The organism is Isoptericola sp. NPDC055063, assembly GCF_053608125.1.
This window is the reverse complement of the sequence record NZ_JBSGUW010000002.1, coordinates 258,888-315,119: the sequence shown is the minus strand read 5'-3', so window position 1 is coordinate 315,119 and position 56,232 is coordinate 258,888. Positions and strand designations below refer to the sequence as shown.

Below are 56,232 nucleotides of genomic sequence, written 5' to 3'. Positions count from 1 at the left end.
GCTGAACGCGAGGACGACGATGACGGCCAGCGCGCGGGCGGACGACCGTGACGCCGGCGGGGCGTCGGGGGAGGGGGACGAGCTCACGGCACACCTCGGGATGTGTAAGTTACATTAGACGTTGTGTATGCTACCTACATATCTCCCCGCGTCAACCCTGGAGGGATCCCGATGCCGTCCGAGACACCGTCGTCCGGGTCGTCGACAGCCACCCGAGGCCGCGCCGCAGGCCACCCCGCGACCGCGTCCGCGCCGTTCGGCGCGGGCCCCGACCTGCCCACCGACCGCCGCGTCGCGTCGCTGCTCGTGCGCCTCGACGTCAACCGCCGCACGGCGGAGCACCGCAGCGAGCTCGGGACCGCCGACGGGCGCCTGCTGTGGCTGCTCTCCGACGGCCGCCCCCGCACGCTGCGGGAGATCGCCGACGCCCTGCGGCTCGAGCAGTCGACCGTGAACCGGCAGGTCAACGCGGCGCTCGCGGCCGGCTACCTGCGCCGCTTCACCGAGGCCGGCCGCCCCGCGCGGCTGATCGAGCCCACGGCCGAGGGGCTCGACGCGTTCGAGCGGGCCACGAGCCGCGCGCTCGGCGCGTACGCCGACGGGCTGGCCGTGCTGGGCGACGAGGCAGGGACGTTCCTCGACCTCCTGGAGCGGTTCACGGCGGCGTACGGCGAGGCGGTCCTGGAGGCGTAGCCTCCGCGCACCCGGTGTGACCTCTGTCACCGCGAGCGCGGGGGGTCGGCCGTACGTTGGTTCCATCGACCGATCAACCGCGGGGCCGCCGAGGGCCCTGCGCCGACGCCCGTCGACCCTCCTCGACCGGCGCCCCGCAGGGTGCGCCCGGGCCCGCCGGGGAAGGAGAGCGCGATGAACTGTTACAAGTGCGCCACGGGGTTCGACCGGGTGACGCCGGCGGTGGCGGCCTGTTCCACGTGCGGCGCCGGGGCCTGCCTGGAGCACGTGCGCGTCGGGGCGGCCGTCGTGCACGAGCACACGCCGGGCAACCCCACCCTGTACCGGCTGCCGGGGCGGCGCATGTACGACCCGGTGTGCGCCCCGCCGGGGTCCGTGACCTGGCAGGAGGCCGCGGCGGGCGAGGAGCCGACCGTCTGACGCCCGTGCCGCCGTTGTCCGATCCAGATCCTGCCCGATTTCGGGCAGGATCTGGCATGTCGAGGGCGAGGCGCGCATGATGTCGGGGTGACCGACGCCGATCTCGTCGCCCGCATCGCGACCTCCACGGGGCTCTCCCCGTCCGAGGCGGCACGGGTCGTCGAGGACGTCCTCGCCTGGTACCACGAGCCGGTCGAGGACTACGTGCGCCGGCGGCACGCGACGTTGCGCACCTACGGGCGCCGCAACGAGGAGATCTACGCGCAGATCGCCGCCGAGCTCCGCGACCGCCTCGTGGCGGCGCCGGAGCTCAGCGAGCGCCAGGTCCGGCGCACCATCTACGGCTAAGGAGCAACCGTCCCATGTGCGGAATCGTCGGCTACGTCGGCCCCCAGCAGGCAGCACCGGTCCTCGTCGAGGGCCTCACCCGCCTGGAGTACCGCGGCTACGACTCGGCGGGCATCGCCGTGCTCAACCCGCGCTCGAGCGCGCACCCGTCGCGCGTCGTGCGGGCCAAGGGCCGCGTGCGCGACCTCGAGGCGGCGCTGCCGGCGCGCCTCGCCGGCACGATCGGCATCGGGCACACGCGCTGGGCCACCCACGGCGAGCCGAGCGAGCGCAACGCGCACCCGCACACCTCCTACGACGGCCGCGTGCACGTGGTGCACAACGGCATCATCGACAACTTCCACGCGCTGCGCTCGCGCCTCACGGCCGAGGGCATCGAGCTCACCTCCGACACCGACACCGAGGTCGTCGCGCACCTGGTCGCGCGCGAGCTCGCGGCGGGCCTCGAGTTCGAGGACGCGGTGCGCGCCGCCGTCGCGCAGATCGACGGCACCTACGCGCTCGCGGTGCTCGACGTGCAGACGCCGGACCGGATCGTCGTGGCGCGCAACGGCTCGCCGCTGCTGCTCGGCGTCGGCGACGGCGAGATGTTCGTGGCCTCCGACGCCGCGGCGATCGTGCGCCACACCAGCCAGGTGGTGCTGCTCGACGACGGCGACTTCGCCTCCGTCACCGCGGACGGGTTCCGCACCTTCACGAACGACGAGGAGCACACGGCGCGCGACGCCGTGACGATCGACCTCACCGTCGAGGAGCTGGAGCTGGGCGGCCACGCCCACTTCATGCACAAGGAGATCCACGAGCAGCCGGAGACGGTGGAGCGGATGCTGTCCGGCCGCCTCGACGACCGGTTCGGCACCGCCAAGCTCGACGGCCTCAACCTGGATCCGCGCCAGCTGCGCCGGTTCGCGCGCGTGAAGATCCTGGGCTGCGGCTCCGCGTACTACGTGGGCCAGCTCGGGGCGTCGATGATCGAGGACCTGGCGCGCATCCCCGCGGACGCCGAGCCCGCGAGCGAGTTCCGCTACCGCAACCCGATCATCGAGCCGTCCACCCTGTACGTGGTGGTCAGCCAGTCGGGCGAGACGGCGGACACTCTCTTCGCCGTCCGCGAGGTGCAGCGCAAGGGCGGCACCGTCGTCGGGCTGGTCAACGCCGTCGGGTCGTCCATCGCCCGCGAGGTGGACGGCGGCATCTACCTGCACGCCGGGCCCGAGGTCGCCGTCGCGTCGACCAAGGCGCTCACGCACATGGGCGTCGGGTTCGCGCTGCTCGCGCTGGCCCTGGGCCGCGTGCGCGACCTGTCCTTCGCGGACGGCAAGCGGATCATCGCGGGCCTGCGCGCGATCCCCGGCCAGATCGCGCAGATCCTGGGCGACGAGGAGGACCTCGCGAGCGCCGCCAAGGAGCTGTCCGAGGCGCCGAGCCTGTTCTTCATCGGCCGCGTGCGGGGCTACCCGGTGGCGCGCGAGGGCGCGCAGAAGTTCAAGGAGATCACCTACCGCCACGCCGAGGCGTACCCCACCAGCGAGCTCAAGCACGGCCCGCTCGCCCTCATCAGCCCGGAGCTGCCGACGGTCGCGATCATGCCGGCCGACGACCTGCTGGAGCGCAACATCACCGCCGCGCAGGAGATCCGCGCCCGCGGGGGCGCCGTCGTCGCGATCACGCACCCGGGCGTCGAGCTCGGGGACGCGGCCACCGCGCGCATCGAGGTGCCGCGCAACGAGGTGGAGCTCGACCCGATCCTGCTGACGATCCCCACCCAGCTGCTCGGCTACCACGCGGCCGTCGCCCTCGGGGAGGACGTGGACCGGCCGCGCAACCTGGCCAAGTCCGTCACCGTCGAGTGACGACGACGGCGGGGGCGGTGCGGCGGTCCGCGGTGGGGGTCAGCCGCCGATCTCGTCGAGGAGCTGCCGCACCCCCTCGCCGTCCATCAGGCCGATGACGTTGCCCGCCGGGTCGGTGAACCAGGCGCCGTCGCCGCCCTCCATGAAGCCGCGCGCGACCCCCTTCTCGTCCTGGTCGAAGCCGTCGTAGCGCTCCAGGCTCACGCCCTTCGCGACGAGGTCGTCCACCACCGGGTCGACGTCGTCGACCGCCAGGTGGAAGACGGTGAACGCCGCGGGCGTGTGGTCCTCCTTCGGGTACACGAACACCGGGGCGCCGTCGCCGAGGTGGACCACCAGGCCCATGCCCTCGTCGAGGGTCGTGACGCGGAGCCCGAGGGTGTCCGCGTAGAAGCTGCGTGCCGCGTCGAGGTCGTCCACCGAGAAGCTGGAGAACCCGCGCCGAGTCGTGACCATCGCCGTTCCACTCCTTCGTGCCGCCGGTCCCCGCGCGTGGGGAGCCGCCACGAGGGTGCCGGACCCCTCCAGGATCCGTCCGGGAGCTCGCCCCCGTCGGGGGAGCGCCGGGTGAAAACTCGCCCGGCGGTGAGGGTGCGTCAGGCCGGGGCGTCCGACGGGTCGGGCTGCTCCTCGACCTTCACGGCCTTGAGCTCGGGCGTGAACGCGTACAGCGCGCCGTCCTGGGCACCCACCCACCAGCCGCCGCAGACGCGCGTGGAGTCCAGCTCCTGGCCGTACGGCCACCACGCCGCCTTGAGCGTGGCGTCCACGCGGTAGTCCTCGACCGTGAGGCCGTCGCGGGCCGGCTTCGCGACGAGCGGGTGGTCGGCGTCGACGGCTGCGCACTCGGCGGGCAGGTCCGCCAGGTCGGCGTCCATCGTGAGGATGACCTCGTCGCCCGTGGTGCGGAAGACGCCGCGGACGTCGGCCGCGTCGTCGGGCACCCACGACGGCAGGACGTCGGCGGCCTTGCCGCTCGCGCCGCTGTCGTACGAGAACGCGCGGGTGTGGCCGGAGCTCCGGTCCTGCAACGCCTCGGTGAGGGCGCCGCACGCGGTGGTCGTGACGGCGACGACCGAGGCGAGGGCCAGCACGCCGACCCCGCGGTAGCGGCGGACGGGCGAGGTGGTGACGGTCGAGAGGTCGGTCGGGGCGCTGTGGCGGGGGTCGTGGTGCGTCATGCCCACGACGCTACGAACGGGCGGGCGGCGCCCGCGTCGGCCCCGGAGCGGAACCTGCGCGGCCCCGCGTACGACCGGGGGAGGACGCCGGGCTCAGGGGCTGCTCAGGGGTCACCCCCGACGGTCACCTCGCGGCGGAGGTCAGGAACTCCCGCACCAGCGGCGTCGCCACCGCCTCGCCCTCGTGGAAGTAGGCGTGCCGCAGCCCCGGCAGCACCTCCACCCGGGCACCGGGGACCCGGTCGCCGAGCAGCGTCGCGTTGACCGCGGGGGCGAGCACGTCGTCCGCGCCGTGCAGCACCAGCGTGGGCGCCAGCACCCGTGGCAGGTGCTCCCAGGCGTCGTGCCCGTCGCTGGCGCGCAGGTGGTCGCGCCGGGCCTGCGGCGTCATCGACGGGTCGCCCTCCACCGTCGTCGGGCCGGGGTGGGCGTCGAGCCAGCTGGGCGTGTACATGAGGTCGAGCAGCGCACGCCGCGCCGCGCGCCGGTCGGGCTGCACCATCGCGCGCCGCACCTCCAGGGTGCGCTCGACGGCGTGCTCTCCGCCCGGCGTCGTGCAGCCCAGCACCAGGCGGTCGAGCCGGTGCGGGTGGTCGACGGCGAACCACTGCGCCACCCGGCCGCCCATCGAGGTGCCGTAGACGTCCGCGCGCTCGAGCCGCAGGTCGTCGAGGATCGCGGCCACGTCGCCCGCGAGCCGGCGGGTGGTGAGCTCCCGGTCCGTGGGGCCGGAGGCGCCGGTGCCGCGCCAGTCGAGCGTGATCGTGCGGCGCCCGGCGCCGAGGCCGTCGCGGACCGGGTCCCACCAGCGGTGCGAGTTCGCCTGTCCGGCGAGCAGCACGAGCGCAGGGCCCTCGCCGCGCACCTGGTAGGCGATCGTGGCGGAGTCCTCGGCGATCGCGAACGGCATGGGACCACCCTAGATAGCCGCAATGTCCGTTCACCCCGGGCGGCCCGCGCGATTCCTTCGTACCGTCACGGCAGCGATGTCGACCCGACACGCTGCTCGTGATCGGATCGGTGCCACAGGGGGCGTGCGTGACGACATCGGTGACCGGGCGCCTGCGCGCCCTCCTCGTGGCCGGCACGGTCGCGCTCGGCACGGCCGCGGCAGGGGTGCTCGTCGCCCCGCCGGCCGTCGCGTCCTCCGGGGTCGTGGCGCCGCTGCCTGCGAAGACGTACTCGCTCTCGTCGTACTACGGGCCGCGCTGCATGCCCGTCGCGGGGGCGTCGACGTGGCACCTCGGGCAGGACATGGGCGCCGCGCGCGGCGTGCGCGTGGGAGCCATCGCCGACGGCGTCGTGCTGAAGGCGGGCGCGGCCCCCGGCTTCGGGCAGGTCGTGGTGGTGCGGCACACCCTCGGCGGCCGCACCGTCTCGTCCGTGTACGGGCACGTGGTCGACGGCGACCGGTACGTGCGCGCGGGCCAGAAGGTCACCGCGGGGCAGCGCATCGCCGACGTCGGCTCCAGCGGCAACTCGACCGGTCCGCACCTCCACCTGGAGCTGTGGAACGGCGTCTACGGTTCGGGCGCGACCCACACCGACCCGCTCAGCTACCTCCGCGGCCGCGGCGTCGACCTGCGCGCCACCGCGACGCGGGTCGCCGTGCGCAGCACGCCCACGTCGTGCACCTACTACGCGAGCAGCCAGGTCAACCTGCGCTCCGGGCCGTCGACGGCGTCGCCGGTGCTCGCCGTCGTGCCCCGAGCCGCGACCCTCACCGCGAAGCCGGGCGCCGCCTCCGGCACCTGGCGGCAGGTGACGTACGGGTCGCGCACCGGGTGGGTCTCCGCGTCGTACGTGACCCCGCGCCGGCCCGCGACCGTCCCGCCCGCGACGCCGGCCGCGCCGACGGCGAAGACGGCGTACGTGAACGTGTCGTCGCTCAACCTGCGTTCGGGTGCCTCGACGTCCTCCGGCGTGGTGGCGCGCCTGGCGAGGGGCACGAAGGTGACGCAGGTGGCCGCGCCGTCGAAGGGCTGGGTGAGGGTGAAGGCGGGGACGCGCACCGGCTACGTGTGGGCCGCGTACCTCACCGCCACGGCCCCGACAAAGCCCACCGCCCCGACGAAGCCCACCGCGCCGACGGCGACCGTGGCGTACGTGAACGCGACGTCGCTGAACCTGCGCGCGAAGCCGTCGACGTCCTCCGCCGTCCTGGCCCGGCTGGCGAGGGGCACCAAGGTGACGCAGACGGCCGCGCCGTCCAAGGGCTGGGTGAAGGTCAAGGCGGGCACCCGCACCGGCTACGTCGCGACGTCGTACCTGACCACCAAGGCGCCGGTGGCCAAGCCGGGCACGACGACGCCCGCCGCCAAGGTCTCGTACGTGACCGTCGCGTCGCTCAACCTGCGCGCGAAGCCGACGACGTCGTCGGCCGTGCTCACCCGGCTGGCGAAGGGCACCAGGGTGACGCACGTCGGCGCGGCGTCGAAGGGGTGGCAGAAGGTCACCGTCGGCAAGCGCACCGGCTTCGTCTCGACCGCCTACCTGTCGGCCACCAGGCCGCGCTGACGCCGCACCGCTACGCTCACGGTCGACCGATCGTGAGGAGGCGAGGCGGGATGAGCGGACCCGACCTGGGCGCGGCGCTGATGATCGCGCTCCTGGCTCTCGCCGTGGCGGTGATCGCCGTGACGGGGGTCGCCGTCGGGCTCCGCGTGCGGCCCCACTGGTCCACGTGGGTGCTCAGCGTCATGGTGCTCGTGCTGGTCGTCGTCGCCCTGTGTGCGGCGGTGGCGCCGGCCTCCACGGTGGACGGACTCACGTGCACGGGATCCGCCGCCGACCGGCTGGTCGGGGCGTCGACGCCGGACGATCCCTTCCCGCAGGAGTGCCTCGAGGAGGCGCGCGTCCAGGTGCTCGGGTGGCTGGGCCTCGTCGTCGTGATCGCGCCGATCTGGGGTGTGGTCATGGCACGCGCGTTCCGCGGCGCCGGGAAGCGTGCCGGACAGCGGGTGCCGGTGGAGTCCTAGGCGACGGCCTCTGGTGGTCGCCGGTCGAGGCGGGCCGCGACGGCCGCCGCGGCGACGGCGACGGCGGTGGTGCCCGTCGACACGGCGACGACGCCGCCCCACCCGGCGCCCTCCCAGACGTGCGTCGTGACGGCACCCATGACCGCGCTGCCGACGTAGTAGGCGAACAGGTAGGCGCTGGACGCCTGCGCGGTGCCGCGGCCCTGCCGGTGCGCGCGGTCCACCGCCCAGCCGCTGACGAGCGAGTGGGCGCAGAAGAACCCGACGGTGAGGACGCCGAGGCCCAGGACGACGGTCGCCACGTGCGCGGGCGCCGTGAGGGCCACGCCCGCGGCGAGCAGCAGCAGCCCGGCGACCACGGCCGTGCCGCGCCCGCGCCGCCGGGCCAGCAGCTGCGCGACGGACGGCGTGACGATGCCCACCGGGTACGCCAGGTACACGAGCGTGATGGCGCTCCCCAGGGAGAACGGCGGGGCCTCGAGCCGGAACGCGACGGCGTTGTACACCCCGACGAACGTGCCCATGCTGGCGAAGCCGACGGCGCACAGCAGCGCGACGACGGGGTCGCGGTAGGCGGACGCGGTGGCGGTCAGGACGGTCCCCAGCCGCAGCGGGCGCGGCGTGAACCGGGCGGAGCGCGGCAGCAGCACCCACAGGGCGGCGGCGGCCAGGAGCGTCGTGCCGGCGAGCACCTCGGTGGCCAGCGGCCAGCCGCCGAGGGCGGCGAGCGGTCCCGGCACGAGCCGTGCGACGGCGCCGCCCACCGCCGTCCCCGCGATGTACGCGGCGTTGGCGCGCGCGTGGGCGCCGGGGTGCATCTCCTCGCGCAGGTAGGCGAGCGCGACGGCGGGCAGTCCCGCCAGCGCGACGCCGGCCAGCGCACGGAGCACCAGCAGGCTGCCCCACGTCGGGGCGAAGGCGCTCGCGAGCCCCAGCACGCCCGACGCCAGCAGCGACCAGCGCATCACCTCGACCCGCCCGAACCGGTCCGCGACCGGGCCGACGGCGAGCAGCGCGACCGCCATCGCCGCCGTCGTCACGGACAGGACCTGCGCGGAGGCGCCCGCGGAGACGTCGTAGTGTGCGGCGACCTGGGGCAGCAGCGGCTGCACGTAGTACAGCAGGGAGAAGTTCGCGAGCCCGCCGGCCATCAGGCCCAGCAGGGTGCGACGGTAGGCCCGGGAGCCGGGGCGGTGGCCCTCCAGGGGCGCGACGGCGGTGCGCGGGGCGGCGGCGAGCTCGGCGGTCACCGGTCCACGGTGCCCCCGGGGTGTCGATGCGCAAAATGATCCCGACGGGTCATCTGATGCCAGAATCGCATCTGAGCCGAGGAGGCCGGATGGACGAGCAGACGCTGCGGGTGTTCCTGTCGCTGTGTGAGACGGAGAGCACCCGCGACACCGCGGCGCTGCTGCGGGTGGACCAGTCGACCGTGTCGCGCACGCTGTCGCGGCTGGAGGCGGGCCTCGGCGTCGAGCTGTTCCGCCGCCACGGCCGCCGCATCGCGCTCAACCGCGCGGGCCTCGGGTTCCGGACGGACGCCGCGCGGGTGCTCGACGAGATCGAGGTGGCCCGCCGGCACGTGCGGCAGGAGGCGCTCGGCGCGCGGACGGTGCGGCTCGGCTTCCTGCAGTCCGTGGCGCGCTGGCTGGTGCCGCGCGTGGTCGCCGACCTGCGCCGCGACGACCCGGAGCGGCGCTTCGAGCTGCGCCAGGGCTTCGCGCAGGACCTCTTCGGCTGGCTCGACGACGACGTCCTCGACCTCGCGCTCGTCACCCCGCCGCCGTCCACCCGGCCCACGGGCTGGCGCCTGCTGCACGAGCAGGTGCTGTGCGTCGCCGTCCCGCCCGGGCACCGCCTCGCGGGCCGCGCCGGGGTGGGCGTGGGCGACCTGCAGGGCGAGCGGTTCGTCGCGTTCTCCCGCACCACCGAGCTGCGGGGCGTCGTCGAGGGGATGCTCGGCGCGCACGACGTCGAGGTGGAGATCGCCTTCGAGTCCAGCGAGGTCGACACGATCCGCGGGCTGGTGGCGGCCGGGCTGGGCGTCGCCGTCCTGCCCCGCCCCGAGCGGCCCGACGCCGCCGACCCCGTCTACGTGCCCCTGCGCCCGCGCGCCACGCGCCGCCTCGGCGTGGCCTGGCCCGACCGGGCGCGCCCGCCCGCGGCGGCCGGGCTGATCTCCTGACCCCTCGCAGCACGACGCCGGGGTGGGACCGCCCCCCGGACGGTCCCACCCCGGCGCCGCTGCCGTCAGCCCCTCGTCAGGCGCAGGTGCCCGCGAACGTGGCTCGGGTGACGACGTCGGTGTCGGCGGCGGACGTGTCGAGCCACACGGCCCGCTGCCCGTCGCCCAGCGCCGGGGCGAGCTGCGCCCCGGTCGAGCAGGTCACGGCACCCCACGAGGCGGTGCCGGCGACGACGTCCGCCGTCGGCGCGACGAGCACCTTCGGCGCCGTCGACCAGGCGCCGAGCGCACCCCACAGGTCGTACGACGAGTACGCGAAGTACGAGTCGGTGACGGAGAACTGCGCCAGGTAGGTCGTCGACGCGGTCTTGATGCGGGCCGCCTTCGACAGGTCCGCCAGCGGCGCCGACGACAGCGACGTCGACGGGATGAGGAAGTGCTGGTCGTCGCTGTAGAACACGCGGTCCGACGTGAGCTGGATGTCCGAGACCAGCCCGAAGAGGAAGCCGGAGATGCGCTTCTTCTGCGTCTCGCCGGACGCGAGGTCGTGCACGTAGACCCACGTGCCGTCGTCGCCGGCCCACGCCACCCGGCCCTGTCGCATGGTCAGCGTGCTCGCGACCGTGCCCGCCTCGGGGGTGAGATTGGTCGTGGTGCCGTCCGCGGTGCGGACCATGACGTCCGTCTCGCCGTCGGGCGTGGTCGCCAGCCAGGCCAGGGTGCCCTCGTCGGTCACGGGCTCGGTCTCGTCGACGCCCGGCTCGTCCACGAGGCGCTTGATCGCGCCCTGGCCCTTGTCGCCGACGCCGTAGACGCCCACGCCGTCCGCGGTGATGCGGGTGAAGACCACCCGGCGCGAGTCGACGGACGGGTCGAGCAGGTACGCGCCGTCCTCGGCGACCTCGTGCCCGCTGGCGGGGTTCTTGTCGAACCGGCCCACGGTGAGCGAGAACTTGTTCGCGCCCTGGTCCCAGGCGATCGCGTCGCCGTGGCTGACGACGTACGTGTCGCCGGAGATCTGCGCGGCCTCCTGGTCGACGCCCGAGTAGAGCTCGTAGGCGGGGATCACCTGCGCCGCCAGGACGGTGCCGTCCTGGGTGCCGGCCTGCTGCTCCCACCCCTCGCTGATCCCGTGCGCGTCGAAGGCGGCGTCGATCGCGTCGAGCACGTCGCCGGGGACGTCGAGCGACTCGGCCGCGAGGGTGACGGCGTCGCGCATCGCCGTGAACCCGGAGAGCGGGGTCAGGTAGTTCTGCGCGGTGCGGTACACGATCTGGTCCGCGAGCTGCTGGTCGATCGCCTTGCGCAGGTCCCACAGGGCCCCGCCGACGATGGTCGAGTTGTAGTGCACGCCGCCGTTGTCGACGTCGAGCGTGATCATCTCGTAGTCGTCGATGGTGGTGCGCCCGTCGTTGAGGTCGCGCAGCGCGCAGTCCTCCAGCGTCCCCTCCCCGTTGCACAGGTACTCGCCCACGAGGCCCGACGTCGGGTCGTCCATCGCGACGCCCTTGTCGGCGGTCTCGATGGCGTTGCCGAAGTAGTCCGAGATCGCCTCGTTGAGCGCGCCCGACTGGTTGAGGTAGACGAGGCCGGCGGAGTGCTCGGTGACGCCGTGCGTCATCTCGTGCCCGACGACGTCGAGCCCCACGGACAGCGGCACGCCGTCCATGTGGCCGTAGACCATCTTGCTGCCGTCCCAGAACGCGTTGGCGTAGTCGCTGGTGCCGTTGCTCGACACGTTGACGACGGAGTACATCGAGCCGCCCTGGCCGTCCACGCCGTCGCGGCCGAGCTCGTCGGCGAGGAACTCGTACACCTTGCCGGCGTTGACGTGCGCGTCGACCGCGCCCGAGGTGGTCGCGGCGTCCGCGAACACGCCGGTCGCGGAGGAGACCAGCGGCACCGACTGCGGCACCGGGCCGCCCGACAGGTCGGTGTACTTCGCGCGCTGCGCGTCATAGGTGCGCAGCTGGCCGCCGGTGGCCTCGAACATCGACCGGCTGGAGTCGACGAGCGTCACCGTGCCGTCCGCCTCGCGGTTGGCCTGCAGCGTCACCGTGGAGCCGTCCATCCGGGTGCCGGTCGCCTCGACGGGGTCGGCGTCGCCGGCGTCCGCGGCGTCCACGTTGTTGTACGACAGCACGACGCCGCCCACGTGCGCGTCGACGTACACCTCCTGCCGCACCGGGCTGCCGTCGGGCAGCGCCCCGCGCACCGTGAAGTGCCAGGTGAGGGAGCCGCCCGAGGCGTCGGGCAGCACCACCAGGCCGCCGCGGTCCACCTGCGGCTCGACGACGCGGCGCAGGGTCGGGTCCAGGGACATGACGCGGCCCTGGGCGGTCGCCTCGCTCACCGTCGGCGTCGTCGACACCGTGAGGTCGGTGTACAGGGTGCCCGTCGCCGAGGTGACGTCCTGGGCGGGAGCCGCCGAGCGCGCCGTCGCGTTGCGCTGCGTCTGCACCGCGTACTGCGCCCCGAACACGGGGACGCCGTCGTGCCGCTGCTGGAGGCGCACCGCGGTCTGCGCGCCGTCGGTCGTGGTGCGGACCACCTGGAGGTCCGCCGCGGGGACGTCGTACACGTCCTCGTGGTCCGCCATGTAGGCCAGTGCCGCCTGTCGCGGCGTGCCCGCGCGAGGCGCGTCGTCCAAGCCCTGCGTGGTCGCGGGCGCCACCGCCGCCCCGGCCGTCGTACCCGGCGTCGGTGCCGGGGCCTCGTCGCCCCACGCGGGCGTGGCCAGCAGCACGGCGCTCGTCGTCGCCGTGGCGAGTCCTGCAGCAAGGATGCGTCGTCGTGTCGTCACCAGTGCTCTCCCGTCCCGTGCGCGAGGCGTGCGCTCGCGCTCGATGTCGAGAAGGCTCGCCGGGCCGGGCGCTCCGGGCAAGGACCTGAGCCGGGCGCAAAGGCGCCACGGCGCAAAGCCGCCGTCAGGAGGGCGGGACGGTGTCCAGCCAACCGGCGTCGGCGGCCCTCCAGCCCAGCTGGAACCGGGTGGTCGCGCCCACCGCGGACATCAGCGTCTGCAGCCGGCGCTGCACCGTGCGGTGCCCCATGCCCAGCCGGTGCGCGATCGCGGCGTCCGTCAGGCCGACGCGCAGCAGCGCGAGGATGCGCCGGTCCACGACGTCCGGGCGGGAGTCGGCCTCCTCCTCGCCGTCGTCCCGGGGGAGGCCGAGCGGCCAGCCGCCGCGGAACGACTGCTCGAACAGCGTGCTCAGGGCGGTGAGCAGCCCGCTGCGGTGCACCACCAGGGACACCGGCTCCTCCGTCTCGTCGCGCATCGGGTCGAGCGGGAGGAGCGCCACGTCGTCGTCCGCGAGGACGAGCTTGATCGGCACGTCCTCCGACACCCGGATGTGCTGGCCCAGCTCGACGAAGCCGCCGAGCGCACGCAGCGAGGCCGGCTCGTCGAGCCAGCGCACGTCCATCACGGTGCGGATGACGACCCCGCGCTCCATCGCACCGCGCTCGGCCTCGTCGAAGTTGTCCGCGAACGTGATGACCACGGTGCGGCTCGGCGCGGGCATCATCGTGCGGACCTGGTGCCGGGCCTCGTGCTGCATCGCCAGCAGCCGGCGGCGGATGGCCGCCTGCCCGACGACCACCTCGACCGGCCCGCCCCCGGTGCGCGACTGCGCGGCCCGGTGCCGGTCGGTCAGCTCGGCGACGGCCTCCTCGACCTCGCGGAGCGCGGCACGGCGGGCGTCCAGCAGGGGCGCGAGCGCCAGCGTCGGTGACGTCGCCCGGTAGCGGACCGCGTCCTCGTCCTGCTCGGCGACGGCGAGCCCCAGCGTGACCAAGCGTTCGAGGGTGGCCGCGACGGCCACCGGCAGCGGCGGCCCCGCCTCCGGCGGGAGCAGGTCGGCCACGGTGCTCCCGGGCTGGTCCACGAGCTGTCGGTACACGGCGTCCTGGCCTGCGTCGAAGCCGGTCAGCGCCGCGATCGGCGGGTCGGGGACCGGGCCCGGGTCGTCGGGGGCGTCACGCTCTGTCAGCATCGGCCAGAACGTACCGTGCGCACGTCACGGCGGTGTCTCGGACGGCTACGCTGCCCGGGCCCGACACCCCCGAACGAGAGGCCCGCGATGGCGTCCCCCCGGTCCGACCAGCTCCGCCGGCTCCAGCGCCGCACGCTGACCGTCGTCGTCGCCAGCCAGGTGCTGGGCGGCGCGGGGCTCGCGGCGGGCGTCACGGTGGGCGCGCTGCTCGCCCAGGAGATGCTGGGCGGCGAGGGCCTCGCCGGGCTGCCGACGGCCCTGTTCACCCTCGGGTCGGCGCTCGCGGCCTTCCTCGTCGGGCGGGTGACGCAGCGCGCCGGGCGGCGCGTCGGCCTCGGGCTGGGCTTCCTCGCGGGCGGCCTGGGCGCCGTCGGCGTGGTCACCGCGGCCGCGCTCGACGTCGTGCCGCTGCTCCTGGTGTCGCTGTTCGTCTACGGCGCGGGCACCTCCACGAACCTGCAGGCCCGGTACGCGGGCACCGACCTGGCCGCGCCGGACCGGCGGGCCACGGCGGCGAGCGTCGCGATGGTCTCGACGACGCTCGGCGCGGTCGCCGGCCCCAACCTCGTGGAGCCGCTCGGCGTCCTCGCGACGTCGTGGGGGCTCCCGGCCCTGGCCGGGCCGTTCCTGCTCGCGGCCGTCGCGTTCCTCGCCGCCGGGGCCACCCTGTTCGCGTTCCTGCGCCCCGACCCGTTCCTCGTCGCGCAGGAGCTGGCGCGGGAGGCCGCGCGGGCCGACGGTGCGCCCTCCGTCGCCGCGCTCGACGGCGTCCCGGCGGCGCGGAGGGTGCCCTCGGGGGTCGTCGTCGGCGCGACGGTGATGGTGCTGACGCAGGTCGCGATGGTCGCGATCATGACGATGACGCCCGTGCACATGCGCGGGCACGGCCACGACCTGGGCGACGTCGGCCTCGTCATCGGCATCCACGTCGCGGCGATGTTCCTGCCGTCCCTGGTGACCGGCGCCCTCGTGGACCGGGTGGGCCGGGTGCCGATGGCGGTGGCCGCCGGGGTGACGCTGCTGCTCGCGGGCGTGACGGGCGCGGCGGCGCCGGGCGACTCGATGGGCCTGCTGATCCTGGCGCTCGCGCTGCTCGGCCTCGGCTGGAACTTCGGCCTCATCGCGGGCACCGCGCTCATCGTCGACGCGACCACGCCCGCCACCCGCGCCCGCACGCAGGGCACGGTCGACGTGCTCATCGCCCTCGCGGGCGCGGGCGGCGGTGCGATGTCGGGCGTCGTGATGGCCGGGTCGAGCTACGCCACCCTCGCGCTCGGCGGCGGCGTGCTGTCGCTGCTGCTGATCCCGGTCCTGTTCCTCACCCGGCGGTCGACCGCCGGGTGACCCGGGCGGGGGATCCGCCCCGGGCGCCGCAGCGCCCGGGGCGTCCCGCCCGCTGTCCCGCCTACTGCCGGGGAGCCCGGACCGTGAGGCTCTTGGTCAGCTCGCTCGGCGCGTACCGGGTGTCGCCGTCGTACCGGACGACGACGTCGTGCTCGCCCGGCTCGACGCCGTCGGTCGGCACGTCCACGACGGCGCGGCCGTCGACGAGGTCGGCGAGGACCGACCGGCCGCCGAGGTCGACCGTCACGGACCCGGTCGCCTTCGGCGTGGACCCGCGGTCCTCGGCCGCCCCGACCCGCACCTCGACGCGGGCGTCGGTGCCGCCCACGACGGACGCCGGGCGCAGCTGCACCTGCACGGCGCTCGCCGCGTCCCCGTCCGGCGAGAGCTTCCGGAACCGGATGTCGCGGTACTTGACCGCATCGGAGCTGCCGTGGTTCTGGATCCCGACGAAGCTGTTCAGGAGCCGCGCCGGGTCCTTGCTCGTGAAGTCGTTGACGAGCCGGTCGTTGAGGTACACGCGGATGCGGTCGCCCTCGACGCGGAGGTCGTAGGCGTTCCACTTCCCGACGGGCTGGAGCGCCTCCTTGACGGCCGCCGGGTCGGCGCCCTGGAAGGTGTAGACCGCGCCGGTGGTGCGGTCCGGGGCGTCGGTCGCGTCGATCTGGAGCTCGTAGCCCTTGTCGACGGCCACCCACGGGTCGTCGCCCGGGTCGGGGAACCCGACGAACACGCCGCCGTTCTCGTCCTTCGAGAGCTTCCAGTCGAGCCGGAGGCTGTAGTCCTCGCCGAGCTCCTCCTGGTACCAGAGCAGGCCCATCCCGCCGGACGCCTTGATCGAGCAGTCGTCCTGCCGGCCGAAGCCGCCCGGCCCGGCCATGCGCCAGCCGTCCTGGAGGCTCTGGAGGGTGCCGTCGAAGAGCGCGGTGTACCCGGCCTCGACCTCGCCCGGCTCGCAGACGTCCAGGTTGTCCTTGCCGACGGAAAGCACGTCCATGTTGATGTTGCCCTCGTCACCGGTCTCGTACACGAGCTTGATGGTGTTGGCGCCGGCCCGGAGGTCGAGGTCGCGCGTCTGCACGCCCCAGTCCTTCCAGCTCCCCGTGGTCGGGAACGTCCACTGGCCCAGGTCCTCGCCGTTGACGTACAGCGAGACCCGCTTCGAGCGCAGGTCCGGGTACGGGTGCGTGCCGTTGGCGTAGCGCACGTTGACCGGGTAGGTGCCCGCCTCGGGGACCGTGACGGAGAACGTGCGGCCCGAGCCGGTGGACGTCATGCCGGCCGCGAAGCCGGAGCCCGACCAGTTGCTGTGGTCGGTCGCGATGCTCGACCCGCCGAGCGGCTGCGCCAGCTCCGCCTCGTACCAGCCGCGGTCGGCCGGGGCGACGTAGCCCGGCAGCGAGTTCAGCGTGTACCAGGCCTCGGTGCTCAGCAGCTCGGCGCCGCTCGCCGAGGTGAACGGGCGCGGCGAGCGGATGTGGACCACGTGGCCGGGCAGCAGACCGTCGATCTTCAGCGTGACGGTCTTGCGGTCGTCGGACACGGTCGCCTCGTCGACGAAGAGGGGCTCCTCGTCGATGTTCGGGCCGCCGTACTGCTGCGTCGGGATGTAGCGCCACTGCCGGATCTTGTAGGCGTCGGCCAGCTTCGCGACGACGTCGTCGGACACGGGGTCGGTGTACTCGATCTCGAAGCCGCCCTCGATGACGCGCATCTCCTTCATGTCGAAGGAGTCCTCGTTCACGGGGACCAGCTTCTGCAGGCCGTACCGCAGCTTGCCGGTCTCGCCCCAGTTGCCGCCCTCGCCGGTGCCGCCGGCGTAGATCGCGCCGTCGGGGCCGTAGATGGCGCGGTTCACGCCGACCTCGAGGCCCGCGGTGTGGCGGAAGACCGCCCCCTGGAACTCGCCGTCGACCTTCTCCAGGAAGGCGCGCTGGATGCCGCCGTACGTGACGTCGCCGACGAGCATCTGCCCGGCGAACTCGCCCTCCTTGACGAGGAACGGGTTGCTGGGGGAGTTGGAGATCTCGTTCTGCGGCAGCCACACCGCCGGCGGGGACACCGGCTGCGAGTCGAACGGGCCGGCCGGGTTCGTGTAGTGGTTGTAGAAGTGGTCCTTCTGGATGTGGATCAGCTTGTTCGCGGGGAGCCAGGAGCCCTGGTTGTCGGTCGCGAAGATCGCGCCCTCGGGCCCGAAGCCGATGCCGTTCGGGGTGCGCAGGCCGCCCGCCACGTACGTGACCTCGCCCGTCTTGCGGTCGATCTTGATCGACGTGCCGCGGTTGGTCCCGGGCTGCGGGTTGGTGGTCGCGCCGCCGTTGTTGATGGCGACGGAGAGGTTGACGTAGAAGTAGTTCTCGTCGTGGATCAGGCCGAACGCGAACTCGTGGAAGTTGCCGCCGTCGGACCACTCCGCGATCTTCGTGTGCTTGTCGTAGAAGCCGTCGCCGTCGGGGTCGGTGAGCTGCGTGAGCTGGTAGCGCTCGGAGACGAAGATCGAGTCGTCGATCACCTCGATGCCCATCGGGTTGAGCAGCTCGTCCGCGACGAGCGTCGCCGTGACGTCCTCCGGGCCCTTCGCGTCGACGACGCCGTCGAGGAAGTACACCTCGCCGGACGTCGGGTCGGGCTCCCAGCCTCCGGAGCTGACCTCGCCCGTGGTCACGACGGCCAGCTTCTCGTCGGGCGTGAACGACAGGCCCGAGACCTTGGGCTCGAAGCCCTCCGGGCGCAGGTTGACCAGCTCGTAGTTCGGGTTGACGGTGTCGAGCCGCAGCCCGTCGCCGGCCGTGTCGGTGGCGCCCTCGCAGTACTTGAAGCCGGGCGCGGTCACGCGCACGACGCCGGCCTCGGTGCTGAGGGCCGACGTCGGGATCACCTCGAAGGCCGTGCTGCCCGGCGTCTTCCACTCGAGGGTGAGGCGCTGCTTGTTGCTGCCCTCGTAGTAGTCGACCCGCAGGTCGTGCGTGCCCGCGGTGAGCGTGGCGGTCCCCTCGACGGAGGTGGAGTCGTTCGGCCCGTCGTTCTCGAGGACGAGCTGCCCGTCGATGGAGACGAGGGCGCCGTCGTCGTTGGTGACGCGGAACTGGTACTGGCCGTCCGCGGGGACGTGCAGGGTGGCGAGGGCCTGGGAGATGAAGTTGTCCTCCGCGCCGAACTGCTCGGCGGTGGACCAGTCGATCGTCGGCATGAGCTTGTCGACGTTCGGCGTCTGGCCCGACTTGAGGGTGCAGACCGCCCCGGGGTCCTGCGCGAGCTGGAAGGTCCGCAGCGTGACGCCGGGTTCCTGCTCCGGGAGCTCTGCCGCGGCGGGTGCGGCCCACCCCGCGGCGACGAGAGCGCCGAGGGTGAGGGCGGCCGCGCCGCGTCGGTGCCTGAGCCGGCGGGTCACCGGCAGGCTGGTGCGTTCGAGCATCGTTGCTCTCCTTGGTCAGCCGATCATCGGGTCGGCGAAGCTCACGTTGTCGTCCCCGCCGCTGAGCAGTAGACGACGCTGCCATCCTTCTGGGGGTTTGTCTACAACTTTTGCCTAGTGTCTGGCATAAGGAGGATGGGGTCCGCTCTCGGCGTCCGTGCGCGACGTCGGGGCGGCGGGGGTGGGCCTAGCCGGCGAGCGAGCCGACCAGCGTGCCGGCGAGGCCCTGGACGGCCCCCGGCACCGCGCGGTAGTACGCCCAGCGCCCGCGCTGCTCGCGCTCGAGGAAGCCCGCCTCGACGAGGATCTTGAGGTGGTGGCTGACCGTCGGCTGCGAGAGACCGACCGGCTCGGTGAGGTCGCAGACGCACGCCTCGTGACCGTCGTGCGCGGCGACGATGGCCACGAGCTGCAGCCGGGTGGGGTCGGCCAGGGCCTTCAGCTGCCGGGCCAGGTCGCGGGCAGTCCCGGGGTCGACCACGTCGCCCGTGGCCGGGGCGCAGCAGCCGGCCGCGGGCGCGGGGGCGGGCGGGTCCGCCAGCGGGAGCTCGATCGTCGACATGGCCCCATCCTCCCACATATTGACAACCGTCGATGGGTGCATCACGATCGACCTATCGACAGCCGTCGATGGGTGAGGACGCAGAGAGGCAGGAGCGGTGATGAGCGAGATCGTGCGGGGCGAGCTGCCGGTGGTGGTGATCGGTGCCGGGCCGGTGGGACTGGCCGCGGCGGCGCACCTCCTGGAGCGCGGGCTGGAACCGCTGGTGCTGGAGGCCGGGGAGCGCGCGGGCGCCGCGGTCGCGTCATGGGGGCACGTGCGGCTGTTCTCGCCCTGGCGGTACGACGTCGACGCCGCCGCCCGCCGCCTGCTCGAGCCGGCGGGGTGGACGTCGCCCGACCCCGACGCCCTGCCGACCGGCCGGGAGCTCGTCGAGGGCTATCTCGCCCCGCTGGCCGCGACGCCGGAGATCGCGTCCCGGCTGCGCACCGGCACGCGCGTGCTCGCCGTCGCGCGGGACGGCGCGGACAAGACGCGCTCGCTCGGGCGGGAGCACCGCGGCTACCGCGTGCGCACGGTGGGCGCCGACGGGCGCGTCGTCGACGTGCTCGCCCGCGCCGTGGTCGACGCGTCGGGCACGTTCGCGACGTCGAACCCGCTCGGCGTCAGCGGCCTGCCCGCGGCCGGCGAGGCCGACGCCGCGCCGTTCGTCACCGGGCCGCTGCCCGACGTCCTGGGCGCCGACCGCGACCGCTTCGCGGGGCGGCACACGCTCGTCGTGGGGATGGGCCACTCGGCGGCGAACACGCTGCTGAGCCTGGTGGAGCTGGCCGAGTCCACGCCGGGCACCACCATCACCTGGGCGATCCGCGGCGGGTCCGCGCGGCGCCTGTTCGGCGGCGGCACCGACGACGAGCTGCCCGCCCGCGGGCTCCTCGGCACCCGGCTGCACGAGGCCGTCGACGCCGGACGGCTGCGGCTGCTGACCCGCGTCTCGATCGAGCGGCTCGTCCCCGGCACCGGGTCGGACGCCGCGTCGGTCCAGGTGGTCGGCACCGCCAAGGACGAGCCCCTGGACCTCGACGTGCACGCGATCGTCAACGCCACCGGCTTCCGCCCCGACCTCGACATGCTGCGGGAGGTGCGCCTCGACCTCGATCCCGTCGTCGAGGCCCCGAGCGCGCTCGCGCCGCTCATCGACCCCAACCAGCACTCCTGCGGCACGGTGCCCCCGCACGGCGAGGCGGTGCTGTCCCACCCCGACGACGGCTTCTACCTGGTGGGCATGAAGTCCTACGGCCGCGCGCCCACGTTCCTCCTGGCCACCGGGTACGAGCAGGTGCGGTCCGTCGCCGCGGCGCTCGCGGGCGACCGGGCTGCGGCCGACGCCGTCGAGCTGGACCTGCCCGCCACCGGAGTGTGCTCCAGCGACCTGGCCCTGGCGGCCGACGGCGAGTCGTCGGCCGGGTCCTGCTGCGGCACGGCGCCGGCCGAGCCGCAGCTCGTCACGCTCGGCGTGGGCGCGCCGGCCGGCGTCGGGTTCGCGTCCGGCGTCGCGCACGGCCGCTCCGGCGACGGCGAGAGCTGATCTCACCGGCCTTCCGCTGGGTCGAAGGGTGTCGGGGCGGTCAGTGGCCGACGGGGTCGACGCCGAGGGACGCGAGCAGCTCGCGCACCCGGCGGCGGATCTCGTCGCGGATGGGCCGGACGGCGTCGATGCCCTGGCCGGCGGGGTCGTCGAGCTCCCAGTCCTCGTAGCGCTTGCCCGGGAAGATCGGGCACGCGTCGCCGCAGCCCATGGTGATCACGACGTCGGAGGCCTGGACGGCGTCGGTGGTGAGGACCTTCGGCTGCTCGGCGGTGAGGTCGATCGCGACCTCGCGCATCGCCTCGACGGCGACGGGGTTGATCCGGTCGGCGGGCATCGAGCCGGCCGACCGGACCTCGACGGCACCGCCCGAGAGGGCGCGCAGGAAGCCCGCGGCCATCTGGGAACGACCGGCGTTGTGCACGCAGACGAACAGGACGGACGGCCGGGAGGCGTCGTCGGGGCGGGTGGGCATGCTCATATATTGATCGACGTCGATGCGCGGTGGCAAGGCTCAGGACTCCGGCTCCACCGGGCCGTCCGTGCCGGCGGCCAGCTCGCCGCAGCTGGTCTCCTGCGCCGTGACGACCACCGGCTCGTCGGGGCCGGCGTCGGTCGCCACGGTGGACTCCTCGCCGTTGGCGGCGGTGAGGGCGTCGTCGTCCAGGTCGACGAACGTGCGCGTCACGGTGAACGACCTGCCGTCGGCGGACGTCGCGTCGAGCCCCGCGAGGTGCAGCGCCCCGTCGACCTCGGTGCAGCCCACGCCGGTGCCGTGGCCGGTGAAGCCCTTGTCGAACGTGTAGGCGCCCCCGGTGAGGTTCTGCGTCGCGGCGAGGTCGCAGTCCGCCGCGGAGAACAGCAGCACCTCGCGGCCCGTGTCGACCAGGGCGATCGGGGCGGTGCCGTCGCCCGCCGCGACGACGTTGACGACGGCGGACGCGCGCTGCGGGCTCGCCGAGTCGACGGCGACGGAGAACGTGGCCCCGGACGCGGTGGTGATGCCGAAGCGACGGTCGGTCCCGCCGGTCAGCCAGGCGGTGTCCGCCTCGCCGTCGCCGTCCACGTCCACCGCCTCGTGGGTGTCCGCGCCGTCCGGCGTGCCGTCGTCGGTGGCAGGGCAGCCCGCGGCGCCCGTGGGCTCGGACGCCGCGTCCGAGGAGCCCGTCTCGTCGGGCGTGGGGTCGCCGGCGGACGTCGTCGTCGCGCTCGGCGACGCGGCGGGCGCGCCGCCGCCATCGCCCCGCACGACCAGCCAGGCGACGACGGCGACCACCACGACCGCCACGAGGACGACCACCCGCCATGTCCACGGGTGGCGGGCGGGGGCGGTGGGCTCGTGGGAGGTGCTCATCCTCCCCAGGCAACCATCGTCAGGCGGGGTCGTGCACCCCGTGCAGGCGGGCGTGCAGGGCGCGGACCTCGTCGGCCAGCTCGGGGGCGGGCCCGCGGGTCGGGACGCCGGGCGCGACGTCGCCCACCGGCAGCGCCGCGACCGGCCCGGCCGCCACACCCCACTCCTGCAGCCACGCGGTGAGCTGGGCGGTGCCGGCGGCGTAGACGATCGGGCCGAGACCCACCCACGCGTGCGCCGCGCTGCACATGGGGCAGTGCTCGCCCGAGGTGTACACGGTGGCCTCGCGGCGCTCCTGCGGCGTGAGGTGCTCGGCCGCCCAGCGGGCGATCTCGAGCTCGGGGTGCCGGGTCTGGTCGCCGCCCTTGACGCGGTTGCGGTCCTCGAACCGCACGACGCCGCGCGCGTCGACGAGCAGCGAGCCGAACGGCTCGTCGCCGTCGTCCAGCGCCTCGCGCGCGAGGGCCACGCACCGGCGCAGGTACGGCAGGTCGGCATCGGCCACGGGCTCAGTTTGGTATCCCATATCGACATCTTCTCGCATCGCCCCCGCCGGGCGCGACGGGGAGGCCCCGCCTATCGTCCGACGCAGGACCGACCGAAGGAACCCGGATGAGCCAGGACGAGAGCGTGCCGAGCCTCGACGCCGACCTCGCGGTGATCGGCTTCGGCAAGGGCGGCAAGACGCTCGCCGCGACGATGGCGCGCCGCGGCAGCCGCGTCGTGATGATCGAGCAGTCCGCGCAGATGTACGGCGGCACGTGCATCAACATCGGCTGCGTGCCCACCAAGGCGCTGGTGCACGAGGCGCAGACGCCGGACGCGTCGCTCGACGACGACGCACGGTACGCGCGGGCCGTCGGGCGCACCGCCGACCTCACGTCGCTCCTGCGCGGCAAGAACTTCGCCATGCTCGACGCCCTCGACACCGTGACGGTCGTGACCGGCCGGGCGAGGTTCACGGACCCGCACACCCTCGAGGTGCGGGCCGGCGACGACACGCTGCGCGTCACCGCCGCCACGATCGTCGTCAACACGGGCGCCGACCCCGCGCTCCCGCCGGTGCCCGGCCTGCGCGAGAGCGCCCACGTGGTGACCAGCACCCAGCTGTTGGCGCGCGAGCGGCGGCCGGAGCAGCTCGTCGTCCTCGGCGGCGGGTACGTCGCCGTCGAGTTCGCGTCGATGCACGCCGCCTTCGGGGCCCGCGTCACGCTGCTCGCCCGCGGGCCGCGCCTGCTCCGGGGCGAGGACGCGGACGTGGCCGCGGAGGCGACGGCCATCCTCGCCGCGTCCGGCGTCGAGGTGCTCACGGAAGCCGCGGTGACGGCGGTGCACGACGACGGGGCCGAGGCCGTGGTCGCCTACCGGGACGCCGCGGGGCCGGACGACGAGGTCCGCGGCGACGTCGTGCTCGCCGCGCTGGGCCGGACCCCGCACACCGCCGACCTGGACCTGGACGCCGCGGGCGTCGCCACCGACGCGCGCGGCGCGATCGTCGTCGACGAGCACCTGCGCACCAGCCGGCCGCACGTCTTCGCCGTCGGGGACGTCAACGGCGGCCCGCAGTTCACGTACGTCTCCCTGGACGACTACCGGATCGTGCTCGACCAGCTCGTCGGGGACGGCGTGCGCTCCAGGGCGGACCGGCGCGCGATCGCCTCGGCCGTGTTCATGACCCCGCCGCTGGCGCGGGCCGGCATGACCGAGGCCGAGGCCCGCGCGTCCGGCCGGCGGCTGCGCGTCGCCACCCGCCGGGTGGCCGACATGGCCACGGTGCCGCGGGCGCGGATCGTGCGCGACACCCGGGGGCTGATGAAGGCCGTCGTGGACGCGGACACGGACGAGGTGCTCGGCGTGACCATGCTGAGCCACGACGCGCACGAGACGATCAACACGGTCGCGCTCGCGATGCGGCTCGGTGCCACCGCCTCCCAGCTGCGCGACGAGATCTACACCCATCCGTCGATGACGGAGGCGCTCAACGACCTCTTCGGCGCGCTGCCGCCGGCCTGACGGTCACGACCGCCGGCGGAGCGCGGGGTCGTCCTCGTGCGCCTCCAGCGCGGCGATGAGCGTGCGTGCGTCGTGCGGGCCGCGGTGCCGGGTGCCGTCCAGGAAGAACGTCGGCGTGCCCCGCGCGCCGGACGCGACCGCGCTCGCCTCGTCCGCGCGGACGCGGGCGTGCAGCTCCTCGTCGACCATGTCGGCGTCGAACCGCTCGAGGTCGAGGCCCAGCTCCGCGGCGTGCTCGCGCAGGTCGTCGGGCTCCAGGCGCGACTGGTGCGCGAACAGCCGGTCGTGCATCTCCCAGAAGCGTCCCTGCCGCTCGGCGGCTTCCGCCGCGACGGCGGCGAGGTAGGCGTGCGGGTGCACGTCCTCCAGCGGCAGGTGCCGCACGACGTACCGCACCCGGTCGCCGAAGTGCGCGCGCAGCTCGGCGCCCATGCCGGTGGCGCGGGCGCAGAAGGGGCACTCGAAGTCGAGGTACTCGACCACGGTGTGCGCGGCGTCGGCCTCGCCCTTCGCGTGGTCGCGCTCGGGGTCGACGTCCGGGGTGAGGGTGACGGGCAGGTCGGCGCTCGCCTCGCCGTAGCGGACGCGCGCGACGGTGAAGATCGCCCACCCGAGCAGCGTGGACAGCACCATCGCGATGAGGATGCCGACCGTCGCGGCCTGCCCGGCGGGCGTGCCGTCGAACGCGAGGTCCACCACCAGCAGCGACACGGTGAAGCCGATGCCGGACAGGGCCGCGCCGCCCAGCACGCTGCCCGGGCCCACGCCGTCGGGCAGCGTGCCGAGCCGGGCACGGATCGCGCCCCAGGTGCCGAGCCCGATGCCCACCAGCTTGCCCACGACCAGGCCCGCCACCACGCCCCACGTGATCACGGAGCCGAGCGCCGTGCCCAGGGCGCCGCCGCGCAGGTCGATCCCCGCGTTGGCGAGGGCGAACAGCGGCACGACGACGAGGGAGACGGGGCCGCGGAGCACGTCGTGCAGGCGGTGGTTGACGGAGATCGACCGGGCCAGCCCGACGCGGGCGCTGCGCGCCACGCTGGCGCTGGGCGACTGCCAGTAGTCGCGGAACAGGCTCTTGGCCACCAGCACGTCGTCGCGCCGTGTCGCGACCGCGGGCACGAGCAGGCCCGCGAGCATGCCCGCGATGGACGGGTGCACGCCCGCCTGCACGGTCGCGCCCCACAGCACCACGACGACCAGCACGTAGGGCGAGCTGCGCCACTGCCGCATCCGGCCCAGCAGCCACAGGGCGCCGAGGCTGAGGACGGCGACCAGCAGCGGGACGAGGCGCACGTCCTCGGAGTAGACGACGCCGATGATCCCGACGGCGAGGAAGTCGTCGACGACGGAGAGGGTGAGCAGGAAGACGCGCAGCTGGCTCGACATCGCCGGCCCGACGAGCGCGAGCGCCCCCAGCAGGAACGCCGTGTCGGTGCCGACGACGACGCCCCAGCCGTGCGGGTCGGCCCCGCCGGCGACGGCGAGGAAGATCAGGGCGGGCACGATCACGCCGAGCGTCCCCGCCACGAGGGGGACGAGGCGCTGGCTGCGCTGGCGCAGCGCCCCGACGGCGAGCTCCTGGCGCACCTCGAGCCCGACGACGAAGAAGAACAGCACCATGAGGCCGTCGTTGACCCAGTGGTGCAGGTCGAGGTCGAAGCGCAGGTCGCCGACGTCGACGTTGATCGGCAGCGCCCACAGCGCCTCGTACGCGCCGGACAGGGGCGAGTTCGCCCAGGCCAGCGCCAGCAGGGTCACGCCCACCAGCAGCAGCGCCGCGCCCGACTCGGTGCGCAGCCGCTCGGCCAGCGCGCGTACCGCCATGGGTGTCTCCCGTCCGTGCTGGGTGCGGGTCCGCGAGGAGCGTACGTCGCTCCGGGCCCGCCGGCCGCTGGGGGAACATCCGCGTCGGGCGTGGGTGTTCCCGGGGTGGGGACGAGTGGTGCAGGGAGCGGAACCGGGAATGTTCGGACCGCCCCGCGGGTTGTGGACGACGGCAGTTGAGAATCGTTCTCATCCCGACCAGCACGAGGAGCAGCCCGGATGGCATCCCGCACGGACCTGCGCCCGATCATCACCCTCCGCTCGACGGCGGGGACGGGCTTCGCGTACGTGACCCGCAAGAACCGGCGCAACGACCCCGACCGCGTCGTGCTGCGCAAGTACGACCCCGTGGTCCGCCGCCACGTCGACTTCAGGGAGGCACGCTGATGAAGAGCACCATCCACCCCGCCTACGGACCCGTCGTCTTCCGCGACACCAGCGCCGGCACCGCGTTCCTCACGCGCTCGACGCTCGCCGGTGACGCCGCCTCCGGCCCCGGGCGTCCCGCCCGCACGATCGAGTGGGAGGACGGCGGCACCTACCCCGTCGTCGACGTCGAGATCTCGAGCGCAAGCCACCCGTTCTGGACGGGCGCCGCGCGCGTGGTCGACACCGCCGGCCGCGTGGAGAAGTTCCGCCGCCGCTACGGCGCGCGCTGAGGCGCTCGGCCGGCCGCGCGACCGACCGCACCACCCGACAGGGCCCGCGACACGCGAGTGTCGCGGGCCCTTCGTCGTGTCCGGGTCTGGTCACCCGGCGACGGCGCTGATATGTTTCACCTATTAGATATACCTAAACGAGGAAGTGGGAGTGCATGGACCTCGCAGGCTCACCGATGCTGGACGACGACGTCCTCGAGGAGGTGACGGCCCGCGTCGCCGCGGCGTTCGACGACCGCACGAGCGTCGTCTTCGCCGACGCGATGCGACGGACGCTCGACGACGCGGTGCTGCTCGAGCGGGACGGCACCGGGTTCGTCCTCACCGGGGACATCCCCGCGATGTGGCTCCGGGACTCGGCGGCCCAGATGCGCCCCTACCTCGCGCTGCTCGGCGTGGACCCCCGGCTCGGCGAACTCGTCGCCGCCCTGGTCCGCCGGCAGAGCCAGCAGATCCTCCAGGACCCGTACGCCAACGCGTTCAACCGCGGCCCCGACGGCGCCGGCCACCAGGCCGACGACACCGACATGGGCCCGGAGGTCTGGGAGCGCAAGTACGAGGTCGACTCGCTGGCCTTCCCGCTCCAGCTCGCGCACCAGCTGTGGCGGGCCACCGGCCGCACCGACCACCTCGACGGCGCGTTCCGCGACGCCGCGGTGCTGGTGATCGCGACCCTGCGGACCGAGCAGGACCACGACGCCCGCTCGACATACCGGTTCCAGCGGTTCGACGGCGCCCCCACCGACACGCTCACCCACGACGGCCACGGGTCGCCGGTCGGCGTCACCGGGATGACGTGGAGCGCGTTCCGGCCCAGCGACGACGCGTGCGTCCACCACTACAACGTGCCCGGGAACCTGTTCGCGGCCGCGTCGCTGCGCGACCTCGCCGAGCTCGCCCGCGGACCCCTCGCGGACGCAGGCCTCGCGGCCGACGCCGACGCGCTCGCGGCCGAGCTCGACGACGCCACCCGGCGGCACGGCGTCGTGGACCACCCGGTGCACGGGCCCGTGCTCGCCTACGAGGTGGACGGCCTGGGGCAGCACCTGCTGATGGACGACGCGAACATGCCGAGCCTGCTCTCGCTGCCGCTCACCGGCGGCGTCGCCCTCGACGACCCGCTGTACGTCGCGACGCGGGCCTTCGTCCTCAGCGACGACAACCCGACCTACACCCGCGGCGCGACCGGCGACGGCCTGGCCAGCCCGCACACCCCCGACCGCTACGTGTGGCCCCTCGCGGCCGCCGTCCGCGGGCTCACGTCGACCGACCCCGCGGAGAAGCGGGCGGTCGTCGCGGACCTGCTCGCCGTGAACGCGGAGCGCGGGCGGATGTGCGAGTCGTACCACGTGGACCACCCCGAGCAGTTCACGCGGGAGTGGTTCAGCTGGGCGGACTCGATGTTCTGCGAGCTCGTGCTCGACGTCGTCGGGTACCACGTCCCCGGGGCTCCCGGGGCGGAATTGTCCAGGCACGCCGCATAGGCGGACGTGCGGATCGGCGAAGGAGGCGATCTGAACCATGACGGTGACGACGGCGGCAACGGCGCCGCCGGGCAACGAGGAGGCGTCCGCGCCCCCGCCCCGGGCATCCCGAGGACCCTCGCGGCAGTGGCGGATCCAGGAGCGGTGGGGGTGGCTGTTCGTCGCCCTGCCCATGCTCCTGTTCGCCGTCTTCGTGCTCGTCCCGGCGGGCATGGCGCTCGTCATGAGCTTCACGAGCTACTCGGTCATCGGCGACTCGCAGTGGCTCGGGCTCGACAACTACCGGCGGCTGTTCCTCGACCCGTACTTCGCGATCGCGCTGCGCAACACCGCCTACTACACGGTGCTGTTCGTGCCCCTCGGCATCGTCGTCGCGCTCGCGACCGCGCTGCTGCTCAACCGGAACGTGCGGGTCGCGTCCCTGTTCCGCACGTTCTTCTACGTCCCGGTGGTGTCGTCGACGGTCGCGACCGCGACGATCTGGCTGTGGCTGCTCAATCCGCAGTTCGGCATGGTCAACGTCGCGCTCGGCTGGTTCGGCATCGACGGTCCGGCCTGGCTGTACGACTCGAGCTGGGCGATGCCGGCCATCGTCATCATGAGCGTCTGGGCCGGGTTCGGCACCAACATGATGATCTACCTGGGCGGGCTGCAGGGCATCCCGCCGCAGCTCTACGAGGCGGCCCGCATCGACGGCGCCGGCTGGTGGCAGCAGCTGCGGTACATCGTCGTGCCGAGCCTGTCGCGCACCACGTTCCTGGTCTCGACGCTGCTGGTCATCGGCGCGTTCCAGGTGTTCGACCAGGCCTACGTGCTCACCAAGGGCGGGCCGGGCAACTCGACGATCACGCTCGTCTACTACATCTACACGCAGGGCTTCGGGAACCTCGAGATGGGGTACGCGTCCGCGATCTCCTTCGTGCTGTTCCTCATCATCGCCGTCTTCGCGGTGATCAACGCCCGCGTCACGGGGAAGGACAACACGTGAGCGCGCAGACCGCACCGACCCTGCCCGTCGCGACGCACACCACGCGCCGGACCCCCGCGCAGCGCGTGGGCGCCGTCGCCTGGTGGATCGCCGTCGTCGTGGTGGCGATCCTGACCGTCTTCCCGCTGTTCTGGACCCTGGTCACGTCGCTCAAGCCGGCCGGCGACATCCTGTCGGGCGCGCTGGACCTGATCCCCCGGACCGTGACCCTCGAGAACTACGAGCGCGTGGTCACGGAGGTGCCGTTCGGGCGGTACTTCCTCAACTCGATGATCCTCGCCGTCGGCGGCGTGGTGCTGAACCTGTTCTTCGGCGCCCTCGCCGGCTACGCCTTCGCCAAGCTGAAGTTCCGCGGCCGCCGGGCGCTGTTCGTCACGCTGCTCGGGTCCCTCATGGTGCCCGGCATCGTGACGATGGTGCCGTCGTTCCTGGTGCTGCGCGCCATCCCCTTCGCCGGCGGCAACAACGCCCTCGGCCAGGGCGGCGTCGGCCTCCTCAACACGTACTGGGCGATCATCCTGCCCGGCGCGGCGGGGGCGTTCGCGGTGTTCTTCATGCGGCAGTTCTTCTCGTCGATCCCCGACGAGCTGGGCGAGGCCGCGCGGATCGACGGCGCGTCGGAGTTCCGGATCTTCGCCCAGGTGTACCTCCCGCTGGCGAAGGCGGGCGCCGCCGTCCTCGCGATCCTCACCTTCCAGGCCGGGTGGAACGCCTTCATGTGGCCGCTCATCGTGCTCAACGTCCAGGAGATGTGGACGGTCCAGGTGGGGCTGGCGTCGTTCGTCACCGACTACGCCACCGACTACGGCCCGCTCATGGCCGGCACCGTGCTCACCAGCCTGCCCGTGCTGCTCCTGTTCGTCTTCGCCCAGCGCTACATCATCGAGGGGGTCTCCCATGTCAACGCTCGTTAGCCGCCGCGCCGTGCTGCGGGCGCTCGGCCTGGGCGCCGGCACCGTCGCCCTGTCCTCGTGCGCCGCCCCGAACCGGCCGCGGTACACGGCCGACGGCGCCCGCCGCCTCACCATGTGGGGCAGCTGGTCCGGGGACCAGGCCACGCAGATCCAGACCCAGCTCGACGCGTTCAACGCGGCCCAGGGGGACTACGTCTTCCACTACGTGCCGCAGGGTGCGCTCGAGGAGAAGATGCTCACCGGCATCGCGTCGGGGAACGTGCCCGACCTCGTGCTGTGGGACCGGTGGCAGACCGCCAAGTACGGGCGCCGCGGCGCCCTGCAGCAGATCGACGCGTGGGCCGCGCGCGACGGCGTCGACCTCGGCGACTTCTACGCCGAGGCCGTGCGCGAGATGAGCGTGGGGGACAAGGCGTTCGGCCTGCCGCTGATCGTCGACACCCGCGCGATCTTCTACAACAAGACGCACCTGGACGAGGCCGGCATCGAGCCGCCGACGACGTGGGCCGAGCTGGCCGACGCCGCGGAGGCCCTCACGGTCCGCGAGGGCGGGAAGCTGAAGCGCGCCGGGTTCGAGATCCAGGACGTGGGCCTGTTCTCCATGTGGCTGGGCCAGGCCGGCGGGCGGCTGCTTGACCCGACCGAGCGCTACACGGCGTTCGACTCCCCGGAGGGGCTCGAGGTCCTGGACTTCTGGGACGACCTGCTGCACGAGCGCCGCGTCTACGAGCTCGGCTTCTCCGACGGCATCGACGCCTTCGCGCAGGGCGTCGTGTCCATGAAGTACGACGGCCCGTGGAACTTCCCGACGTGGGACGCCGTCGAGGGGCTCGAGTACGGCGTCGTGCCCGCCGTCGTCGGCCCGCGGGGCGACACCGGCGCGTCCATGGGCGGCTTCGGGCTCGTGGTGCCCACCGACGCGCCCTGCCCCGAGGGCGCGTGGGAGCTCATGAAGTGGTGGGCCGCGGACCAGGAGAACAGCCTGGCTTTCTCGAAGATCAGCAAGAACATCCCGGCGAACGTCGAAGCGTCGAGGCGCGCGGTGGACGCGGTGGACGACCGGTTCCGCCCGATGGTCGAGACCATCGAGGTGGCGAAGGTCCGTCCGCCCGTCCCCGGCTACTCGGACGTCGAGACGCTCGCCCTCATCCCCGCCCTGCAGCAGGTGATGTCCGGCGACCTGGGCGGCGCCGCCGCCCTCGCCGACGCCGCCGCGCAGGGCGACCGCATCCTGGAGGCCAACCGATGACGACGACCACCACCGGCGACACGGCGGTGCAGACGTGGGCGCGGCGCGCCGACGTCGCCCAGCACAGCGTGGACCTGCTCTACGGGGCGGCGCCGCCGCAGCTGCTGCACAACGCGCACCCCGAGCCCGCCGACGACACGTTCAACTACTGGTGGCTCGCGCACGTGATCGACTGCCGGCTCGACGCGTACGCCCGCACGGGCGACGACGCCTGGCTGGACGCCGCGCGGGCGACGGCAGCGAACATCCGCGAGCGCAACGGCGGCAGCCTGTTCAACGACTACTTCGACGACATGCTCTGGTACGCCCTGGCCCTGCTCCGGCTGGCCGAGGCGACGCCCGACGACGCCGAGCGTGCCGCCGTCGAGGCGGACGTGCTGGCCCTGTGGGAGCACGTCGTGGCGCTCGGGTGGAACGACACCCACGGCCCGTCGCTGTCGTGGCGCAAGCAGCAGCCGGACTACAAGAACACCCCCGCCAACGGCCCGCTGGCGATCCTCGGCGCGCGGCTGGCGCGGCGCACGGGCGACGGACGCTACCTGGACCGCGCCCTGGCGACGGTCGCGTGGCTCGAGGAGCACCTGGTGGGGCCGGACGGCTTCGTCGAGGACGGGCTCGGGCGCGAGGGCGGCACGGACGTCGACACGCACTGGCGCTTCACCTACAACCAGGGCTTGTACATCGGCGCCTGCACCGAGCTGTACAAGTCCACGGGGGACGCAGCGTGGCTCGACAGGGCGGAGCGGACGGCGCTCACGTCGGTGCGCGAGCTCGCCACCGGCGGGGTGTTCCGCCGGGAGGGGGAGCTGGTCGACGACGACGTGCCCGACACGGCGGGCGGCGACGTCGGCCTGTTCAAGGGGATCTGGTACCGCTACGCGGTGGTGCTGCTCGAGGAGCGTGACGTCCCCGCGGTCGACGACCTGATCGCGTCGAGCGTCGACGCGCTGTGGGCGCACGGCACGGTGCCCGTGGACGCCGTCGCGGCCGCCGACGGGGCGCCGACGGCGGCGGTCGAGGCCCTGCACGAGGCGGGCGTCGTGCTCCGACCCGGCGACGACTGGGCGCGCCCGGCGCCGTCCCAGGTCGGCTACTCCACCCTGCTGAGCGCCGTCATGGCGCTGGAGATGCGCGCCCGGCGTGCCTGACCGGCTACGAGCCCGCCGGGCGGGGGGCGTCGGCGGTGGACCCGCCCGGCATGATCCGCACGGGCACCGTGTCCTGCGAGACGTCCCCCCGCTCGGCGAGCTGCCGCTCGACCAGCTCGAACGCGCGCGCGCCGATGGCGGCCTGGTCCTGCTCCACGTGCGTGAACGGGATCGCGGCGTCCACGTACTCCGGCGGGGCGTCGAAGCAGATCACGGACAGGTCGTCCGGCACCGTCCGGCCGAGGCGCTGGGCGGCCTGCAGGACCAGGCGCGCCGAGTGGTACTCGGTCACGACGCACCCGGTGAGGTCGGGGCTCGCCGCCAGGAACGCGGCGAGGCCGTCGACGTCGTCCTCGGGCGTGACCGACGAGCCCGGCACCACCGACCGGACGCCGGAGTACACCTGGGACTCCTCCAGGCGGACCTGGTGCGCGGCGTGCGCGGCCACCACCCCGCGCCGCCGCTCGTCGAGGGTCGACACCGCGTTGGGGGACTGGACGAGGGCGATCCGCGTGTGGCCGAGCCCGAACAGGTACTCGGCCGCCAGCCGGCCCCCGGCGACGTTGTCCGAGGTCACGGTGCTCACCGGCACCCCGGTGAGGGTGCGGTCGACGATGACGATGGGGAAGCCGCGGCCGACGAGCGTCGCCACGCTCTGCGGGATGGCCTGGGACGACGTCGGCAGCAGGACGAGCCCGTCGATGCCGCGGTCCAGCTGCTCCTGGATGAGGCGCTCCTCCAGGTCCGAGTCTCCCCGCGACATCGCCACCACGACGTGCGCGCGCTCGCTGGACGCGTCGAGGAGCCCGCCGAGCAGGTGCGAGCCGAAGGCGTCGTCGAACCCCGGCACGATGTAGCCGACCAGCGGCAGGTGGTCGGCGGCGGCCTCGGGCGTGCCGTCCGCCGGTGTCGTGGAGACGACGATCGTGCCGATGCGCGGCCGCCGGGTCACGAAGCCCTCGTCCCGCAGGATGTCGAGCGCCCGCTTGATGGTGATCGCGCTGACCGAGAACTCCTCGACGAGCTCGGCCTGCGTCGGGAGGCGGTCGCCCACGCTGAGCTCGCCGCCGAGGATGCGGGCGCGCAGCGCGTCGTGCACCTGGGCGTACAGCGCCTCGGTCAAGCCAGCTCCCGTCGTCGCGCGGCATGAACAGCCGAATCAATATGATCCCTGATCCTGGACCATTGTGGGGCACGAGGCCCCGCGAGAAAGGCGCGACGATGCGCATCGAACGGTTCGTGACCGAGTACGGCGCACCGGAGCCGGGGATCGGCACCGCCGCCCCGCGGCTGTCGTGGGCGTGGTCCGGCGGGGCGGGGGAGCAGACCGCCGTCGAGCTGCGGCTCCGGACGTCCGACGGCGGCACCGAGACGGTCCGCCTGGCCGGGCCCGGGCAGGTGCTCGTCCCGTGGCCGTTCCGGCCGCTGCGCTCGCGGGAGCGCGTCACGGTCGAGGTCCGCGTCGAGGCCGGCGGCGCCCGGACCCCGTGGAGCGACCCGCTGGAGATCGAGGCGGGCCTGCTCGCGCCCGAGGACGTCGCGGCCCGCCTCGTCAGCCCGCGCGACGTCGGCGGGCTGGACGGCGGGGCGGTGGTGCTGGCCCGCGACGTCGAGCTCGACGGCGACGTCGTCGACGCGCGCCTGTACGTCACCGCGCACGGCGTGTACGACGCGTGGATCGGCGGCCGTCGCGTCGGCGACCACCTGCTCGCCCCGGGGTGGACGGCCTACGACGCGCGGCTGCGCTACCAGACCTTCGACGTCACCGAGCACCTGCGGGGCCGCCGCGCCGCCCGGCTCGCGGTGGGGCTGGGCAACGGCTGGTACCGCGGCCAGCTCACGTGGACGCTCCAGCGCGACTCGTACGGCGACCGGCTCGCGCTCCTCGCCCAGCTCGAGGTCACCTACGCCGACGGCCGCCGCGCGACCGTCGTCACCGACGACACGTGGCGCGCCGGGACCACCGGCGTCCTCGCCGACGACCTGTACGCCGGGCAGGCCACCGACCTGCGCCTGCCCCTGGTGCCCGACGCCCCCGCCGACGGCCCGGTGGACGTGCTCGCCACCGACCCCGGCCGGCTGGTCGCGCCCACCGGGCCGCCGGTGCGCGAGGTCGCGACCGTCCCGGCCGCCGCGGTGCTCACCTCGCCGAGCGGCGCCCGGCTCCTCGACTTCGGCCAGAACGTGGTCGGGTGGGTGCGGCTGCGCGTGGACGGGGAGCGCGGCGACGTCGTCACGGTGCGGCACGCCGAGGTGCTGGACGGCGGCGAGCTGGGCGTGCGCCCGCTGCGGGCGGCGACGGCCACGGACACGTACGTCCTCGCCGGGGGCGAGCAGGTGCTCGAGCCGCGATACACGTTCCACGGCTTCCGGTACGCGGAGGTCACCGGGGCCGCGGTGGAGGCGCAGGACGCGCAGGCGGTGGTCGTGAGCTCCGACCTGCGCCGCACCGGCTGGTTCGAGTGCTCCGAGCCGGACGTGAACCGGCTGCACGAGAACGTCGTCCGGGGGATGCGCGGCAACTTCCTCGACGTGCCGACGGACTGCCCGCAGCGCGACGAGCGGCTCGGCTGGACCGGCGACATCCAGGTCTTCGCCCCCACGGCGTCGTTCCTGTTCGACGTGGGCGGCTTCCTCGGTTCCTGGCTGCAGGACCTGGCGGCGGAGCAGCACCCCGACGGCGGCGTGCCCTACGTCGTGCCGGACGTCGTGGGCGAGCTGCGCGGCCCCGGCCCGGACGGCGGCGTGCAGACCCCGGCCGCCGGCTGGGCCGACGCCGCCTTGCACGTGCCGTGGACGCTGTACGAGCGGTACGGCGACGTGGGCGTGCTGGAGCGTCAGTACGGCTCCATGAAGGCGTGGGTCGACCGGGAGCACGCGCTCGCGGGGGAGTCGCTGCTGTGGGACACGGGGTTCCAGTTCGGCGACTGGCTGGACCCGGACGCCCCGCCGGACGACTCGTCCGCGGCCAAGGCCGACCCCGCCGTCGTCGCCACCGCGTACCTCGCCCGCAGCGCCCGGATCCTCGCCCGCACGGCCGACGTCCTCGGCCGCGCCGACGACGCCGGGACCTACGCCCGGCTGGCCGACGAGGTCGGGCGGGCCTTCCGCGCGGCGTACGTGGACGCCGACGGGACCGTCCGCAGCGACTGCCAGACCGTGTACGCCCTCGCGCTCGCCTGGGATCTGCTCGACACCGACGCCCAGCGGCGCCGCGCCGGCGACCGCCTCGCGACCCTGGTCCGGGAGGCCGGGTTCCACGTGAGCACCGGGTTCCTCGGCACCCCCGTGGTGCTCGACGCCCTCTGCCTGGCCGGCCACCCCGACCTCGCCCACGAGATGCTCCTCACGCGCACCGTGCCGTCGTGGCTGTACCCCGTCACCATGGGCGCCACCACGATCTGGGAGCGGTGGGACTCGATGCTCCCCGACGGCACCATCAACCCCAGCACCATGACGTCGTTCAACCACTACGCGTACGGGGCGGTGGCGGACTGGCTGCACCGCAGCGTCGCCGGCCTCGCCCCCGCGGCGCCCGGCTACCGCGAGATCCGCGTGCGGCCGCTGGTGACCGGCCACCTCACCAGCGCGTCGGCCCGGCTCGACAGCCCGTACGGACCGGTCCGGGTCGCGTGGCGGCTCGACGGCGGCCGGTTCGCGCTGGACCTCGACGTGCCGCCCGGGGCCACCGCGCATCTCGACCTGCCCCTCGACGAGCCCGCCCGCACCGTCGGTCCGGGCACGCACCACGTGGCCGGCGACTGGGTGCCGCGGCCCTGACCGCCCGCTACGTCATGGAGCTCCCACCGGCCGCCGAGGACCCTCTCAGCCCGGGATGATGGCGTGAGCGGCATGATGCGTCGACACCTCACCTCCCCGGACGGCCGCGCCCGCGGCCGGTTCCCCCTCCTCTCCCGCCCGCTCGCCGCCGGAGCCGGCGTCGTGGCGCTCGCCGGCACCCTCGCCGCGTGCGACGCGACCGCCGAGGCCGACGACGCGGGCGACTTCTTCGACACGAGCTCCGTGCACACCGTCGCCGTCGACTACGACGAGGACGACTACCAGGAGATGCTCGACACCTTCGCCGACTCCGGCGACAAGGACTGGATCAAGGCCACCGTCACCATCGACGGCGAGGAGTACGACGACGTCGGGCTGCGCCTCAAGGGCAACTCCAGCCTCCGCGGCCTCTCCGGTCAGAGCGGCGGCCAGGGCGGGGGCAAGGCGGACGCCGCGACGAACGGCACGGCGGACGACACCGCCGACGACAAGACCACCACCGACGACCCGCAGGGCGGCGGGCAGATGCCGGGCGGCTTCGGCGAGGGCGACGGCGCGGCGTCGGCGGACGACCCGGCGGGCCTGCCGTGGCTGATCCGCCTGGACAAGTACGTGGACGGCCAGGAGCACGACGGCCGCGCGGACTTCGTGGTGCGCGGCAACAACACGGAGTCGTCGCTCAACGAGGCGGTGGCGCTGAAGGTGCTGGAGCTGGCGGACGTGCCGGCGGAGCAGGCGACGTACACGCGGTTCAGCGTGAACGGCGGCGACGAGGAGCTGCGCCTGGTCATCGACCTGCCGGACGACGACCTGTGGAACGAGGAGACGTACCCGGACGGCGGCATCACGTACAAGGCGGACGCGGACGGCGACTGGTCGGTGCGCGACACGCTCGCGGACTACGCCGACGCGTTCGAGGCCAAGTACGACAGCGAGGGCTCGACGGACGACGACGCCGCGTACCAGCCGCTGGCGTCGTTCCTCGAGTTCGTCAACGACTCGTCGGACGCGGACTTCGCGGCGCAGCTGGGCGACCACCTCGACGTCGACTCCTTCGCCCGCTACCTCGCGGTGCAGGACCTGGTGGCGAACTCCGACGACATCGACGGCCCCGGCAACAACGCCTACCTGCACTACGACCCGGACTCCGGCCTCTTCGAGGTCGTCGCGTGGGACCAGAACCTGTCGTACGGCGGCCTCGGCGGCGGCATGGGAGGGCAGGGCGGTGGCGGTCAGGGCAGCGCGCGCCCGTCGGGCGCCCCGGACGGGATGCAGCCACCGGACGGCGCGGACCTGCCGGACGGTTTCCAGCCGCCGGACGGCGCAGACCTCCCCGACGGCGCGACGCCCCCTGACGGTGCGCAGGGCGGTCCCGGCGGGGGCGGCGGCTTCGGCGGAAAGGACAACCCGCTGGTGACGCGGTTCCTGGAGAACGACGACTTCAAGGCGGCGTACGACTCCGCCGTCGAGGACCTCACGGCGTCGGTCTACGAGAGCGGCGACGCGCAGGACTACCTGGACTCGCTGGTCTCGACGCTGTCCGACGAAGCCCCCGACCTCCTCGACGCGGACACCCTCACGACCGAGTCGAAGGCGATCTCGGACATGCTCACGGGCGACAGCACGGGCGACCCCACCAGCGACAGCGCCGACGACAGCGCCGACGACTCGGCGGCGGGCGCCTAGCTCGCCGGCATCTCCCGACCGGGGATGAGCAGCTCCTCCACGAAGCAGTAGCCCCAGTGCTCGCCGGGCTCGACGGACCGCATCACGGGGTGCTCGGTCGCGTGGAAGTGGGCCGTCGCGTGCTTCGCGGGCGACGAGTCGCAGCACCCCACGTGCCCGCACTGCAGGCAGGCGCGCAGGTGCACCCAGGTGCCGCCGGCGGCCACGCACTCGGGGCACTCGCCGGCGGTCTCGGGGGGCACGGGGACGATCTGTTCCAGGTGCTCGCAGGTGCTGGTCATGTCGCGGTCCTCGCCCTCGTCCGACGATCCCGGGCTCCCCGGGCCACGGACCAGCGTGCGCCGGGCAGGCGCCCGCGGCAAGGGACCGCACGGCGGGCCCCCGGTGCGCGGGGTGCGGCGCGCCGATAGCGTGGCGCTCATGTCCGCTGGAGCCGCGCACGGAGCAGGCGCCGGGGGCGTCCCCGAACGCACCGCGGTGATCGTGGAGGACGACCCGGACGTCCGCGACCTGCTCGAGGTCGTGCTCACCCAGGCCGGCTTCGTGACGGCGGCCGCCGGGTCGGGGCTCGAGGGCGTCGAGCTGGTGCGCCGCACCGACCCCCTGGTGACGACGCTCGACGTCGGCCTGCCGGACATCGACGGCTTCGAGGTGTGCCGCCGGATCCGCGCCGTGTCGGACACGTACGTCGTGATGCTCACGGCCCGCACCGACGAGATCGACGCGCTGATGGGCCTCGACTCGGGAGCCGACGACTACCAGACCAAGCCGTTCCGGCCCCGGGAGCTGCGCGCGCGCATCGAGGCGATGCTGCGCCGGCCGCGCCGCCCCGACCCGAGGCCCACGGGGGACCACATCGTCTCGGCCGGCCTCGTCGTCGACGTCGCGGGGCGCACGGTGGCGGTCGAGGGGCAGGCCGTGCACCTCACGCGCAGCGAGTTCGACCTCCTGGCCGCGCTGGGCCGTGTGCCGGGCCGCGTGCTGTCCAAGGATGCGCTGGTGCGGGTGCTGTGGGGCGACGACTACGACACCGGGACCCGGGTGGCGGACCCGGACCGGCGCAGCGTCGAGGTGCACATGGCGAACCTGCGCCGCAAGCTCGGCGACGACCCGGTGGAGCCACGCTGGATCCGCACGGTGCGCGGCGTCGGCTACCGGTTCGACCACCCTTCCTGAGCGATCATCCCGGCGACCAGGACGGCGCCGGTGTCGGCCGCGTCGGCGACGGACTCCAGGTGGTCCCAGGCGGCGTCCGTGCCGCCCGAGTCGAGCGCCTCCAAGGCCAGCGTGGCCGCGTCGACCAGGTCGCCCACGCCGAGCATCGTCGCGGTGCTGCGCAGCGTGAGCAGCAGCCCGCGGGCGTCGTCGGCGTTCCCGTCGCGCAGGGCGTGCACCAGGCCCTCGGTGCGGCGCGGCACCAGGCGGATCCACGACGTCGCGAACCCCACCAGCGCCGCGCGGTCGCCGTGCAGGTCCGCGGCGAGCTGCTCCCAGGCGCTCTCGGGGTCGAGATGAGGGGGCTCGGCGGGCGGGGTGGGCGGTGTGGGCACGGGGGCTCCGGCGGGCATGGGGGCTCCGGGGACGGCAGGTCGGACGACCCGATCCTGCGGGCCGCGCCTCGGGCTGCCCTGCACTTCGCCTCAGGATCGGATCAAGATGTCCCGGGCCTGCAGTCGGGCGCCCCCGCGCCGGGCCGCGCGGGCGCCCCTACCCTGGCCGCATGCCCGACGCCCCCGCGGACCGTCCCGTCGTCCTGCTCGTCGCCGACGCGCACGCGCCGCAGGTCGAGGAGGAGTTCCGCGCCCGCTACGACCGCGACTACCGCATCGAGCTGGTGCGGACCGCGGACGCAGCCCTCGAGCGGCTGCGCGTGCTGGTCGCGCGGTCCACGCCGGTGGCGATGATCGCGGCGGAGCGCCGCCTGCCGGACGGGACCGGCGTCGAGCTGCTGCACCAGGTGCCCGCGGTGCTGTCCACGGCGCGGCGGGTGGCACTGATCTCGGGCGACGAGTACGCGGACGCCCTCGACGAGATGCGGGCGGCGCTGCTGCGCCGGGACATGGACACGTTCGTCGGCATCCCGCGGGGTGCGCGCGACGAGGAGTTCCACACGGCCCTGACGGAGCTGCTGTCCGAGTGGGGCTGGTCGGTGGCGCGGCCCACCGTGACGTCCACCGAGATCGTCGCGGAGCGGGGCGACCGCGACGCCACGGCGGTGCGCGACCTGCTCGAGCGGCTCGGCGTCCCGAACCGGGTGCTCGCGCCCGACGACCCGGACGCGCGCGCCATCCTCGCGGCCGCCGACCCGGACGCCGCGCTGCCCGTCGTGCGCACGTTCGCCGGGCGGGTGCTGGCGGGCGCGACGCCGTCCGCCGTCGCGGAGGCGATGTACGGCGGCTACGACTCGATCCCGCCCGGCGAGATCGCCGACGTCGCCGTGGTGGGTGCGGGCCCCGCGGGCCTGGCCGCCGCGGTGTACGCGGCGTCCGAGGGGCTGGCCACGGTGGTGCTGGAGCGGGACGCGATCGGCGGCCAGGCCGGGTCGAGCTCGATGATCCGCAACTACCTCGGCTTCCCGCGCGGCATCTCCGGGATGCGGCTGGCGCAGCGCTCACGGATCCAGGCGGGCCGGTTCGGCGCCCGCTTCTACACCGGTCGCGCCGCGGCGCGGATCGAACCCGGTCCTGCCGGCGAGCCCGAGCACCACCACGTGCACGTGGACGGCGCGCAGCTCTGCGCGCGCACCGTCGTCCTCGCGACCGGCGTCTCGTACCGGCGGCTCGCGGTGCCGGGCCTCGACGACCTGGTCGGCGCGGGCGTCTACTACGGCGCGGCGAGCTCGATGGCGCGGGAGATGGCGGACCGGGACGTGTGCGTGGTCGGCGGCGGCAACTCGGCCGGCCAGGCGGCCGTGCACCTCGCCAAGTTCGCGGGGTCGGTGACGATCCTCGTGCGCCGCGGCAGCATCGCCGAGACGATGTCCGACTACCTGGTGCGGGAGATCGCCGCGACGCCCACCATCACGGTGCGCACGCGCACGGTCGTGGCGGACGGCGGGGGAGACGGCCGCCTGCAGTGGCTGATCACCGAGGACCTCGACACCGGCGAGCGGTCGAAGACGCACGCCGACGGCCTGTTCTGCCTGCTGGGGGCCGAGCCGGACTGCGGCTGGCTGCCCGACGGCCTCGCGCGCGACGACGACGGGTTCGTGCTCACCGGCCGCGACGTGCCGCAGGAGGACTGGGTCGACGGCCGCCCGCCCGCGAGCCTGGAGACCACGCTGCGCGGTGTCTTCGCCGTCGGCGACGTGCGCGCGGGGTCGATGAAGAGGGTCGCGTCCGCGAGCGGCGAGGGGGCGTCGGTGCTGCCGCTGGTGCACGCGCACCTCGCCTGGCTGCGCGCCCAGGAGTTCGGAGGGGACCCGTCGTGACCGACGCGACCTCGCCCCGCACGTTCCGCCGCAGCCGCGCCCGCGACGCGGGCGACGCGGTGACCGGCGTGTTCGTCCGCCTCGGGCTGGTGCCCTCGACGTGGCTGCTGACCACCCGCGGACGCCGCAGCGGGCTGCCCCGCACGCATCCCGCGACGCTCGTCGACCTCGACGGACGACGCTGGCTCGTGGCCCCGTACGGCGTCGTGTCCTGGGTGCACAACGTGCGCGCCGACCCGCGGGTGCTGCTGCGCCGGGGCCTCGCGCGGCAGGTGTGCGTCGTGCGGGCGGCGTCGGCCGAGGAGGCGGGCCCCGTGCTGCGGCAGTACCTGCGGCTGTCCCGGCCCACGCGGCCGTACTTCGCGGCCACGCTCGACTCCCCGGTGGCGGACCTCGTGGCCGAGGCGGACCGGCACCCGGTGTTCGAGCTCCTGCCGTACGACGCCGTCGGCTGAGGCCCGGGCCCCCTTCCCACCACCTGTCCACATCGTGGTCTCATTATTCGAGACTAATCCGACCGATCTGATCGGGAATGCGCTACTGTCCCCGACATGACCACGACGGCACTCCTCAGGCTCACCCCGCGACCCGCGGGCGAGCCGTGTCGCCCGGGCGCCCGCACCCGCCCGAGCCGACACACCGAGGAGCATCGTGAGCACCACAGACCTGCGCGGCACCGACCCGCGCCCGACCGGCCCGACCGACCCGACCGACCCGACCGACCCTGAGTCCCGCACCCGCCGCACCCGTCGCGGGGTCGCCGCGCTCTCCGCGGCCCTCCTGGGCCTGACCCTGTCCGCCTGCGCCGGCGCCACCGCCGCGCAGGAGTCCGCCTCCGGCAAGACCGTCTTCCGCTACCAGGGCGGCACCGGCACCGTCTCCTACCCCGAGCTGGCGGAGGACCTCGGCTACTTCGAGGACGTCGAGCTCGAGTGGATCGGCGACGTCACCGGCGGACCCGCGTCCATCCAGGCCGCCGTCACCGGCGAGACGGAGTTCGGCAGCGCGTTCAACGGCGCGATCGCCAAGCTGCAGTCCACCGGGGCCCCCGTCACGTCCGTCATCTCCTCCTACGGGGAGGACGACGAGACGTTCGCGGGCTACTACACGCTCGAGGGCAGCGGCATCACGTCGGCCCGCGACCTCATCGGCAAGAAGGTGGGGCTCAACACCCTCGGCGCGCAGTACGAGACGGTCCTCAAGGAGTGGCTGGCCCGCGAGGGCCTCACCCCGGAGGAGGTCGCGCAGGTCGAGCTGGTCGTCGTGCCGCCGGTCAACCTCGAGCAGACCCTGCGCGAGGGGCAGATCGACGTCGCCGCGCTCTCCGGCGTCATCAAGGACAAGGCGCTCGACCGCGGCGGCATCGACACCCTCGTCGACGACACCGAGCTCTACGGCGGGTTCGCCTATGGCACCTACATCCTGCGCGACGACGTCATCGCCAAGAACCGCGACGCCGTCCAGGACTTCGTGCAGGGCACGGCGCGCGCGATCCGCTGGGCCCAGACCACGCCCGTCGACGAGGTGCGCGACCGGTTCCGGTCGATCATCGAGAAGCGGCACCACACGGGCGAGACCACCGACCTGGTCCCGTACTGGAAGTCGGCGGGGATCTCCGTCCCCGGCGGCGTGATCCAGGAGAAGGAGATCTCCGTCTGGGTCGACTGGCTCGAGCAGGACGGCCAGGTCGACGACGGCGCGCTCACGGTGGACGACCTCTACACCAACGAGTTCAACCCCTACGCCAACGGCGAGTTCGCGCCGGACGCCGGGCCCGACGGCGAGGAGGCGGCGTCATGACCGCGCTCACCGAACGTCCCGCGCTCGTGGGCGACGGCGGCACGGCCGACGACGCGACGCCGCGGCTGCGCTTCGACGGGGTCCGCAAGGAGTTCGCCGTCCGCGGCTCGGGCGGCACGCTCGTGGCGCTGGAGGACCTCACCCTCGACGTCGCGGCGGGAGAGCTGGTGACCCTCGTGGGGCCGTCCGGCTGCGGCAAGTCGACGCTGCTCGACCTCGTGACCGGGCTGTCCGCGCCGACGTCGGGCCGCATCCTGCTGGACGGGCGGCCCGTCACGGGCCCGGGCCTGGACCGCGGGATCGTCTTCCAGCAGTACGCGCTGCTGCCGTGGCGCACCGCGCAGGCGAACGTGGAGCTGGGGCTGGAGGCGCGGCGGCTGCCGAAGGCGGAGCGGCGCCGGATCGCACGGGAGCACCTGGAGCTCGTGGGCCTGTCCGGCTTCGCCGACCGCTACCCGCACGAGCTGTCCGGGGGCATGAAGCAGCGGGTGGCGATCGCCCGCAGCCTCGCGTTCGACCCCGAGGTGCTCCTCATGGACGAGCCGTTCGCGGCCCTCGACGCGCAGACCCGCGAGACGCTGCAGGACGAGCTCCTGCGCATCTGGCGGGCCACGGGCAAGACGATCGTCTTCATCACCCACGGGATCGAGGAGGCCGTCTACCTGGGGCAGCGCGTCGTGGTCCTCACGCCCCGCCCGGGGCGGGTGCGCGCGGTGCTCGACGTCGACCTGCCCGGCCGCGGCGAGCCCGGGAGGGACCTGCGCGCCGACCCGGCGTTCGTCGCCCTGCGGCACCAGGTGTGGGACGCGCTGCACCACGACCCCGAGCCCGCGGACCGTCGGGACGAGGGGGCCGCGCGATGACCGCCACCGACGTCACGCGCCCCGCCCGCGCCGTGGCCGACGAGCCCGCGTTCGCCGACCCGCCGACGCTCGGCCGCCGGAACGCCGTCGCGGAGGCGTCGAAGCAGCGGGCCAGGGCCGCGGCCCGCACGGGCCGGGCGGCAGCCGTCGTCCTGCGCTCCTCCGTCGCCCTCCTGGTGTTCCTCGCGATCTGGGAGGTCGCGCCGCGGGCCGGCCTCGCCGACCCGGTGTTCCTGCCGCCGTTCAGCACCGTGGCGGCGACGTTCGTCGGGCTGGTCGCGGACGGCACGATCGGCACGCAGGTGGGCACCAGCCTCGCGCGGGCCGGCGCCGGGTTCGCGATCGCGGTGCTCGTGGCCATCCCGCTGGGGCTCGTCGTGGGCTGGTACGCCCGCGCCGCGCAGTACCTCAGCCCGTTCTTCGAGCTGTTCCGCAACACCGCCGCCCTGGCGCTGCTCCCGGTGTTCATCCTGGTCCTGGGGATCGGGGAGACGTCGAAGGTCGCCATCGTGGTCTACGCCTGCTTCTTCCCGCTGCTGCTCAGCACCATCACCGGGGTGCGCACCGTCGACCCGCTGCTGGTCCGCTCGGCCCGGTCGCTCGGCCTCGGCAGCCCCGCGCTGTTCGTCAAGGTGGTGCTGCCGTCCGCGGTGCCGACCGTGTTCACGGGCGTCCGGATGGCGGCCACGTCGTCGGTCCTCGTGCTCATCGCGGCAGAGATGGTGGGGGCTAAGGCCGGGCTCGGCTACTTCATCACCTACACCCAGTTCAACTTCCAGATCCCCGAGATGTACGCCGGGATCGTGACGATCGCGCTCGTCGGGGTGGCCGTGAACGCCGGCCTCGTGCTGCTCGAGCGCCGTCTCATGCGCTGGCGCGCCGCCTGACGCGCCCCGCCCCACTTCTTCTCCTCCCGCACTCCCTCGAAAGGCGGAGCCATGCCCGCACGCACCCTCACCCTGAACCTCTTCCTGCACCACGTGGGCCACCACGAGGCCGCCTGGCGGCACCCGTCCACGCAGCCCGACCAGCTGTTCTCCCCGGACTACTACGTGCGCCTGGCGCAGCAGGCCGAGGCGGCCAAGCTCGACGCCGTGTTCTTCGCGGACGGCCCGGTGCTGCACGGCGGGGTCGAGCACAACGCCGTCGGCACCCTCGAGCCGATCCTGGCGCTCGCGACCATCGCCGCCCACACCGAGCGGATCGGCCTGATCGCGACGGCGTCCACCACGTACTACGAGCCGTACAACCTGGCGCGCCTGTTCGGCACGCTCGACCACGTGAGCGGCGGCCGCGCGGGCTGGAACATCGTCACGACGGCGTCGGAGCAGGCGTCGGCGAACTTCGGCCTCGACGCCCACCCGGACCCGGCGGTGCGGTACGCCCGCGCCGAGGAGTTCCTCCAGGCGATCACGCGGCTCTGGGACTCCTGGGAGCCCGACGCCGTCCTCGTCGACCGCGAGGCCGGCCGGTACGCCGACCCGACGCGCATCCACCCCGCCGCGTACGAGGGGGAGCACCTGCGCGTCGCCGGGCCGCTGAACCTGGCCCGCTCGCCCCAGGGGCGGCCCGTGCTGGTGCAGGCGGGCGCGTCCAACGCCGGCCGCGACTTCGCGGCCCGCTGGGCCGAGGCGATCTTCACCGCGCACCAGCGGCTCGAGGACGCGCAGGCGTTCTACGCCGACGTGAAGGACGGGGCGGCCCGGCACGGCCGCGACCCCGGCCAGGTGAAGATCCTGCCCGGGATCAGCCCGTTCATCGGCTCCACGGAGGCGGAGGCCCGCAACCTGGAGCGCGAGTTCAACGAGCTCACCGTGCCCGAGTACGGCCTGCGGCAGCTGGGCGGCCAGGCGGGCGTCGACCTGTCCGACCTGGAGCTCGACGAGCCCGTACCGCTCGAGATCTTCGCCGACGCCGGGGACGTCACGGACAACTCGCGCTCGCGGTTCCAGGTGGTCGCCGGGATCGTGCAGCGCGAGAACCCCACCCTGCGCCAGCTGCTGCACCGGCTCGCCGGCGCCCGCGGGCACCGCGTCGTGGCCGGCACGCCGGAGCAGGTCGCCGACACCATCACCGAGTGGTTCACGCAGGGCGCCGCCGACGGGTTCAACGTCATGCCGCCGTCGCTGCCGTCGGGGCTGGAGGCGTTCACCGAGCACGTCGTGCCGATCCTGCAGCGGCGCGGCCTGTTCCGCACCGAGTACTCCGGCAGCACGCTGCGCGACCACCTGGGCCTCGACGTCCCGGCCAACCGGTACACGGCCGCGCGCGCCACCGCCACCGCCCTCGTCCCCGAGCTCGCGAGCGCGTGAGCGCCGCCCCTCTCGAAGGGAGAACGTCATGACCGAGCACCCCAGCGACCGGAACGACGTCGTCGTCCTCGTCGGCAACCCGCGGCCCGGGTCGCGCACCCGGACCGCCGCCGAGCGCGTCGGACGGGCCGTCGCCGCCCACCAGGGCCTCGACGACCCGACCACCGTCGAGCTCGCCGACCTCGCGCCCGACCTGCTCGTCGCCGACCGGCCCCGCGTCGACGAGGCGCTGCGGCTCGTCGCCGCGGCGCGGTACGTCGTCGTCGCGACGCCCGTGTACAAGGCGTCGTACACCGGCCTGCTCAAGGCCTTCCTCGACCGGTACGGGCCGCGCGGGCTCGACGGCGTGGCGGCCGTGCCGCTCGTCGTGTCGGCGAGCCCCGACCACGCGGCCGCGGGTGACGACCACCTGCGTCCCCTGCTCGTCGAGCTCGGCGCGACGGTGCCGCCGTCGTCCCTCGCGCTCCTGGAGTCGGAGCTGCCCGACGTCGGCGACCGCGCCGACGCGTGGGTGGCGGCCTGGCTCGGGGAGCGGTCCCGCGAGCTCGTCGCGGAGGTCGCCCGGTGACCGCTGTGGCGCGCGGCGCCCGCACCGACGGGTCCGCGATCAGCGCCGACGAGTTCCGGTCCGTCTTCCGCGGCCACCCGGCGGGCGTCGCCGTCGTCGCGCTGCGGGACGGGGACCGGCCCGTGGGCTTCACGGCCACGTCGGTCATCTCCGTGTCCGCGGAGCCGCCGCTGCTGGCATTCTCGCTCGCGACGTCGTCCTCCTCGTGGCCGGCGGTGTCGCGGGCGGCGACGGTGGCGGTGAGCTTCCTCGCGCACGACCAGGCCGACCTGTCCGCCCGGTTCGCGACCAGCGGCATCGACCGGTTCGCCGACGGCGGCTGGCACGCCCTCGACACCGGCGAGCCGGTGGTCGACGGGGCCGCCGCGTGGGTGCGCGCCCTGGTGGTGCAGCGCACGGCCGTCGGGTCCAGCCAGCTCGTGACGCTGCAGGCCGTGCAGCGCCACGTGCACGAGGACGCCAGCCCCCTGGTGTTCCACGACCGCGGCTACCACCGGCTGGGGGACGGCAGCCGGGTGTGACGCTGCACCTCCGCCGCGCGGGGGCGGGGCGACGCGGGTGGAATGGGCCCATGGACCAGGCCCAGGACGTCATCAAGGACGTCACCACCGAGCCGACGCCGTGGGCCTCGCCCCCGCAGGAGGTGCTCGCCGCGCTGCGGGCCGACGCCGGCGGCCTGAGCGCCGCCGACGCCGCGGCCCGCCTCGCGCAGGTGGGGCCCAACCGCCTGCCCCCGCCGCAGAAGGACCCGCTGTGGAAGCGGGTCCTCGTGCACTTCGACGACGTGCTCATCTACATCCTGCTGGTCGCCGCGGTGCTCAAGGCGATCCTCGGGGACTGGGTGGACTTCACCGTCATCCTGCTGGTCGCGGTGGTCAATGCGGCGATCGGCTTCGTCCAGGAGGGCCGCGCGGAGAGCGCGCTCGACGGCATCCGCCGGATGCTGTCGGTGCACGCCCAGGCGCGGCGCGACGGCGCGTGGGCCACGGTCGACGCCGACGACGTCGTGCCCGGTGACGTGGTGCGCGTGCGGTCGGGCGACAAGGTGCCCGCCGACGTGCGGCTGCTGGAGGCGGTGAACCTGCGCGTCGAGGAGTCGGCGCTCACGGGGGAGTCCGTCGCGGCGAGCAAGCGGGTCGACGCCGTCGACCCGGACGCCGGGGTCGGGGACCGCACCAGCATGCTGTTCTCCGGCACCCTCGTGGCCGCCGGGCAGGGCGTCGGCGTGGTCACGGCCACCGGCGAGCGCACGGAGATCGGGCGCATCCAGACGATGATCTCCGAGGTCGCGAGCCTGGAGACGCCGCTGACCAAGCAGCTCGACCGGTTCGGCAAGCTGCTCGCCGGGCTCATCCTCGCGATGGCCGTGGTGATGGTGGTCATCGGGCGGGTGGTGCACGACTTCTCGGTGCCGGAGCTGGTGTCCGCCTCGATCGGCTTCGCCGTGGCCGCGGTGCCGGAGGGCCTGCCCGCGCTGGTGACGATCACCCTGGCACTGGGCGTGCAGCAGATGGCGCGCCGTCGTGCGATCACCCGCAAGCTGCCCGCCGTCGAGACGCTCGGCTCCGTTACGACGATCTGCTCCGACAAGACGGGCACGCTCACCAAGAACGAGATGACGGCTCGCCTGGTGCGCACCGCGGGCCGGTCGTACGACGTCGCGGGCGCGGGGTACGCGCCGCTGGGCGAGATCACGCTCGGCTCCGTCGACGGCCCGGACGACGAGCCCCGGCACGCCGACCTCGCGTCGGACCAGGACCTCGACGGCGTGGTCGCGGCGATGATGCTGTGCAACGACGCGCGCGTCGTCCCCGGCGAGGGCGACGGCGAGGGCGGCGAGGGCTGGCGGCTCGTCGGCGAGCCCACGGAGGGCGCGCTGCGCAGCCTGGGCATGAAGGCGGGCTTCGACACCTCGGGCTGGCGGCGGCTGGCCGTCGTGCCGTTCGAGTCGGAGACCAAGTACATGGCCACGCTCGACCGGGCGCCGGACGGCGCGCTGCTGGTGCACGTCAAGGGCGCGCCGGACCGGGTGCTCGACCGCTGCGCCACGCAGACGGCGCCGGACGGGTCGGCCCAGCCGCTCGACCGCGCGTTCTGGGAGGCGCAGATCGACGCGATCGGGGGTCGCGGGCTGCGCGTCCTCGCCGCCGCGCGGGCCCGGCGGGCCGCGGGCACTAGCACGCTGGCGGCGTCCGACGTCAAGGCGGGGCTCGAGCTGTGCGGGCTGGTCGGCATCGTCGACCCTCCGCGCCCGGAGGCGATCGACGCCATCGCCCAGTGCCGCGCCGCGGGCGTGCGCGTCACGATGATCACCGGCGACCACGCCGGAACGGCCGTCGCGATCGGCCGCGAGATGGGCATCGTCGACCAGCCCGCCGGCGACGGCGAGGCGGCCCCCGTGCTCACCGGCGCCGAGCTGGAGGCGATGAGCACCGACCAGCTGCGCACCATCGTGCGCGACGTGTCCGTGTACGCGCGCACCAGCCCGGAGCACAAGATCCGCATCGTGTCGGCGCTCCAGAGCCGCGGCGAGGTGGTCGCGATGACGGGCGACGGCGTCAACGACGCCCCCGCGCTCACGCAGGCGGACGTCGGCGTCGCGATGGGCATCAAGGGCACCGAGGCCACCAAGGAGGCCGCGGAGGTGGTGCTCGCCGACGACAACTTTGCCACCATCGAGCGCGCGGTGGAGGAGGGGCGGCGGATCTACGACAACATCCGCAAGTCCGTGCTCTTCCTGCTGCCCACCAACGGCGCGCAGTCGCTGGTGATCCTCGTGGCCGTGCTGTTCGGCCTCACGCTGCCGCTCGCGCCGGTGCAGGTGCTGTGGATCAACATGATCACCGCGGTGACGCTGTCGCTCGGCCTCGCGTACGAGCGCGCGGAGCCCGACGTCATGGCCCGGCCGCCGCGCGACCCGAAGGCGTCGATCCTCGACGCCGTGTTCGTGCGCCGCATCCTGGTCGTCTCGCTGCTCATCGGCGGGGCCACGCTGTTCGTGTTCTACGCCGAGCGCGCGCAGGGCGCGCCGCTCGCGGAGGCCCAGACGGCGGCGGTGACGATGCTGGCCCTCGGCCAGCTCGCCTACCTCTTCAACTGCCGCTTCCTGGACCGCTCGAGCCTCACCGTCGACGTGCTGCGCGGCAACCGGGTGGTGTGGATCTCCGCCGCCGCGCTGGTCGCCCTGCAGTGCGTGTTCGTCTACGCGCCGTTCATGCACTCGTGGTTCGACTCGGCGCCGATCAGCGGGGTCCAGTGGGCGAAGACGATCGGCCTCGCCCTCGTCGTCTTCCTCCTGGTCGAGGGGGTCAAGGCAGTGGGCCGTGCACGCGCTGCGCATGTAAAATGAGTGCATGGCCTACCTCCAGATCCGGGACGTCCCCGACGACGTGCGCGACGTGCTGGCGGAGCGCGCCCGAGAGCGGGGGCAGTCGCTGAACATGTACCTGCGCGACGTCGTCCTGCGCGAGGCGGCGTTCGACCGCAACCGCGCCCTCATCGACGACCTCACCTCGCGCCGACAGGGGTCGACCTTCACCGCCGACGACGTCGTCGCCGCGCGGGACGCGGCCCGTGGCCGCCGCGACGCGTGATCGTCCCCGACGCCTCGGCCACCGTGCTGCTCTTCGGTGACCCGGCGGCAGACCCGCGGGTCGCGGAGGCGACGCGGGTGCTGCGTGCCGACCCGGAATGGGTGGTTCCCGGTCACTGGCACATCGAGGTGCTCGGCACCCTGCGCGGCCTGCGCCGCGGCGGCAAGATCACGCCCGAGGTCGCCGGCTCGGCCGTCGAGTGGTTGCGCGCCGTCACCGTCGTCGTGGCGCCGTCGGGCCCGTACCTGCCGCGGGTCTGGCAGCTGCGCGACAATCTCTCGACGTACGACGCGGCGTACGTCGCCGTGGCCGAGTCACACGACCTGACCCTGGTGACGGCCGACGCGCGCCTCGCGCGGGCCGCCGTCGCACGGTGCCCGGTCCGCGTCGTCTGACCTGCTCGTCGCTCCGCGAGCGGGAATAGACGTGGCCCAGATCACGGTTACGCCGTGCGGCGCGCTGCTCGGGCCCGCCGGTCCGAGAGGAGCCCCGCCGTGAACACGTCCGCAACCCCCCTGCCGGACCTCGTCCCCCTCGCCGCCGCGCGCTCCGTCAAGCTCGTCGTGGACGGCGCGGCCGCCCTGCCCACCTGGGTGGTGCAGGTGGGCGGCGACCTCTTCGTCCGGTCCGCCCCCGGCGCCCGCTGGCCCGCCGGCCTCGCCGCCGGCCGCGGCCGGGTGCGCGTGGACGGGGCTGCGTCCGGCACCGTCGAGCGCGCCGTCGTCCTCGCCGAGGTGGAGCCCGAGCTGCACGGCCTGCTCGACGACGCCTACCGCGCCAAGTACGGCGCCTGCGCCCCCGAGCGCGTCGCAGAGGTCGTGTCCGACGCCGCCGCCGCGACCACGTTCCGGATCCGCGCCCGCCGCGCGTCATGGGGCGAGCGGGTCTACGCCGTCGCGTCCGCCGCGCGCGCCCGCCGCCGGGTCGTCGAAGGGGCGCGTACCGTCACCTCATGAGCGGTGCGTCCGAGGCCCGGGAGCGTCGGCGGCGACGCCGCGACCAGCTCACCCCGGACCAGCGCGCCGACCGGCTCAAGGAGCGCGTCTACGTCACCTTCGCGGCGCTCGCGGTGGTGCTCGCCCTGCGCGGTCACGTCGAGGGGCTGGCGGCCGGCCGCGCCGCGGGCACGCTGGTCATCACCGTCGGCGGCACGCTGCTCGCCGTCTTCCTCGCCGACTTCGTGTCGCACGTCGTGGTGCACGGCGCCCTGCCCACCTCGGCCGAGCGGCGGCACATGCTCGGGGTGGTGTCGAGCGCCGGAGGCGTCGTCGTGCTGCCGCTCGTCTTCCTGTGGCTCGCCGGCCGCGGGGTGTGGACGGTGGCGGGCGCGCTCACCGCGTCGACCGTCGCCCTGATCGTCAGCCTCGGGCTCGTCGGGTACGTCGCCGTGCGCGTCGTCGCCCTGCCGTGGTGGCAGAAGTGGCTGCTGCTGCTCACCGAGGTCGCGCTGGGCCTGGCGGTCGTCGGGCTCGAGGTGCTGGCGCACGGCTGAGGGGCCGCTCGGCGCGCGGACCTGCCGCGACGGTGCGACGATCGGTCGCGGCACCGCTCGGAGGAGGGCACGAAGGATGGCGCACGAGGGCACGACGGCGACCACGGGAAGCTCCGCCACCACGAAGGTCTCGCTGCTCACCCTCACCGCGATGGTCGTCGGGTCGATGGTCGGGGCCGGCGTGTTCTCGCTGCCGCGCCGCTTCGCGCAGGAGACGGGCGTCATGGGCGCCCTCATCGCGTGGGTCGTCGCGGGCGCGGGCATGCTGATGCTCGCGTTCGTCTTCCAGCGCCTCGCGATGCGCAAGCCCGACCTCGACGCCGGCGTGTACGCGTACGCGAAGGCCGGCTTCGGCGAGTACACCGGCTTCTTCGCCGCCGCGGGCTACTGGGCCAGCGCGTGCGTCGGCAACGTCACCTACTGGGTGCTCATCATGTCGACGCTGGGCCAGTGGATCCCGGCCCTGGGCGCCGGGGACACGGTGCTCGCGCTCGTCCTGTCCGCCGTCGGGCTGTGGCTGTTCTTCCTGCTGGTGCGGCGCGGCATCAAGGAGGCGACGGCGATCAACCGCATCGTCACCGTCGCCAAGGTCATCCCCATCATCGTCTTCGTCCTGCTGGCCCTGTTCGTCTTCGACCCCAGCGCGTTCGCGGAGAACTGGGGCGGCGCCGACTACGCCGGCTCCCTGTTCGACCAGGTGCGCGGCACCATGTTGGTGACGGTGTTCGTGTTCCTCGGCGTCGAGGGCGCGAGCGTCTACTCCCGGCACGCGAAGCGCCGCGAGGACGTCGGCCGCGCCACGATCCTCGGCTTCCTCAGCGTCTTCGCCATCTTCGCGTCGGTGACGATCGTGTCGTACGGCATCATGCCGATGGCCGAGATCGCCGAGCTGCGCCAGCCGTCGATGGCGGGCGTGCTCGAGGCGGCCGTCGGGGAGTGGGGCAGCGTCTTCGTGGGCGTCGGCCTCATCATCTCCGTGCTCGGCGCGTACCTGGCGTGGACGCTCATGGCGGCCGAGGTGCTGTTCGTCGCCGCCAAGGACCGCGACATGCCGCGCTTCCTCGCCCGGCAGACCGATCGCGACGTCCCGGTCAACGCGCTGCTGCTCAGCACCTCGCTGTCCACGGTCGTGCTGGTCCTCACCTACTTCTCCGAGGACGCGTTCGACTTCGCCCTCGACATGACCGCCGTCATGACGCTCATCCCGTTCCTGCTCGCCGCGCTCTACGCGGTGAAGCTGCGGGCGACCCGCGAGACCTACGACGGCGCGCCGCCGTCCACCCTGCGCGGCGACCTGGTGGTCACCGTCCTCGCGACCGTCTACACGGCCTTCCTGGTCTTCGCCGCCGGCCTCAGCCTCGTGCTGGTCTCGTTCCTCTTCTACGCCCCCGCGACGATCCTGTTCGTCATGACCCGTCGTGAGCAGGGCCGCCGGGTCTTCAGCCCCGCCGAGCTGGTGCTGTTCGTCGTGGTGGTCGCGGTCGCCGTGCTCGCCGTGATCGGGCTCGTCGCGGGCTGGATCTCGATCTAACGCACCGTCCGTCGTCCGACCGAAAGGTTCTGCCCATGACCTCCGCACCGTCCGCCCCCGCCCACGGCGTCCACTCGGAGGTCGGCAGGCTGCGCAAGGTGCTGGTCTGCTCGCCGGGGCTCGCGCACGAGCGCCTGACCCCCACGAACTCCGACGACCTGCTGTTCGACGACGTCATGTGGGTGGAGTCCGCGCAGCGCGACCACCTCGACTTCGTCAACAAGCTGACCAACCGGGGCGTCGAGGTCGTGGAGCTGCACGACCTGCTGGCGCAGACGATGGCGATCCCGCAGGCGCGGGACTGGCTGCTGGACCGCAAGGTGGTGCCGAACCAGGTGGGCCTGGGGCTCGTCGAGGGCACGCGCGCGTACCTGGACTCGCTCAGCGACCGCGAGCTGTCGCGGTTCCTCATCGGCGGGCTGTCCACCCACGACCTGCCCCCGGACTTCCGCAGCGACTACGTGAACCTCGCCCGCGAGTCCACGGGGACGCCGGAGTACCTGCTGCCGCCGCTGCCCAACACGCTGTACACGCGCGACACCACCTGCTGGATCTACGGCGGGCTCACGCTCAACCCGCTGTACTGGCCGGCGCGCAAGGACGAGACGCTGCTGATGAAGGCGATCTACTCCTTCCACCCGGAGTACTCCGGCTCGAAGGTCTGGTGGGGCGACCCGGAGCAGGACTGGGCGCAGGCCACCATCGAGGGCGGCGACGTCATGCCGGTCGGGAACGGCACCGTGCTGATCGGCATGAGCGAGCGCACGTCGCGGCAGGGCATCACGCAGTTCGCCAAGGCGCTGTTCGACGGCGGCGACGTGCAGCAGGTCGTCGTGGCCGGGATGCCGCGGCTGCGCGCGGCGATGCACCTGGACACCGTGTTCACGTTCGCCGACCGCGACCTCGTCACCGTGCACCCGACGATCGTCGACGGCATCCACGCCTTCACCCTGCGGCCGTCGGACAAGGCGCCGGGCGTCGAGGTCACCGACGAGGGCGACACCCCGTTCGTCGACGTCGTCGCCCGCTCGCTGGGGCTGCCGAGGCTGCGCGTCGTCGAGACGGCGGGCGATGCGTACGCCTCCGAGCGGCAGCAGTGGGACTCCGGCAACAACGCCGTCGCCCTGGAGCCGGGCGTCGTCTTCACCTACGACCGCAACACGCTGACCAACGCGGCGCTGCGCCGCGCGGGCGTCGAGGTGATCACCATCGTCGGGGCCGAGCTCGGCCGCGGCCGCGGCGGCGGGCACTGCATGACCTGCCCGATCTCCCGGGACCCGCTGGACTGGTGACGGACGGCCCGCCGGCGGACCGTCGGCGGGCCACGGCGTCAGCCCGCGGTCATCGCGCCGATCGCGCCGGTGACGTACGGGACCAGCCAGATCGCCCACACGACGATGCTGAACCGGTGGAAGCTGGCCTTCTCCGCCTCGCGGTCGCGGACCAGCACGACGACGGCCCACACGAGGTGGACGGCCATGAGCGCGATCGCCAGCCCGCCCGTCCAGATCATGACCGTGTCGAAGGCGCTGGCGGGGCCGTCGGAGGTGTCGGCGATGGGGCTCATGAGGGCGGTCCCGGTGGCGTCGCACACGAGGCCGACGCCGAACGCGACCGCGTGCCACGGCTTCAGCGTGCCCTGCAGGCGTTCCGCCCAGACGCCGACGGTGTAGAGAAGACCAGGGCCAGCGTGATGACGACGATCGCGAGCGCGAGCATCGGCACTCCTCTCCTCGACGACGGGTGGACGGGGTGACCGGCGTGCGTCCCTCGTGGTCAGCGTCGCAGCCGACGGGGGCGAGCGCGCGGCGGCCGGCCCGGAATCATCCGAAAGGTGGAGCCCCACGGGGAGCACCCCGGGCCGTGACCTGACAGTGTGTCGTGACGTGCGCGGTGCAGCGCGGCGCACATCGCAGCCGAGGGGGGCAGGGCATGGACGCGACCGACGACCGACCCGACGACCGACCCGACGAGAGGGTGCACGACAACCGCTGGCGGTCCCTGGTGGTGCTGTCCGTCGCGCTGTCGATGGTGGTCATCGACGGCACGATCGTGGCGGTCGCGATCCCCGACATCGTGGCCGACCTGGGCCTCGGGCTCAGCGACGCCCAGTGGGTCAGCGCGTCCTACGCCGTGGTGCTCGCCGGGCTGCTGCTGTCCGCGGGCCGGCTCGGCGACCGGCTCGGGCGGCGCCGGCTGCTCGTCGTGGGGGTGGCCCTGTTCCTGGTCGGCTCGCTGCTCTCCGCGGCCGCCTCGGACGGCGGCGCCCTCATCGGCGGCCGCCTGGTGCAGGGCCTGGGCGCGGCGGCGATCCTGCCCACGACGCTGTCGACGGTCAACGCGACGTTCCGGGGCAAGGACCGCGCCGCGGCGTTCGGCGTCTGGGGCGCGGTGATCTCCGGCGCGGCGGCGATCGGCCCGCTGGCCGGCGGGTGGCTCACGACGTCGTTCACCTGGCCGTGGATCTTCCTCGTCAACATCCCCGTCGGCGTCGCCGTCGTGGTGGGCGCGTACCTGTGGGTCCCCGAGACGCGGACGACGGTGAACGTGCCGGGACTCGACGTCGACGGGCTGCTGCTCTCGGGGCTGGGGTTCGGCGCGCTGGTGTTCGGGCTCATCGAGGGCCAGACGCTCGGGTGGTGGGCGCCGAAGGCGGACCTGGAGGTGCTCGGGCTGACGTGGTCGACGTCCGCGCCGGTGTCCCCGGTGCCTGTCCTCCTCGCCGTCGGGGTGGTGCTGCTGGTCCTGTTCGTCGTGTGGGAGCGGCACCGGGCCCGCGTGGGCCGCTCCGCGCTGCTCGACCTCGACCTGTTCCGCATCCCGACGTTCCGGTGGGGCAACGTCACGGCGACCGCCGTCGCCGTGGGCGAGTTCGGCATCATCTTCGTGCTGCCGCTCTTCCTGGTGAACGTGCTGGCCCTGTCCACGATGGGCGCCGGGCTCGTGCTCGCCGCGATGGCGCTCGGCGCGTTCGCGTCCGGCGCGTCGGCCCGCCACCTCGCCGCGCGGGTGGGCGCGCCGCTCGTCGTCGTCATC

Annotated in this window: 53 protein-coding genes (2 of these 53 running past the window's edge); 36 read left to right on the top strand and 17 right to left on the bottom strand. The window is 74.0% G+C overall.

The window, feature by feature from the left end:
• Positions 1–87 carry the start of an MFS transporter gene (locus ACWF41_RS03375; protein ID WP_380324592.1) on the bottom strand. 1,407 nt of this gene lie to the left of the window's left edge, so only the first 87 of its 1,494 coding nucleotides appear in the window; the start codon lies at positions 85–87; the stop codon falls past the left edge of the window.
• Between the two features lie 84 nt (positions 88–171).
• Between ACWF41_RS03375 and ACWF41_RS03370 the strand changes: the two genes are divergently transcribed.
• The 4 genes from ACWF41_RS03370 (at position 172) to glmS (ending at position 3,314) form a co-directional block, all read left to right on the top strand.
• Positions 172–693 (top strand): MarR family winged helix-turn-helix transcriptional regulator, encoded by a 522-nt coding sequence (locus ACWF41_RS03370; protein WP_380324595.1) that lies wholly within the window; start codon positions 172–174, stop codon positions 691–693.
• Between the two features lie 174 nt (positions 694–867).
• Positions 868–1,113, top strand: a complete 246-nt coding sequence (locus ACWF41_RS03365; RefSeq protein ID WP_380324598.1) for a DUF2180 family protein — start codon at positions 868–870, stop codon at positions 1,111–1,113.
• An 87-nt stretch (positions 1,114–1,200) separates the two neighbouring features.
• Positions 1,201–1,461 (top strand): hypothetical protein, encoded by a 261-nt coding sequence (locus tag ACWF41_RS03360; protein WP_380324601.1) that lies wholly within the window; start codon positions 1,201–1,203, stop codon positions 1,459–1,461.
• 14 nt (positions 1,462–1,475) lie between these two features.
• The gene (gene glmS, locus ACWF41_RS03355; protein ID WP_380324604.1) at positions 1,476–3,314 is read left to right on the top strand and encodes a glutamine--fructose-6-phosphate transaminase (isomerizing); all 1,839 of its coding nucleotides are present in this window, start codon (positions 1,476–1,478) and stop codon (positions 3,312–3,314) included.
• A 39-nt stretch (positions 3,315–3,353) separates the two neighbouring features.
• On the opposite strand, the gene ACWF41_RS03350 is transcribed toward glmS, so the two are convergent.
• The 3 genes from ACWF41_RS03350 to ACWF41_RS03340 all read right to left on the bottom strand — a co-directional run bounded on the left by ACWF41_RS03350 (position 3,354) and on the right by ACWF41_RS03340 (position 5,405).
• Complete coding sequence (locus ACWF41_RS03350; RefSeq protein ID WP_380324607.1) at positions 3,354–3,770, bottom strand: VOC family protein; 417 nt, start codon at positions 3,768–3,770, stop codon at positions 3,354–3,356.
• A 140-nt stretch (positions 3,771–3,910) separates the two neighbouring features.
• Positions 3,911–4,495 carry a hypothetical protein gene (locus tag ACWF41_RS03345; protein WP_380324610.1) on the bottom strand — a complete coding sequence of 195 codons (585 nt, stop codon included), beginning with the start codon at positions 4,493–4,495 and terminating at the stop codon, positions 3,911–3,913.
• A gap of 124 nt (positions 4,496–4,619) precedes the next feature.
• Entirely contained in the window at positions 4,620–5,405 is a 786-nt protein-coding gene (locus ACWF41_RS03340) for an alpha/beta fold hydrolase (protein ID WP_380324613.1), read from the bottom strand.
• A gap of 128 nt (positions 5,406–5,533) precedes the next feature.
• Between ACWF41_RS03340 and ACWF41_RS03335 the strand changes: the two genes are divergently transcribed.
• Entirely contained in the window at positions 5,534–7,012 is a 1,479-nt protein-coding gene (locus tag ACWF41_RS03335; protein WP_380324616.1) for an SH3 domain-containing protein, read from the top strand.
• Positions 7,013–7,062: 50 nt separating this feature from the next.
• A complete protein-coding gene (locus ACWF41_RS03330) occupies positions 7,063–7,473 on the top strand; it encodes a hypothetical protein (RefSeq protein WP_380324619.1) in 411 nt (136 codons plus the stop codon).
• Here ACWF41_RS03330 and ACWF41_RS03325 read toward each other — a convergent pair.
• A complete protein-coding gene (locus ACWF41_RS03325) occupies positions 7,470–8,723 on the bottom strand; it encodes an MFS transporter (RefSeq protein WP_380324622.1) in 1,254 nt (417 codons plus the stop codon). The genes ACWF41_RS03330 and ACWF41_RS03325 overlap by 4 nt on opposite strands.
• A gap of 89 nt (positions 8,724–8,812) precedes the next feature.
• Between ACWF41_RS03325 and ACWF41_RS03320 the strand changes: the two genes are divergently transcribed.
• Positions 8,813–9,658, top strand: coding sequence for a LysR substrate-binding domain-containing protein (locus ACWF41_RS03320; RefSeq protein WP_380324625.1), 846 nt, complete (start codon positions 8,813–8,815; stop codon positions 9,656–9,658).
• Between the two features lie 76 nt (positions 9,659–9,734).
• Here the strand turns inward: ACWF41_RS03320 and ACWF41_RS03315 are convergent, their stop codons facing one another.
• Together ACWF41_RS03315 and ACWF41_RS03310 are read right to left on the bottom strand one after the other, a co-directional pair.
• A complete protein-coding gene (locus tag ACWF41_RS03315) occupies positions 9,735–12,461 on the bottom strand; it encodes a M4 family metallopeptidase (protein WP_380326499.1) in 2,727 nt (908 codons plus the stop codon).
• Between the two features lie 124 nt (positions 12,462–12,585).
• Positions 12,586–13,656, bottom strand: coding sequence for a hypothetical protein (locus tag ACWF41_RS03310; RefSeq protein ID WP_380326496.1), 1,071 nt, complete (start codon positions 13,654–13,656; stop codon positions 12,586–12,588).
• A gap of 87 nt (positions 13,657–13,743) precedes the next feature.
• Here ACWF41_RS03310 and ACWF41_RS03305 point away from each other — a divergent pair, with 87 nt between their 5' ends.
• Positions 13,744–15,000 carry an MFS transporter gene (locus ACWF41_RS03305; protein ID WP_380326493.1) on the top strand — a complete coding sequence of 419 codons (1,257 nt, stop codon included), beginning with the start codon at positions 13,744–13,746 and terminating at the stop codon, positions 14,998–15,000.
• Between the two features lie 61 nt (positions 15,001–15,061).
• Here ACWF41_RS03305 and ACWF41_RS03300 read toward each other — a convergent pair whose 3' ends face one another.
• The gene (locus ACWF41_RS03300; protein WP_380315599.1) at positions 15,062–18,415 is read right to left on the bottom strand and encodes a family 16 glycoside hydrolase; all 3,354 of its coding nucleotides are present in this window, start codon (positions 18,413–18,415) and stop codon (positions 15,062–15,064) included.
• A 187-nt stretch (positions 18,416–18,602) separates the two neighbouring features.
• Positions 18,603–18,977 carry an ArsR/SmtB family transcription factor gene (locus ACWF41_RS03295; protein WP_380315596.1) on the bottom strand — a complete coding sequence of 125 codons (375 nt, stop codon included), beginning with the start codon at positions 18,975–18,977 and terminating at the stop codon, positions 18,603–18,605.
• A gap of 100 nt (positions 18,978–19,077) precedes the next feature.
• On the opposite strand from ACWF41_RS03295, the gene ACWF41_RS03290 reads away from it, so the two are divergent.
• A complete protein-coding gene (locus tag ACWF41_RS03290; RefSeq protein WP_380315593.1) occupies positions 19,078–20,505 on the top strand; it encodes an FAD-dependent oxidoreductase in 1,428 nt (475 codons plus the stop codon).
• A 40-nt stretch (positions 20,506–20,545) separates the two neighbouring features.
• On the opposite strand, the gene ACWF41_RS03285 is transcribed toward ACWF41_RS03290, so the two are convergent.
• Genes ACWF41_RS03285 through ACWF41_RS03275 form a run of 3 tightly spaced genes read right to left on the bottom strand, consistent with a single transcriptional unit; the run spans position 20,546 to position 22,385 of the window.
• Positions 20,546–20,986, bottom strand: a complete 441-nt coding sequence (locus ACWF41_RS03285) for an arsenate reductase ArsC (protein ID WP_380315590.1) — start codon at positions 20,984–20,986, stop codon at positions 20,546–20,548.
• Between the two features lie 33 nt (positions 20,987–21,019).
• Positions 21,020–21,859 (bottom strand): hypothetical protein, encoded by an 840-nt coding sequence (locus ACWF41_RS03280; protein ID WP_380315587.1) that lies wholly within the window; start codon positions 21,857–21,859, stop codon positions 21,020–21,022.
• A 19-nt stretch (positions 21,860–21,878) separates the two neighbouring features.
• Positions 21,879–22,385 (bottom strand): nucleoside deaminase, encoded by a 507-nt coding sequence (locus tag ACWF41_RS03275; protein ID WP_380315584.1) that lies wholly within the window; start codon positions 22,383–22,385, stop codon positions 21,879–21,881.
• An 86-nt stretch (positions 22,386–22,471) separates the two neighbouring features.
• Between ACWF41_RS03275 and ACWF41_RS03270 the strand changes: the two genes are divergently transcribed.
• Positions 22,472–23,872: an FAD-dependent oxidoreductase gene (locus ACWF41_RS03270; RefSeq protein ID WP_380315581.1), complete on the top strand. Its 1,401-nt coding sequence runs from the start codon at positions 22,472–22,474 to the stop codon at positions 23,870–23,872.
• 3 nt (positions 23,873–23,875) lie between these two features.
• Here the strand turns inward: ACWF41_RS03270 and nhaA are convergent, their stop codons facing one another.
• Positions 23,876–25,699, bottom strand: a complete 1,824-nt coding sequence (nhaA, locus tag ACWF41_RS03265; RefSeq protein WP_380315578.1) for a Na+/H+ antiporter NhaA — start codon at positions 25,697–25,699, stop codon at positions 23,876–23,878.
• Between the two features lie 219 nt (positions 25,700–25,918).
• On the opposite strand from nhaA, the gene rpmG reads away from it, so the two are divergent.
• From rpmG to ACWF41_RS03230, 7 genes are all read left to right on the top strand, one after another.
• Positions 25,919–26,086, top strand: a complete 168-nt coding sequence (gene rpmG, locus ACWF41_RS03260; RefSeq protein ID WP_380315575.1) for a 50S ribosomal protein L33 — start codon at positions 25,919–25,921, stop codon at positions 26,084–26,086.
• Positions 26,086–26,358: a type B 50S ribosomal protein L31 gene (locus ACWF41_RS03255; protein WP_380315572.1), complete on the top strand. Its 273-nt coding sequence runs from the start codon at positions 26,086–26,088 to the stop codon at positions 26,356–26,358. Before rpmG ends, ACWF41_RS03255 begins: the two co-directional genes overlap by 1 nt.
• A 155-nt stretch (positions 26,359–26,513) precedes the next feature.
• A complete protein-coding gene (locus ACWF41_RS03250; protein WP_380315569.1) occupies positions 26,514–27,842 on the top strand; it encodes a glycoside hydrolase family 125 protein in 1,329 nt (442 codons plus the stop codon).
• 37 nt (positions 27,843–27,879) lie between these two features.
• Positions 27,880–28,830, top strand: a complete 951-nt coding sequence (locus ACWF41_RS03245) for a carbohydrate ABC transporter permease (protein WP_380315566.1) — start codon at positions 27,880–27,882, stop codon at positions 28,828–28,830.
• Entirely contained in the window at positions 28,827–29,744 is a 918-nt protein-coding gene (locus ACWF41_RS03240; protein WP_380315563.1) for a carbohydrate ABC transporter permease, read from the top strand. Before ACWF41_RS03245 ends, ACWF41_RS03240 begins: the two co-directional genes overlap by 4 nt.
• Positions 29,728–30,993 (top strand): ABC transporter substrate-binding protein, encoded by a 1,266-nt coding sequence (locus ACWF41_RS03235; RefSeq protein WP_380315560.1) that lies wholly within the window; start codon positions 29,728–29,730, stop codon positions 30,991–30,993. The genes ACWF41_RS03240 and ACWF41_RS03235 overlap by 17 nt, the downstream gene beginning before the upstream one ends.
• Positions 30,990–32,141: a glycoside hydrolase family 76 protein gene (locus ACWF41_RS03230; protein ID WP_380315557.1), complete on the top strand. Its 1,152-nt coding sequence runs from the start codon at positions 30,990–30,992 to the stop codon at positions 32,139–32,141. Before ACWF41_RS03235 ends, ACWF41_RS03230 begins: the two co-directional genes overlap by 4 nt.
• 4 nt (positions 32,142–32,145) lie before the next feature.
• Here ACWF41_RS03230 and ACWF41_RS03225 read toward each other — a convergent pair whose 3' ends face one another.
• On the bottom strand, positions 32,146–33,264 hold the full coding sequence (locus ACWF41_RS03225; protein ID WP_380315554.1) for a GntR family transcriptional regulator: 1,119 nt from the start codon (positions 33,262–33,264) through the stop codon (positions 32,146–32,148).
• A gap of 98 nt (positions 33,265–33,362) precedes the next feature.
• Between ACWF41_RS03225 and ACWF41_RS03220 the strand changes: the two genes are divergently transcribed.
• Both ACWF41_RS03220 and ACWF41_RS03215 read left to right on the top strand, forming a co-directional pair.
• A complete protein-coding gene (locus tag ACWF41_RS03220) occupies positions 33,363–35,921 on the top strand; it encodes a family 78 glycoside hydrolase catalytic domain (RefSeq protein ID WP_380315551.1) in 2,559 nt (852 codons plus the stop codon).
• A 72-nt stretch (positions 35,922–35,993) separates the two neighbouring features.
• Positions 35,994–37,607, top strand: coding sequence for a CotH kinase family protein (locus ACWF41_RS03215; protein ID WP_380315602.1), 1,614 nt, complete (start codon positions 35,994–35,996; stop codon positions 37,605–37,607).
• Here ACWF41_RS03215 and ACWF41_RS03210 read toward each other — a convergent pair.
• A complete protein-coding gene (locus tag ACWF41_RS03210) occupies positions 37,604–37,888 on the bottom strand; it encodes a UBP-type zinc finger domain-containing protein (protein WP_380315548.1) in 285 nt (94 codons plus the stop codon). The two genes, ACWF41_RS03215 and ACWF41_RS03210, sit on opposite strands and share 4 nt — an antisense overlap.
• Positions 37,889–38,027: 139 nt before the next feature.
• Between ACWF41_RS03210 and ACWF41_RS03205 the strand changes: the two genes are divergently transcribed.
• Positions 38,028–38,783 (top strand): response regulator transcription factor, encoded by a 756-nt coding sequence (locus ACWF41_RS03205; RefSeq protein ID WP_380315545.1) that lies wholly within the window; start codon positions 38,028–38,030, stop codon positions 38,781–38,783.
• Here ACWF41_RS03205 and ACWF41_RS03200 read toward each other — a convergent pair.
• Complete coding sequence (locus ACWF41_RS03200; RefSeq protein WP_380315542.1) at positions 38,759–39,175, bottom strand: hypothetical protein; 417 nt, start codon at positions 39,173–39,175, stop codon at positions 38,759–38,761. The two genes, ACWF41_RS03205 and ACWF41_RS03200, sit on opposite strands and share 25 nt — an antisense overlap.
• A gap of 152 nt (positions 39,176–39,327) precedes the next feature.
• Between ACWF41_RS03200 and ACWF41_RS03195 the strand changes: the two genes are divergently transcribed.
• The 15 genes from ACWF41_RS03195 to ACWF41_RS03125 all read left to right on the top strand — a co-directional run bounded on the left by ACWF41_RS03195 (position 39,328) and on the right by ACWF41_RS03125 (position 54,488).
• Complete coding sequence (locus tag ACWF41_RS03195) at positions 39,328–41,037, top strand: FAD-dependent oxidoreductase (protein ID WP_380315540.1); 1,710 nt, start codon at positions 39,328–39,330, stop codon at positions 41,035–41,037.
• A complete protein-coding gene (locus ACWF41_RS03190; RefSeq protein ID WP_380315537.1) occupies positions 41,034–41,492 on the top strand; it encodes a nitroreductase family deazaflavin-dependent oxidoreductase in 459 nt (152 codons plus the stop codon). Before ACWF41_RS03195 ends, ACWF41_RS03190 begins: the two co-directional genes overlap by 4 nt.
• Positions 41,493–41,688: 196 nt before the next feature.
• A complete protein-coding gene (locus ACWF41_RS03185; protein ID WP_380315534.1) occupies positions 41,689–42,837 on the top strand; it encodes an ABC transporter substrate-binding protein in 1,149 nt (382 codons plus the stop codon).
• Positions 42,834–43,700, top strand: a complete 867-nt coding sequence (locus ACWF41_RS03180) for an ABC transporter ATP-binding protein (RefSeq protein WP_380315531.1) — start codon at positions 42,834–42,836, stop codon at positions 43,698–43,700. Before ACWF41_RS03185 ends, ACWF41_RS03180 begins: the two co-directional genes overlap by 4 nt.
• Complete coding sequence (locus ACWF41_RS03175; RefSeq protein ID WP_380315529.1) at positions 43,697–44,587, top strand: ABC transporter permease; 891 nt, start codon at positions 43,697–43,699, stop codon at positions 44,585–44,587. Before ACWF41_RS03180 ends, ACWF41_RS03175 begins: the two co-directional genes overlap by 4 nt.
• A gap of 51 nt (positions 44,588–44,638) precedes the next feature.
• On the top strand, positions 44,639–46,012 hold the full coding sequence (locus ACWF41_RS03170; RefSeq protein ID WP_380315526.1) for an LLM class flavin-dependent oxidoreductase: 1,374 nt from the start codon (positions 44,639–44,641) through the stop codon (positions 46,010–46,012).
• Positions 46,013–46,040: 28 nt separating this feature from the next.
• Positions 46,041–46,580 (top strand): NADPH-dependent FMN reductase, encoded by a 540-nt coding sequence (locus tag ACWF41_RS03165; RefSeq protein WP_380315523.1) that lies wholly within the window; start codon positions 46,041–46,043, stop codon positions 46,578–46,580.
• A complete protein-coding gene (locus ACWF41_RS03160) occupies positions 46,577–47,101 on the top strand; it encodes a flavin reductase family protein (protein WP_380315520.1) in 525 nt (174 codons plus the stop codon). Before ACWF41_RS03165 ends, ACWF41_RS03160 begins: the two co-directional genes overlap by 4 nt.
• A 50-nt stretch (positions 47,102–47,151) precedes the next feature.
• Positions 47,152–49,929 (top strand): cation-translocating P-type ATPase, encoded by a 2,778-nt coding sequence (locus ACWF41_RS03155; RefSeq protein ID WP_380315517.1) that lies wholly within the window; start codon positions 47,152–47,154, stop codon positions 49,927–49,929.
• 4 nt (positions 49,930–49,933) lie between these two features.
• Complete coding sequence (locus ACWF41_RS03150; protein WP_380315514.1) at positions 49,934–50,173, top strand: FitA-like ribbon-helix-helix domain-containing protein; 240 nt, start codon at positions 49,934–49,936, stop codon at positions 50,171–50,173.
• Positions 50,170–50,568, top strand: coding sequence for a type II toxin-antitoxin system VapC family toxin (locus ACWF41_RS03145; protein ID WP_380315511.1), 399 nt, complete (start codon positions 50,170–50,172; stop codon positions 50,566–50,568). Before ACWF41_RS03150 ends, ACWF41_RS03145 begins: the two co-directional genes overlap by 4 nt.
• A gap of 99 nt (positions 50,569–50,667) precedes the next feature.
• A complete protein-coding gene (locus tag ACWF41_RS03140) occupies positions 50,668–51,129 on the top strand; it encodes a DUF2255 family protein (protein ID WP_380315508.1) in 462 nt (153 codons plus the stop codon).
• Entirely contained in the window at positions 51,126–51,665 is a 540-nt protein-coding gene (locus ACWF41_RS03135; RefSeq protein ID WP_380315505.1) for a hypothetical protein, read from the top strand. The genes ACWF41_RS03140 and ACWF41_RS03135 overlap by 4 nt, the downstream gene beginning before the upstream one ends.
• Positions 51,666–51,741: 76 nt before the next feature.
• A complete protein-coding gene (locus ACWF41_RS03130; protein ID WP_380315502.1) occupies positions 51,742–53,196 on the top strand; it encodes a basic amino acid/polyamine antiporter in 1,455 nt (484 codons plus the stop codon).
• 35 nt (positions 53,197–53,231) lie between these two features.
• Positions 53,232–54,488, top strand: coding sequence for an arginine deiminase (locus ACWF41_RS03125; protein ID WP_380315499.1), 1,257 nt, complete (start codon positions 53,232–53,234; stop codon positions 54,486–54,488).
• Between the two features lie 38 nt (positions 54,489–54,526).
• On the opposite strand, the gene ACWF41_RS03120 is transcribed toward ACWF41_RS03125, so the two are convergent.
• Positions 54,527–55,042 (bottom strand): HsmA family protein, encoded by a 516-nt coding sequence (locus ACWF41_RS03120; RefSeq protein ID WP_380315496.1) that lies wholly within the window; start codon positions 55,040–55,042, stop codon positions 54,527–54,529.
• A gap of 86 nt (positions 55,043–55,128) precedes the next feature.
• On the opposite strand from ACWF41_RS03120, the gene ACWF41_RS03115 reads away from it, so the two are divergent.
• A protein-coding gene (locus ACWF41_RS03115; protein ID WP_380315493.1) for a DHA2 family efflux MFS transporter permease subunit crosses the window boundary here: on the top strand, positions 55,129–56,232 show its 5' portion. It continues 627 nt past the right edge of the window; the window shows 1,104 of its 1,731 coding nt (coding positions 1–1,104); its start codon is at positions 55,129–55,131; the stop codon falls past the right edge of the window.

Excerpts from the sequence above, each read along its gene's own strand:
- ACWF41_RS03370 (WP_380324595.1), top strand. The coding sequence starts at position 172 with ATGCCGTCCGAGACACCGTCGTCCGGGTCGTCGACAGCCACCCGAGGC.
- ACWF41_RS03365 (WP_380324598.1), top strand. The coding sequence starts at position 868 with ATGAACTGTTACAAGTGCGCCACGGGGTTCGACCGGGTGACGCCGGCG.
- glmS (WP_380324604.1), top strand. The coding sequence starts at position 1,476 with ATGTGCGGAATCGTCGGCTACGTCGGCCCCCAGCAGGCAGCACCGGTC.
- ACWF41_RS03350 (WP_380324607.1), bottom strand. The coding sequence starts at position 3,770 with ATGGTCACGACTCGGCGCGGGTTCTCCAGCTTCTCGGTGGACGACCTC.
- ACWF41_RS03345 (WP_380324610.1), bottom strand. The coding sequence starts at position 4,495 with ATGACGCACCACGACCCCCGCCACAGCGCCCCGACCGACCTCTCGACC.
- ACWF41_RS03340 (WP_380324613.1), bottom strand. The coding sequence starts at position 5,405 with ATGCCGTTCGCGATCGCCGAGGACTCCGCCACGATCGCCTACCAGGTG.
- ACWF41_RS03330 (WP_380324619.1), top strand. The coding sequence starts at position 7,063 with ATGAGCGGACCCGACCTGGGCGCGGCGCTGATGATCGCGCTCCTGGCT.
- ACWF41_RS03320 (WP_380324625.1), top strand. The coding sequence starts at position 8,813 with ATGGACGAGCAGACGCTGCGGGTGTTCCTGTCGCTGTGTGAGACGGAG.
- ACWF41_RS03310 (WP_380326496.1), bottom strand. The coding sequence starts at position 13,656 with ATGCTGACAGAGCGTGACGCCCCCGACGACCCGGGCCCGGTCCCCGAC.
- ACWF41_RS03305 (WP_380326493.1), top strand. The coding sequence starts at position 13,744 with ATGGCGTCCCCCCGGTCCGACCAGCTCCGCCGGCTCCAGCGCCGCACG.
- ACWF41_RS03300 (WP_380315599.1), bottom strand. The coding sequence starts at position 18,415 with ATGCTCGAACGCACCAGCCTGCCGGTGACCCGCCGGCTCAGGCACCGA.
- ACWF41_RS03295 (WP_380315596.1), bottom strand. The coding sequence starts at position 18,977 with ATGTCGACGATCGAGCTCCCGCTGGCGGACCCGCCCGCCCCCGCGCCC.
- ACWF41_RS03290 (WP_380315593.1), top strand. The coding sequence starts at position 19,078 with ATGAGCGAGATCGTGCGGGGCGAGCTGCCGGTGGTGGTGATCGGTGCC.
- ACWF41_RS03285 (WP_380315590.1), bottom strand. The coding sequence starts at position 20,986 with ATGAGCATGCCCACCCGCCCCGACGACGCCTCCCGGCCGTCCGTCCTG.
- ACWF41_RS03280 (WP_380315587.1), bottom strand. The coding sequence starts at position 21,859 with ATGAGCACCTCCCACGAGCCCACCGCCCCCGCCCGCCACCCGTGGACA.
- ACWF41_RS03275 (WP_380315584.1), bottom strand. The coding sequence starts at position 22,385 with ATGGGATACCAAACTGAGCCCGTGGCCGATGCCGACCTGCCGTACCTG.
- ACWF41_RS03270 (WP_380315581.1), top strand. The coding sequence starts at position 22,472 with ATGAGCCAGGACGAGAGCGTGCCGAGCCTCGACGCCGACCTCGCGGTG.
- nhaA (WP_380315578.1), bottom strand. The coding sequence starts at position 25,699 with ATGGCGGTACGCGCGCTGGCCGAGCGGCTGCGCACCGAGTCGGGCGCG.
- rpmG (WP_380315575.1), top strand. The coding sequence starts at position 25,919 with ATGGCATCCCGCACGGACCTGCGCCCGATCATCACCCTCCGCTCGACG.
- ACWF41_RS03255 (WP_380315572.1), top strand. The coding sequence starts at position 26,086 with ATGAAGAGCACCATCCACCCCGCCTACGGACCCGTCGTCTTCCGCGAC.
- ACWF41_RS03250 (WP_380315569.1), top strand. The coding sequence starts at position 26,514 with ATGGACCTCGCAGGCTCACCGATGCTGGACGACGACGTCCTCGAGGAG.
- ACWF41_RS03245 (WP_380315566.1), top strand. The coding sequence starts at position 27,880 with ATGACGGTGACGACGGCGGCAACGGCGCCGCCGGGCAACGAGGAGGCG.
- ACWF41_RS03235 (WP_380315560.1), top strand. The coding sequence starts at position 29,728 with ATGTCAACGCTCGTTAGCCGCCGCGCCGTGCTGCGGGCGCTCGGCCTG.
- ACWF41_RS03230 (WP_380315557.1), top strand. The coding sequence starts at position 30,990 with ATGACGACGACCACCACCGGCGACACGGCGGTGCAGACGTGGGCGCGG.
- ACWF41_RS03220 (WP_380315551.1), top strand. The coding sequence starts at position 33,363 with ATGCGCATCGAACGGTTCGTGACCGAGTACGGCGCACCGGAGCCGGGG.
- ACWF41_RS03215 (WP_380315602.1), top strand. The coding sequence starts at position 35,994 with ATGATGCGTCGACACCTCACCTCCCCGGACGGCCGCGCCCGCGGCCGG.
- ACWF41_RS03210 (WP_380315548.1), bottom strand. The coding sequence starts at position 37,888 with ATGACCAGCACCTGCGAGCACCTGGAACAGATCGTCCCCGTGCCCCCC.
- ACWF41_RS03205 (WP_380315545.1), top strand. The coding sequence starts at position 38,028 with ATGTCCGCTGGAGCCGCGCACGGAGCAGGCGCCGGGGGCGTCCCCGAA.
- ACWF41_RS03200 (WP_380315542.1), bottom strand. The coding sequence starts at position 39,175 with ATGCCCGCCGGAGCCCCCGTGCCCACACCGCCCACCCCGCCCGCCGAG.
- ACWF41_RS03195 (WP_380315540.1), top strand. The coding sequence starts at position 39,328 with ATGCCCGACGCCCCCGCGGACCGTCCCGTCGTCCTGCTCGTCGCCGAC.
- ACWF41_RS03180 (WP_380315531.1), top strand. The coding sequence starts at position 42,834 with ATGACCGCGCTCACCGAACGTCCCGCGCTCGTGGGCGACGGCGGCACG.
- ACWF41_RS03175 (WP_380315529.1), top strand. The coding sequence starts at position 43,697 with ATGACCGCCACCGACGTCACGCGCCCCGCCCGCGCCGTGGCCGACGAG.
- ACWF41_RS03170 (WP_380315526.1), top strand. The coding sequence starts at position 44,639 with ATGCCCGCACGCACCCTCACCCTGAACCTCTTCCTGCACCACGTGGGC.
- ACWF41_RS03165 (WP_380315523.1), top strand. The coding sequence starts at position 46,041 with ATGACCGAGCACCCCAGCGACCGGAACGACGTCGTCGTCCTCGTCGGC.
- ACWF41_RS03155 (WP_380315517.1), top strand. The coding sequence starts at position 47,152 with ATGGACCAGGCCCAGGACGTCATCAAGGACGTCACCACCGAGCCGACG.
- ACWF41_RS03150 (WP_380315514.1), top strand. The coding sequence starts at position 49,934 with ATGGCCTACCTCCAGATCCGGGACGTCCCCGACGACGTGCGCGACGTG.
- ACWF41_RS03135 (WP_380315505.1), top strand. The coding sequence starts at position 51,126 with ATGAGCGGTGCGTCCGAGGCCCGGGAGCGTCGGCGGCGACGCCGCGAC.
- ACWF41_RS03130 (WP_380315502.1), top strand. The coding sequence starts at position 51,742 with ATGGCGCACGAGGGCACGACGGCGACCACGGGAAGCTCCGCCACCACG.
- ACWF41_RS03125 (WP_380315499.1), top strand. The coding sequence starts at position 53,232 with ATGACCTCCGCACCGTCCGCCCCCGCCCACGGCGTCCACTCGGAGGTC.